The 57,671-nt window shown below is 49.7% G+C and carries 48 protein-coding genes and 1 pseudogene (1 of these 49 running past the window's edge); 31 read left to right on the top strand and 18 right to left on the bottom strand.

The window, feature by feature from the left end; all coding sequences use genetic code 11:
* Nucleotides 1-255: 255 nt before the first annotated feature.
* From Q1A54_RS19570 to Q1A54_RS19615, 10 genes and pseudogenes are all read left to right on the top strand, one after another.
* Nucleotides 256-2,265, top strand: a complete 2,010-nt coding sequence (locus Q1A54_RS19570) for a BatA domain-containing protein (protein WP_299991580.1) — start codon at nucleotides 256-258, stop codon at nucleotides 2,263-2,265.
* Nucleotide 2,266: 1 nt separating this feature from the next.
* Nucleotides 2,267-3,538 (top strand): dihydroorotase, encoded by a 1,272-nt coding sequence (locus Q1A54_RS19575; protein ID WP_299991582.1) that lies wholly within the window; start codon nucleotides 2,267-2,269, stop codon nucleotides 3,536-3,538.
* A 59-nt stretch (nucleotides 3,539-3,597) separates the two neighbouring features.
* Nucleotides 3,598-4,107 carry a DUF4199 domain-containing protein gene (locus Q1A54_RS19580; RefSeq protein WP_299991584.1) on the top strand — a complete coding sequence of 170 codons (510 nt, stop codon included), beginning with the start codon at nucleotides 3,598-3,600 and terminating at the stop codon, nucleotides 4,105-4,107.
* A 27-nt stretch (nucleotides 4,108-4,134) separates the two neighbouring features.
* Nucleotides 4,135-4,653, top strand: a complete 519-nt coding sequence (locus Q1A54_RS19585; RefSeq protein ID WP_299991587.1) for a DUF4199 domain-containing protein — start codon at nucleotides 4,135-4,137, stop codon at nucleotides 4,651-4,653.
* Nucleotides 4,654-4,658: 5 nt separating this feature from the next.
* Nucleotides 4,659-5,633 carry a glycosyltransferase family 2 protein gene (locus tag Q1A54_RS19590; protein ID WP_076422479.1) on the top strand — a complete coding sequence of 325 codons (975 nt, stop codon included), beginning with the start codon at nucleotides 4,659-4,661 and terminating at the stop codon, nucleotides 5,631-5,633.
* Nucleotides 5,633-6,778, top strand: a complete 1,146-nt coding sequence (locus tag Q1A54_RS19595; protein ID WP_299991589.1) for a glycosyltransferase — start codon at nucleotides 5,633-5,635, stop codon at nucleotides 6,776-6,778. Before Q1A54_RS19590 ends, Q1A54_RS19595 begins: the two co-directional genes overlap by 1 nt.
* 388 nt (nucleotides 6,779-7,166) lie before the next feature.
* Nucleotides 7,167-7,901 carry a hypothetical protein gene (locus Q1A54_RS19600; RefSeq protein ID WP_299991591.1) on the top strand — a complete coding sequence of 245 codons (735 nt, stop codon included), beginning with the start codon at nucleotides 7,167-7,169 and terminating at the stop codon, nucleotides 7,899-7,901.
* A gap of 379 nt (nucleotides 7,902-8,280) precedes the next feature.
* Nucleotides 8,281-10,605: pseudogene (locus Q1A54_RS19605) on the top strand (TonB-dependent receptor); the annotation flags it as partial.
* 137 nt (nucleotides 10,606-10,742) lie between these two features.
* Nucleotides 10,743-11,891 carry a DUF4249 domain-containing protein gene (locus tag Q1A54_RS19610; protein WP_299991596.1) on the top strand — a complete coding sequence of 383 codons (1,149 nt, stop codon included), beginning with the start codon at nucleotides 10,743-10,745 and terminating at the stop codon, nucleotides 11,889-11,891.
* Nucleotides 11,882-14,359 (top strand): hypothetical protein, encoded by a 2,478-nt coding sequence (locus Q1A54_RS19615; RefSeq protein WP_299991598.1) that lies wholly within the window; start codon nucleotides 11,882-11,884, stop codon nucleotides 14,357-14,359. Before Q1A54_RS19610 ends, Q1A54_RS19615 begins: the two co-directional genes overlap by 10 nt.
* A 76-nt stretch (nucleotides 14,360-14,435) precedes the next feature.
* On the opposite strand, the gene purB is transcribed toward Q1A54_RS19615, so the two are convergent.
* Nucleotides 14,436-15,788 (bottom strand): adenylosuccinate lyase, encoded by a 1,353-nt coding sequence (gene purB, locus Q1A54_RS19620; RefSeq protein WP_299991600.1) that lies wholly within the window; start codon nucleotides 15,786-15,788, stop codon nucleotides 14,436-14,438.
* Between the two features lie 378 nt (nucleotides 15,789-16,166).
* Here purB and Q1A54_RS19625 point away from each other — a divergent pair, with 378 nt between their 5' ends.
* The 4 genes from Q1A54_RS19625 to Q1A54_RS19640 all read left to right on the top strand — a co-directional run bounded on the left by Q1A54_RS19625 (nucleotide 16,167) and on the right by Q1A54_RS19640 (nucleotide 22,996).
* On the top strand, nucleotides 16,167-18,140 hold the full coding sequence (locus Q1A54_RS19625) for a biosynthetic peptidoglycan transglycosylase (RefSeq protein ID WP_299991603.1): 1,974 nt from the start codon (nucleotides 16,167-16,169) through the stop codon (nucleotides 18,138-18,140).
* A 188-nt stretch (nucleotides 18,141-18,328) separates the two neighbouring features.
* A complete protein-coding gene (locus Q1A54_RS19630) occupies nucleotides 18,329-19,336 on the top strand; it encodes a bile acid:sodium symporter family protein (RefSeq protein ID WP_299991699.1) in 1,008 nt (335 codons plus the stop codon).
* Nucleotides 19,337-19,456: 120 nt separating this feature from the next.
* Nucleotides 19,457-20,188 carry a GLPGLI family protein gene (locus tag Q1A54_RS19635; RefSeq protein ID WP_299991605.1) on the top strand — a complete coding sequence of 244 codons (732 nt, stop codon included), beginning with the start codon at nucleotides 19,457-19,459 and terminating at the stop codon, nucleotides 20,186-20,188.
* A gap of 24 nt (nucleotides 20,189-20,212) precedes the next feature.
* A complete protein-coding gene (locus Q1A54_RS19640; RefSeq protein WP_299991608.1) occupies nucleotides 20,213-22,996 on the top strand; it encodes an outer membrane beta-barrel family protein in 2,784 nt (927 codons plus the stop codon).
* A gap of 85 nt (nucleotides 22,997-23,081) precedes the next feature.
* On the opposite strand, the gene Q1A54_RS19645 is transcribed toward Q1A54_RS19640, so the two are convergent.
* The 5 genes from Q1A54_RS19645 to hemG form a co-directional block, all read right to left on the bottom strand.
* The gene (locus tag Q1A54_RS19645) at nucleotides 23,082-23,411 is read right to left on the bottom strand and encodes a DUF3817 domain-containing protein (RefSeq protein WP_196116228.1); all 330 of its coding nucleotides are present in this window, start codon (nucleotides 23,409-23,411) and stop codon (nucleotides 23,082-23,084) included.
* A 146-nt stretch (nucleotides 23,412-23,557) separates the two neighbouring features.
* Nucleotides 23,558-24,670, bottom strand: coding sequence for a chorismate mutase (locus Q1A54_RS19650; protein WP_299991611.1), 1,113 nt, complete (start codon nucleotides 24,668-24,670; stop codon nucleotides 23,558-23,560).
* A gap of 263 nt (nucleotides 24,671-24,933) precedes the next feature.
* Nucleotides 24,934-25,884 (bottom strand): TerC family protein, encoded by a 951-nt coding sequence (locus Q1A54_RS19655; protein ID WP_299991613.1) that lies wholly within the window; start codon nucleotides 25,882-25,884, stop codon nucleotides 24,934-24,936.
* Between the two features lie 150 nt (nucleotides 25,885-26,034).
* Complete coding sequence (locus Q1A54_RS19660; RefSeq protein WP_007659642.1) at nucleotides 26,035-26,769, bottom strand: polyprenol monophosphomannose synthase; 735 nt, start codon at nucleotides 26,767-26,769, stop codon at nucleotides 26,035-26,037.
* Between the two features lie 16 nt (nucleotides 26,770-26,785).
* A complete protein-coding gene (gene hemG, locus Q1A54_RS19665; RefSeq protein ID WP_299991616.1) occupies nucleotides 26,786-28,132 on the bottom strand; it encodes a protoporphyrinogen oxidase in 1,347 nt (448 codons plus the stop codon).
* 115 nt (nucleotides 28,133-28,247) lie between these two features.
* On the opposite strand from hemG, the gene Q1A54_RS19670 reads away from it, so the two are divergent.
* The 4 genes from Q1A54_RS19670 to Q1A54_RS19685 all read left to right on the top strand — a co-directional run bounded on the left by Q1A54_RS19670 (nucleotide 28,248) and on the right by Q1A54_RS19685 (nucleotide 30,886).
* Nucleotides 28,248-28,769, top strand: a complete 522-nt coding sequence (locus tag Q1A54_RS19670; protein ID WP_299991618.1) for an HAD family hydrolase — start codon at nucleotides 28,248-28,250, stop codon at nucleotides 28,767-28,769.
* A 98-nt stretch (nucleotides 28,770-28,867) separates the two neighbouring features.
* On the top strand, nucleotides 28,868-29,851 hold the full coding sequence (locus Q1A54_RS19675) for a hypothetical protein (RefSeq protein WP_299991620.1): 984 nt from the start codon (nucleotides 28,868-28,870) through the stop codon (nucleotides 29,849-29,851).
* Between the two features lie 16 nt (nucleotides 29,852-29,867).
* Nucleotides 29,868-30,440, top strand: a complete 573-nt coding sequence (locus tag Q1A54_RS19680; RefSeq protein ID WP_299991622.1) for a GNAT family N-acetyltransferase — start codon at nucleotides 29,868-29,870, stop codon at nucleotides 30,438-30,440.
* Between the two features lie 8 nt (nucleotides 30,441-30,448).
* Nucleotides 30,449-30,886 carry a hypothetical protein gene (locus Q1A54_RS19685; protein WP_299991625.1) on the top strand — a complete coding sequence of 146 codons (438 nt, stop codon included), beginning with the start codon at nucleotides 30,449-30,451 and terminating at the stop codon, nucleotides 30,884-30,886.
* 71 nt (nucleotides 30,887-30,957) lie between these two features.
* Here the strand turns inward: Q1A54_RS19685 and Q1A54_RS19690 are convergent, their stop codons facing one another.
* Nucleotides 30,958-31,116: a hypothetical protein gene (locus tag Q1A54_RS19690; RefSeq protein WP_155800585.1), complete on the bottom strand. Its 159-nt coding sequence runs from the start codon at nucleotides 31,114-31,116 to the stop codon at nucleotides 30,958-30,960.
* A 90-nt stretch (nucleotides 31,117-31,206) separates the two neighbouring features.
* Nucleotides 31,207-32,601: an arginine decarboxylase gene (locus Q1A54_RS19695; protein ID WP_196116221.1), complete on the bottom strand. Its 1,395-nt coding sequence runs from the start codon at nucleotides 32,599-32,601 to the stop codon at nucleotides 31,207-31,209.
* Between the two features lie 170 nt (nucleotides 32,602-32,771).
* On the opposite strand from Q1A54_RS19695, the gene rocF reads away from it, so the two are divergent.
* The 4 genes from rocF (at nucleotide 32,772) to Q1A54_RS19715 (ending at nucleotide 37,361) form a co-directional block, all read left to right on the top strand.
* Nucleotides 32,772-33,743 carry an arginase gene (gene rocF / locus Q1A54_RS19700; protein ID WP_196116220.1) on the top strand — a complete coding sequence of 324 codons (972 nt, stop codon included), beginning with the start codon at nucleotides 32,772-32,774 and terminating at the stop codon, nucleotides 33,741-33,743.
* 8 nt (nucleotides 33,744-33,751) lie between these two features.
* Complete coding sequence (gene argS / locus Q1A54_RS19705; RefSeq protein ID WP_299991632.1) at nucleotides 33,752-35,542, top strand: arginine--tRNA ligase; 1,791 nt, start codon at nucleotides 33,752-33,754, stop codon at nucleotides 35,540-35,542.
* A gap of 223 nt (nucleotides 35,543-35,765) precedes the next feature.
* Complete coding sequence (locus Q1A54_RS19710) at nucleotides 35,766-36,374, top strand: glutathione peroxidase (RefSeq protein WP_196116218.1); 609 nt, start codon at nucleotides 35,766-35,768, stop codon at nucleotides 36,372-36,374.
* 51 nt (nucleotides 36,375-36,425) lie between these two features.
* The gene (locus Q1A54_RS19715) at nucleotides 36,426-37,361 is read left to right on the top strand and encodes a 1,4-dihydroxy-2-naphthoate polyprenyltransferase (protein ID WP_196116217.1); all 936 of its coding nucleotides are present in this window, start codon (nucleotides 36,426-36,428) and stop codon (nucleotides 37,359-37,361) included.
* Nucleotides 37,362-37,378: 17 nt separating this feature from the next.
* Here the strand turns inward: Q1A54_RS19715 and pncA are convergent, their stop codons facing one another.
* From pncA to Q1A54_RS19745, 6 genes are all read right to left on the bottom strand, one after another.
* Nucleotides 37,379-37,987 carry a bifunctional nicotinamidase/pyrazinamidase gene (pncA, locus tag Q1A54_RS19720; protein ID WP_196116216.1) on the bottom strand — a complete coding sequence of 203 codons (609 nt, stop codon included), beginning with the start codon at nucleotides 37,985-37,987 and terminating at the stop codon, nucleotides 37,379-37,381.
* A gap of 119 nt (nucleotides 37,988-38,106) precedes the next feature.
* A complete protein-coding gene (locus tag Q1A54_RS19725; protein ID WP_196116215.1) occupies nucleotides 38,107-38,820 on the bottom strand; it encodes a PIG-L family deacetylase in 714 nt (237 codons plus the stop codon).
* A 99-nt stretch (nucleotides 38,821-38,919) separates the two neighbouring features.
* Complete coding sequence (locus Q1A54_RS19730; RefSeq protein WP_196116214.1) at nucleotides 38,920-39,543, bottom strand: DUF5025 domain-containing protein; 624 nt, start codon at nucleotides 39,541-39,543, stop codon at nucleotides 38,920-38,922.
* A 77-nt stretch (nucleotides 39,544-39,620) separates the two neighbouring features.
* On the bottom strand, nucleotides 39,621-39,797 hold the full coding sequence (locus tag Q1A54_RS19735) for a hypothetical protein (RefSeq protein WP_196116213.1): 177 nt from the start codon (nucleotides 39,795-39,797) through the stop codon (nucleotides 39,621-39,623).
* Nucleotides 39,798-39,888: 91 nt separating this feature from the next.
* Nucleotides 39,889-42,336 carry an outer membrane beta-barrel family protein gene (locus Q1A54_RS19740; RefSeq protein ID WP_196116211.1) on the bottom strand — a complete coding sequence of 816 codons (2,448 nt, stop codon included), beginning with the start codon at nucleotides 42,334-42,336 and terminating at the stop codon, nucleotides 39,889-39,891.
* Nucleotides 42,337-42,641: 305 nt separating this feature from the next.
* Complete coding sequence (locus Q1A54_RS19745; RefSeq protein WP_299991701.1) at nucleotides 42,642-44,075, bottom strand: DEAD/DEAH box helicase; 1,434 nt, start codon at nucleotides 44,073-44,075, stop codon at nucleotides 42,642-42,644.
* Between the two features lie 716 nt (nucleotides 44,076-44,791).
* Here Q1A54_RS19745 and Q1A54_RS19750 point away from each other — a divergent pair.
* Nucleotides 44,792-45,943: a CaiB/BaiF CoA-transferase family protein gene (locus Q1A54_RS19750; RefSeq protein ID WP_299991638.1), complete on the top strand. Its 1,152-nt coding sequence runs from the start codon at nucleotides 44,792-44,794 to the stop codon at nucleotides 45,941-45,943.
* A gap of 119 nt (nucleotides 45,944-46,062) precedes the next feature.
* The gene (locus Q1A54_RS19755) at nucleotides 46,063-46,734 is read left to right on the top strand and encodes a hypothetical protein (RefSeq protein WP_076422498.1); all 672 of its coding nucleotides are present in this window, start codon (nucleotides 46,063-46,065) and stop codon (nucleotides 46,732-46,734) included.
* A gap of 75 nt (nucleotides 46,735-46,809) precedes the next feature.
* On the opposite strand, the gene Q1A54_RS19760 is transcribed toward Q1A54_RS19755, so the two are convergent.
* Nucleotides 46,810-47,568 (bottom strand): phenylalanine 4-monooxygenase, encoded by a 759-nt coding sequence (locus Q1A54_RS19760; protein WP_299991640.1) that lies wholly within the window; start codon nucleotides 47,566-47,568, stop codon nucleotides 46,810-46,812.
* Between the two features lie 436 nt (nucleotides 47,569-48,004).
* Here Q1A54_RS19760 and Q1A54_RS19765 point away from each other — a divergent pair, with 436 nt between their 5' ends.
* Nucleotides 48,005-49,138, top strand: coding sequence for a sulfatase-like hydrolase/transferase (locus Q1A54_RS19765; protein ID WP_299991643.1), 1,134 nt, complete (start codon nucleotides 48,005-48,007; stop codon nucleotides 49,136-49,138).
* 48 nt (nucleotides 49,139-49,186) lie between these two features.
* On the top strand, nucleotides 49,187-50,275 hold the full coding sequence (locus Q1A54_RS19770; protein ID WP_299991646.1) for a hypothetical protein: 1,089 nt from the start codon (nucleotides 49,187-49,189) through the stop codon (nucleotides 50,273-50,275).
* A gap of 56 nt (nucleotides 50,276-50,331) precedes the next feature.
* Here Q1A54_RS19770 and Q1A54_RS19775 read toward each other — a convergent pair whose 3' ends face one another.
* The 3 genes from Q1A54_RS19775 to Q1A54_RS19785 form a co-directional block, all read right to left on the bottom strand.
* Nucleotides 50,332-52,206, bottom strand: a complete 1,875-nt coding sequence (locus tag Q1A54_RS19775; RefSeq protein WP_299991650.1) for an ABC-F family ATP-binding cassette domain-containing protein — start codon at nucleotides 52,204-52,206, stop codon at nucleotides 50,332-50,334.
* A 96-nt stretch (nucleotides 52,207-52,302) separates the two neighbouring features.
* Entirely contained in the window at nucleotides 52,303-52,692 is a 390-nt protein-coding gene (locus Q1A54_RS19780) for an SPW repeat protein (RefSeq protein ID WP_299991653.1), read from the bottom strand.
* An 87-nt stretch (nucleotides 52,693-52,779) separates the two neighbouring features.
* Nucleotides 52,780-53,307, bottom strand: coding sequence for an RDD family protein (locus Q1A54_RS19785; protein ID WP_007656708.1), 528 nt, complete (start codon nucleotides 53,305-53,307; stop codon nucleotides 52,780-52,782).
* A 310-nt stretch (nucleotides 53,308-53,617) separates the two neighbouring features.
* Here Q1A54_RS19785 and murI point away from each other — a divergent pair, with 310 nt between their 5' ends.
* The 5 genes from murI to Q1A54_RS19810 form a co-directional block, all read left to right on the top strand.
* On the top strand, nucleotides 53,618-54,433 hold the full coding sequence (gene murI, locus Q1A54_RS19790) for a glutamate racemase (RefSeq protein WP_299991657.1): 816 nt from the start codon (nucleotides 53,618-53,620) through the stop codon (nucleotides 54,431-54,433).
* A 148-nt stretch (nucleotides 54,434-54,581) separates the two neighbouring features.
* The gene (locus Q1A54_RS19795) at nucleotides 54,582-55,133 is read left to right on the top strand and encodes a hypothetical protein (protein WP_299991659.1); all 552 of its coding nucleotides are present in this window, start codon (nucleotides 54,582-54,584) and stop codon (nucleotides 55,131-55,133) included.
* A 227-nt stretch (nucleotides 55,134-55,360) separates the two neighbouring features.
* Entirely contained in the window at nucleotides 55,361-56,497 is a 1,137-nt protein-coding gene (locus Q1A54_RS19800) for a glutathionylspermidine synthase family protein (protein WP_299991662.1), read from the top strand.
* Between the two features lie 29 nt (nucleotides 56,498-56,526).
* Nucleotides 56,527-57,285 (top strand): type I methionyl aminopeptidase, encoded by a 759-nt coding sequence (gene map / locus Q1A54_RS19805; protein ID WP_299991665.1) that lies wholly within the window; start codon nucleotides 56,527-56,529, stop codon nucleotides 57,283-57,285.
* A gap of 132 nt (nucleotides 57,286-57,417) precedes the next feature.
* Nucleotides 57,418-57,671, top strand: the start of a protein-coding gene (locus Q1A54_RS19810) for a complex I subunit 1 family protein (RefSeq protein WP_299991667.1). It continues 850 nt past the right edge of the window; only the first 254 of its 1,104 coding nucleotides appear in the window; its start codon is at nucleotides 57,418-57,420; the stop codon falls past the right edge of the window.

The raw sequence follows: 57,671 nt of genomic DNA on the forward strand, positions 1-57,671 counted from the left end.
CCGGGAGAGTAGGTGGCCGCCAACCCCAACAACAGACAGCCCCTGATTCCAACCGGAGTCAGGGGCTGTCCCCGTTTTAGACAATCGCCCCAAGAAAGGGGACGAAGTGTTGAGCACAGGGAGAAAGGCAGGAAAGACAAGGAGAGTAAGAATCCTATTATCTTTCCTTTCATAGTATCAGATTATGTTAGAAAGCGTATGGTAATGTTCAGCTGGTGCGTTGTATATTACAAACATCCTCTCTAACTTGTTGACATGGCATTCCTCTATCCTTCTTTCTTATGGGCGCTTGCAGCGATCGCTATTCCGATTGTGTTACACCTTATTCAGTTACGGCGGGCAAAGCGGGTAGAATTCAGCAATGTTAAGTTTATCCAGGTTTCCAAAGATCTTACGGCTAGCCAGCGTAATCTGAAGGAATTACTCATTCTAGCAGCCCGCATTCTGTTCATTACCTTCCTGGTATTCGCATTCGCACAACCGTTTCTGCCTGCCTCAGAAACGGTGCGACCTGTTGACTCTTCTCAGGTGACGATAGCGCTGGATAATTCATTGAGTATGCAGAACCTTCATGCAGAAGATGATCTGACACTACTGACTGTAGCTGCTGATCAGGCCAAAAAGGTTTTGGATATTTTCCCCTCTACAACAGCTATCAGCATCAATACTAACTCAAATTATAACAGAGCAGCAACAGTGGGGACTAATGATGCTGTGAATGAGCTCGATCAGTTATCCCATTCTACCAGGCCTTTTGTGAGTCAACAGGTGATGAGTGCCAACCAAGTAGCTGCTGAGCATGTTTTTTTATTCTCTGATTTCCAGAAGTCATACTTTGAACCCTCTTTGCTGAGTCGTGTTGACAGTAACCGGATTTATCATCTTGTACCACTCAAAGCGGCAGGCACATCCAATGTATTTGTGGATTCAGTATACCTGGCTGATGAATTTGTTCGACCTGGTACGGAGGGTACATTATATGTAAGGCTTTACAATGCAGGGGATAAGGCCATTCCTGATTGTCCTGTTAAGTTAGTGATTGACAATGTGCAGCTTGCTACTTTAAGCATAGATCTGCCACCAAAGCAGATTACGGAAACAGCGATTAACTTCACAATAAGAGGCGAGGGAAATAAGCGTGCCTGGGTAGAAGTAGAGGACTATCCGGTTGAGTTTGATAACCTTTACTACTTCGTTCTCCAGCCTTCCGGCCGATTGTCGATTACAGAGATCAGTGGGAATGAAGAAAGCCCTCTGCAGCGATTGTACCGGAACGAGCCATTGTTCCAGATTCAGCGCTTCTCCCCTAATAATATTGATTATGCACGTCTCAACAGCTCTGACATTATCATAATACAGGGGATAGATGAAATACCAGCTGCCCTTGTTTCTACTCTTGATACCTATGTTAAGTCCGGCGGGACCCTAGCAGTTATTCCTCCATCGACTGAGCGTAGTAGCTCCTATGCGGCGTTGATGCAATCACTCTCTATACCTGCCAGTTTGAATGCAGGCAGCAGCACAAAGACTTCGCTAGGTATTCCGGACCGTGATAACCCTTTCTTTAAAACCATCTTTGCAGACTACGATCCCAAAATGCAGATGCCTGCTTCTGTCAGAAAGCTGGCATGGTCGCGTTCCTCTGAAGATATTCTAAAATACAGAGGTGGGACACCTTATCTGTCACGTTTTGACAGAGGACAGGGGAAGGTATACCTGATGGCAGCTCCCTTACAGCCCGAGCAGAATGAATTAGTCAATCATGCGCTCTTTGTGCCAGTGATGTACCGTTTGGCGATCAGCAGTTATAAGCAGGAGCAGCAGATTGCCTATCGTTTGCAGAATATGGCGATCACGGTACCTATTCAAAAGCAGGTAGGAGGTGAGAGCATTTTTAAATTGGTGAAAGACAGTACTGTTTTTATACCGGAGCAACAGGTCAGAGGAGGGCGCTTAGTATTTAATGTGCCACCAGATCTTGATGAAGCTGGCTTTTATGAACTGCAACATCAGGGAGAGGCAGTGAGTAGCTTCGCCTTTAACTTTGATAAACAGGAGTCTGTGCTGGATCAGTATAGTCCTGCAGAACTGCGGAGTTTCCTGCCCGAAGGACAGCAGCATGTGCATGTTTACGACTACAGCGATACCTTCTCTGTGAAGAGCGAATTCGAAAAACGATTTTTTGGCGTCACCCTTTGGAAATATTGCCTATTATTGTGTCTGATTTTCTTGATGGCAGAAATAGCTCTAATCAGATTCCTCTAACATGAAACTTCTTCTCAAAGCAGTCCGCATCTACGATCCCTCATCAGCTTTTCATCTTCAGCAACAAAACATACTTATTGATAACGGCCTGATCACCTCAATAGGAGGAAATGTTCAGCAAGCAGACCAGACGATCGAAATGGAAGGTCTTTGTGTGTCTCCGGGTTGGGTTGACTTGTACGCACAAGTCGGTGAGCCGGGGCTGGAACACAAGGAAGACTTGGAGTCACTGGGTGAGGCTGCAGCCGCTGGTGGTTTCACTGACGTGCTGTGCATGCCTAATGTGCAGCCTGTCGTTCAAACCAAAGGTGCTATCAATTTTATAAAAGCCAAGTCGGCTGGCCTTCCTGTTAATTTAATGCCAACTGGTGCTGTGACAGTTGATACACAAGGAAAGGAACTGACGGAAATGATTGACCTGCAGCGTGCGGGAGCTGTTGCTTTTAGCGATGGTGCAAAGCCCCTGCAGGGAGCCGAAGTCATCGTGAAAGCTCTGCAATATCTGCAGCCTTTTGATGGCGTGCTGATAAACCGACCAGAACATACCCGTCTGACGGAGTACGGGCAGGTGCACGAAGGCATTGTAAGCACACAGCTAGGGATGAAAGGTATACCTGCCCTCGCTGAAGAGGTAATGGTGACACGCGACCTGCAACTGCTCGAATACACAGGAGGGCGACTGCACTTCTCGCTTATTTCTACTGCCGCCGCCGTGGAGGCGATACGTGCCGCTAAAGCCAAAGGCCTGCAGGTAAGCTGCGACGTGGCTAGTTACCAGGTTGCCTATACCGATCATACCATGGTACCCTTCGATACTAATTATAAAGTATCCCCTCCTTTCAGAAGCGAAGCCGACAAAGAAGCGATACTGCAGGGACTTGCCGATGGCACCATTGATGCCGTCGTATCCGGGCACCAGCCGCAGGACACAGAAAGTAAGAAGCTGGAGTTTGACCTGGCGGACTTTGGAATCATCAACCTCGAAACAGCCTTTGCTGTGGCCAATACGACGATGTGCGATACGCTGCCGCTGGAACAATTGATCGATAAGTTTACCACCGCTCCCCGTCAGATACTGCAAATGCCGGTATGTGGTATAGCCGAAGGAGCACCAGCTTGCCTCACACTTTTTCATCCGGAACTAAAATGGACTCCGACGGCAGCAGGAACCCGGTCTAAATCTAAAAATTCCCCTTTCCTGGGACGTGAGCTTACAGGCAAGGTTATTGGCCTGGTCAACAAAGGGCAGGTAGTACTTAATCATTCTTTTTAATATCTTTATAGCTATATTTTTGTCAGCGGTAATGCTGACGCTGAATAAGCGCATAACAAATGCTGAATCAAACGATTGTAAGGGTGGGGGTACGCTATGGCGTACTGTGCGGATTGGCTTCTTTTGTGATCTTACTGGCCTTGCACCTGATGGGCTTCAATGCATTAGGAGATGCGGGGCGCTGGAGTTACCTGCCCTTGCCGATTTTTATCTTTATGGGCCTGCGCTATTTCAAGCAGTTTCATGATGCTGAGGTTGGTTTCTGGAAAGGGGTGCGGGTGAGTCTGTCGGTTACATTCTACACTGCGTTGAGTGCTGCCATGCTGCTATACCTGATGCTATACCTGGCAGGGCCTGAGATCATTCAGCAACATGTAGTAGAACTGAGAGCACTGCTTGACCAGAGCCGGGAGGCACAGATTAAGTTATTGGGCGAATCAAACTTTGAGCAAGCTTACAAGGAACTCGACAACCTGTCACCGAGTATGCTGGCCACACATGATTTTTTGGGGAGGATGTTAGTAGGGGCGATGTTTTCTGTAGTGGCAGCTGTATTTTTCAGAAAGTAAATCATCTTCACATAAACCTCTCTAATCATGACTGAAACCCAACCCTCTGTATCTTCTGTAGCGCTCAAGTATGGCTTCATCGGCGCCTTGGTATCTGTTGTATTTACTGCAGTTCTGCTAATAACCGGCGTTAATGTAAGCGGTTGGGTAGGCTCCTTAGGCTACCTTATCCTGATTGCTTTTATGGTCATTGCCATGAAGGAGTACAAAAAGCAAAATTACGGCTACATGTCCTATGGTCAGGGTCTGGGTATAGGTACGCTGGTATCACTGGCCTTTGGTGTGTTGGGTGGTGTATTTATGTTCATCTATACCTCATTTGTTGATCCCGAATATACCTCCAATATGATGGATAAGCAGCGTATTGAGCTGGAAGAAAGAGGTATGAGTGACGAGCAGATCGAGCAGGCTATTGCCATGGGAGAATCTTTCTCCAGCCCGATGATGATGATTGTGTGGTCTATTGTAGGCTACCTGTTCATTGGTTTCTTGATTTCGCTTATTGTAGCAGCTGTGATGAAGAACAAGCGTCCGGAGTTTGAATAAAAAGCATGCAATACCCTTATGATATATCAGTGGTGGTTCCTCTTTTGAACGAAGAGGAATCGCTGCCTGAACTGGTCCGCTGGATCAAGCGTGTGATGCACGCACATAGTTTTACTTATGAAATCATCCTGGTAGACGACGGCAGTACCGACCGTTCCTGGGATGTTATCACAGAACTCAGCGCCGAAGACAATACCGTCAAAGGCATCAGTTTTAACCGCAATTACGGCAAGTCTGCTGCGTTGAACGAGGGTTTTAAGCGCTGTAGTGGCGAAGTGGTCATCACCATGGACGCCGACTTGCAGGACAGCCCGGAGGAAATCCCGGCCCTGTATGACATGATCAAGCACCAGCGATTTGATCTGGTGTCAGGCTGGAAGCAGAAGCGATTTGATCCGGTGAGCAAAACCATTCCGACCAAACTGTTTAATGCAGCTACCCGTGGCCTTTCCGGCATTAAGTTGCACGACTTCAACTGCGGACTCAAAGCCTATCGTCAGCTGCTCGTGAAGAGCATTGAGGTACATGGTGAGATGCACCGCTACATACCTGTAATAGCCAAGTGGCACGGCTTCACGCGCATCGGCGAGAAAGTAGTGCAGCATCAGGAGCGCAAGTATGGCACGACCAAGTTCGGGCTCGAACGGTTCGTGTACGGCTTCCTGGACCTGCTCTCGATAACGTTTGTGAGTCGCTTCAAAAAGCGCCCGATGCACTTCTTTGGTACGTTCGGCACCCTGTCTTTTTTTGTGGGTTTGGGGATTACGCTGTGGCTGATTATTCAGAAAGTATTTAGCCTGTATCCGGATGGCCGCGTACGCGACGTGGTAGACCAGCCCCTGTTCTATCTTTCGCTGGTGGCGGTGATTCTGGGTGTACAGCTTTTTCTGGCCGGTTTCCTGGCCGAAATGATCTCCATGACTTCCAGTAAAAAGAATGAGTACCTGATCCGTGACCGGGCAGGCCTGATCAAGAAATAATGGCAGGGAGGCGCATTGTGATCGTGGGACCTGCGCACCCTTTGCGGGGTGGGGGCATGTCTACGTTCAACGAACGCCTGGCGATGGCATTTCAGGAGGCTGGTGACGAAGTGGAGATCGTTTCATTCAGCCTGCAGTATCCTTCCTTTCTATTTCCCGGCAAAAGCCAGTTTACCAGTGAACCTGCTCCGAAGGGCATCACCATTAAGGCGCTGATTAATTCAGTCAATCCTATCAGCTGGGTTCGTACAGGTAATTACATCAGTAATCAGAAACCTGATCTGGTTATTTTCAGGTATTGGCTGCCTTTTATGGGCCCCGCTCTGGGTACCATTGCCCGTCTGGTTAAGTGTAACAGGTATAGCCGTATCCTGGCCATTACCGACAACGTGATTCCGCACGAGAAGCGCCCAGGCGATGTTCCCTTTACAAAATACTTTTTGAGTGCCTGTCATGGCTTCCTGACCATGTCGCGGGCCGTGCAGCAAGACTTGCAGCGCTTTGAGCCTAACAAACCCAACGTATACCTGCCGCATCCCCTTTATGACAATTTCGGGCCAGCCGAAGGCAAAGCAGAGGCCTGTGCCGCACTTGGGCTGGAACCCAATTTTAAATATCTTTTGTTTTTTGGTTTCATTCGGGCTTATAAAGGGCTCGACTTGCTGCTTGAAGCCATGTCTATACCTGCACTGCAGGCCATACCTGATCTGAAACTGCTGATCGCCGGGGAGTTTTATGAAGATGCCAAACCCTACCGCGATCTGATTGAAAAACACGGGCTGCAGGACCGGCTGGTGCTGCGGACGGACTTCATCCCGAATGCCGAAGTCCGTCATTACTTTTGCGCCGCCGATCTGGTGGTGCAGCCTTATAAGCACGCTACCCAAAGCGGCGTAACACAGGTTGCTTATCATTTTGATAAGCCGATGGTGGTGACAAATGTAGGTGGCCTGTCAGAGTTGGTGCCCCATGGGAAGGTAGGCTACGTCGTATCACCAGAACCAAAAGAGATCGCAGCTGCCATACTTGATTTTTATACCTCAGATAAAGCGCAGGTATACACGCAGCAGATCAAAACCTATAAGTTACGCTTTAGTTGGAGTCAGTTTGTAAAAGCAGTGTATGAGCTGGCAGATAAGGTATAGCTTTGTCGCTTGTGCTGAATTAATAAAAATGATGCTGACCTGAGGATTACAGATCACTGGTTTTAACTGAATGAAATTAATGCAAATAAGGTAATTGACTGTGCCTAAGCCAGTCGTGCTATACCTTCGTTGAGGCGAAATAATTAAGGTCAATTAATGAACATGCGCTAAGAATTGCTGATCCGTCTTTGGCTAAAGACTTTTGGTGTTTCAAAGTCAGGCTGAATTAGGTAAGGTTTAAGTTATATTTAAAGGTGACAGCTTTCCCCAATTGCATGATAATATACTGTAATATTTTTTGAAATATTTTATCTGCAAGCTTGTCATAACATCAAACATACATTATATTTAATGTCTATTTAAGCTGCAAAGCAACCTTTGATTTGATATGCGCAAAAGCCCTGCCTACCTGGTTCTCTTCTTTTTAATGCCCTTTCTGCCCTTTGCTGCCACTGCCCAGGCTGACAGCAGTTTTGTAGACAATGCAGTTTTGAATGCACTGCAGCAATACCGCACCGCAGTTGGAGTGCACGCCCACTTGTACAACGGCCCTGAGTATCATGTGCCTGTCAAGTCCCACGTAGATGGGCATCAGTTCTATCTGGACAAGATCTACCAGAACGGAACCGTGAAGTATGACGGTGCCTGGTTTGAGGATGTACCGATGCTGTATGACCTGGTACAGGACGAGCTCCTGATTGTCAACCATGGAAGCGGACAGCCTCAACGGCTTGTAAAGAACCGGGTGGAAGCCTTCAAACTGCATGGGCATACTTTTGTGCAGTTGCAGCCGGACACCACGACTAGCTCTGTAATTCGTCCGGGCTTTTATGATCTGCTTTATAGTGGCGAGGTGCAGGTGTTGATGAAGCGCGAAAAGACCCTGTTTGAGCGTGCCAGCACAGACGGAATGGAGGGTGAGTACAGGGATGCAAGTAAATTCTTCCTGGTAAAGGATGGCGTATACCATCCGGTCAGTAACAAGCGCTCGGTGATGCGTGTGCTGCAAGACCAGAAAAAGCCGCTGAAGAAGTATGCCAGTGCGAATAGACTTCGCTTCGGTAAAGAGCGGGAATATGCTATCGTGAAAACTGCGGAGCACTATGATTCGCTCAAACGATAAAGTAGCATATTTCCGATCTATCTAAAAATCTGTTTAAGCTCTCCCCTTTTTTATGACCCATTTTTACAGAGCACTTTTGCTGGTATTGTTGTGCTGTATGACCATGACGGTGCCAGTGCATGCCCAACAGCGGAACGAGTCTCCGCTCATAAGCGGATCATTCCGCAACATGACGTTTCAGGATTTTGTACAGCGGCTGGAGACCCGGCTACCCTACAAGTTTTACTACGAGCAGGCTGTGGCCGATAGTCTGGTGGTAAACCTGGAGGTAGAGGGCGAACCGCTCAACCTGGTGCTTGCCCAAATTCTGAAAGGCACGGATTACAAATTTGCCATCACGGAACAGCGGCAGGTTTTTATCACGCGGCAAAATCCGATCATGACGAGTCTGCCTTCCAATTTCTTCAAGGATGAAGAAGAAGCGAGACGAAGCAATCAACTGGCAACGCCAGCCTACCTGCCGCAGCAGCAGGAAAATAAAAAGAGGATACAGTCAGAAATCAAGCTTTACGAAATAGGCACGCCTAATGGGAACAAGACAGGTAAAGCAAACCTGGCCGGAACCCTGCGCGATGCCAGCACAGGCGAGCCAATCATTGGAGCCCATGTATACATTGAATCTCCTTCTATCGGCACCGCATCAGATCAGTATGGCTACTATTCCCTTTCGCTCCCGGTGGGCCGTCACGAGCTGAACATACGGGCAGTAGGGCTAAAGAACACCAAGCGCCAGGTTATACTGCATAGTGATGGCAAGCTGGATATTGAAGTGGAAGAAGATATCCGATCTCTGAAAGAAGTACTGGTGGAAGCCGAAAAAGACCGCAACGTTACGGGATTGCAGATGGGTATGGAACGCCTCGATATCCGGACGATCAGACAGGTACCAACAGCATTTGGTGAAACCGACATCCTGCGAGTGGTGCTAACGCTGCCCGGCGTGAAATCAGTAGGGGAGGGCGCTACGGGTATGAACGTACGCGGTGGCTCCACTGACCAGAACCTGATACTACTCAACGATGCCACCATCTATAACCCATCACACCTGTTTGGTTTCTTCTCAGCTTTCAACCCGGACGTGATCAAGTCGGTGGAACTCTACAAAAGTGCCGTACCAGCCCGTTATGGCGGACGCCTGTCCTCTGTACTGGAGGTGACATCCAGAGAGGGTAACAAAAAGCAGTTTAGCGGAACAGGCGGCATCGGTCTGCTCACAAGCCGCCTTACACTGGAGGGGCCGATCATCAAGGACAAGACCTCGATCCTGGTAGGTGGGCGCTCTACCTACTCTGACTGGCTGCTCAAGAAGATACCCAATAAGTCGTTCAGCAACAGTGAAGCATCTTTCTATGACGTGAACACGCACATAAGCCACGAGATAAACGAGAAGAACAGCCTGTACCTGACCGGTTATATGAGCAAAGACCGCTTCAAACTGGCCGCTGACACCCTTTACCGTTTCCAGAACCAAAACGCCAGTCTCAAGTGGAAGCACAATTTCCATAACAAGCTTTACAGTGTGGTAACCGGAACATACAGCCATTACGGCTACGATATCTCAAACGAGGAGAATGCCGCAAACGCTGCAATAATGGACTTTGGCATCAGCCAGACAGGTATGCAGGTAGACTTCAATTACTTCCCTGACTCCAAACATACGCTTGATTTTGGTGCGAGCGCCATTCGTTATGAAGTAAACCCAGGTAGCCTGGTGCCAAACCATGAGGAGTCGCTGATCAAGGCAGACAAGTTACAGCAGGAGAAAGCCATCGAAAGCGCGTTATACCTGTCTGACCGCTATGACATCAGCCAGAAGCTATCTGTATCAGCTGGTTTGCGCTACTCTTTCTTTACAGCCCTTGGGGAGCGAGACGTGCTGGAGTATGTGCCAGGTATGCCTAAGACGCTGAACACGATCGTCGATACGGTTTCTTATGGCAGTGGCAAATCGCTCGCGACCTATCACGGACCTGAGTTCAGGCTATCGGCCCGTTACGTGCTGTCAGGCAACTCATCGGTGAAGGTGAGCTTCAACAGGCTGCGCCAGTACGTGCACATGCTCTCTAACACGGCGACCATGGCTCCTACCGATACCTGGAAGCTGAGTGACAACAACATCAAACCGCAGGTAGGCGATCAGGTGGCGATTGGCTACTACCGCAACCTGCGCGCCAATACCATTGAGTTTTCGGCAGAAGCTTACTACAAGTGGATGCAGGACTTCCTGGATTACAGAAGTGGTGCCAGCATCATCATGAACCACCACATCGAGACGGATGTAGCCAATGCCGAGGGCAAGGCTTATGGAGTGGAACTGATGCTCAAGAAAGCGACAGGTAAACTCAACGGCTGGGTAAGCTATACCTACTCCCGCACCATGGTGCGCCTGGATGATCCGGCTGTGTCAGAAGTGATCAACAGAGGAGAGTGGTATGCGAGTAACTTTGACAAGCCGCACGACCTGACTATGATCAGCAACTACCGCTTTAGCCAGCGTTTCAGCACATCGGTAAACTTTACCTACAGTACAGGGCGCCCTATTACGCTGCCGCTGGGCAAATACTACGATGGCGCTTCACACCGCATCCTGTACTCAGACCGCAACCAGTACCGCATTCCTGACTACTACCGTGTAGACCTGGCTCTGAACATAGAGGGCAACCATAAGATTGCAAAGCTGGCGCACAGCTCCTGGACTGTGGCAGTATACAACCTGACAGGTCGCAAAAACCCTTACTCCGTTTATTTCAAATCACAGAAAGGACAGATCAGAGGGTACAAAATGTCCATCTTCGGGCATCCAATCCCTACTATCACCTATAATTTTAAGTTTTAATTGCCATGAAGATCCGGAACTGGAAAAACCCAATTGTCTGGCTTGTGATGCTCCTGGTGAGCGGCTGCGTAGAACCATACTTTCCTGAAGTATTAGAGTCACCCAGCAGCTTTCTGGTAGTCAATGGCTTCCTGAATGCCAACGGGCGCACGACCATACAATTGCTCCGCACTCAAAACCTCAACGATACTGGCACACCTCCAGCTGAAGAGAATGCTACGGTGGTAGTAGAGTCCGAAACTGGCGAGCGCTATGGCCTGCATGAAACAGGTTATGGAACCTATGTGCACCCTAACCTGCAGCTGAACATCGGTGCGAAGTACAGATTGTATATCCGCACTAGAACAGGCAGTGAATATGCGTCGGATTATGTAGAGGTGAAACCTAGTCCTCCTATCGAAAATGTACATTGGAAAGCAGAAGGAGGCGAGGTGAAGGTCTATGTAAATTCTCAGGACCCAAACAACAACACGCATTACTATAAGTGGGAATATGAGCAGACCTGGCAGTTCCGAACAGCTTTTCATTCCATTCTCATTTATGATAAAGGACAGGTGCGTTTTCGTGAGCCGAGTGACGACCCTATTTATGTATGCTGGAAATCAGAAAACTCTACCCGAGTTGAGATAGGCTCGTCGGTGAAACTGAACGAAGACAGGATCAGTGACTATAGGCTTTTCTCTATACCTTTTGATTCAGAAAAGATCAGTATGAAGAACAGTATACTTGTGAAACAGTATGCACTGACCCGTGAGGCGTACGAATACCTGGAGATGTTGAAGAAGAACACTGAAAGTATTGGTACCCTTTTCGATCCGCTCCCTTCGCAACTGACCAGCAACATCCGCAGCTTGTCTAACCCTGAAGAAACGGTGATTGGCTACATAACAGCCACTACCATGGAGACGAAAAGGATATTCATAGATAGCCGTGACCTCCCGCGCGATTGGCGACTTTACTATCCGACTTGTGAAATTGATACCGTACTGATCAGCTCAGGTATGGTGCATGAGCGCTTTACAGGAGGCTATCTGGTGCCTGTAGATGAAATTTATGGTAATGGTCCGGGGCCAATCGGCTATACCTTCGGTACACGCCCATGCGTGGACTGCACTACGCAAGGCACCAATGTTAAACCAGCTTTTTGGGAATAGATGTCATACCTGAAACAAACGCCCCAATGATGATCAACTCTGAACATAATCAACCTCAGCCTGGCATGAAAAGGTATGCGCTGCGCACCTTGCTCTGCTTTGCACTGGGAATAGCAGGTATAGGTACAGTAAACGCCCAGTCTGGCCAGGCTAACGAGGCAGTCAGCAGTCTGCAGAAGCACCGGCAGGCATCGCTGCAGGAGAAGCTATACCTGCACATCGACAGACCCGTGTATGCCTGTGGCGATGAAATGTGGTTTAAGGTATACAGCGTAGACGGCAGCCAGCACCGCCCACTGGACATGAGCAAGGTGACCTATGTAGAGCTGTTGGATGCAGGCCAGAAGCCTGCCCTGCAGGCCAAAGTAGCCATGAAGGACGGGGCTGGCAGTGGCTATCTGCAACTGCCCACCACGCTGAAATCAGGCAACTACACTGTGCGGGCCTATACCAGTTGGATGAAAAACTTCGATCCCGAGTTCTACTTCCAGCAACAGGTAACGATCATCAATACCTTTGAGCAGCTACCAAAGCAGGAGGCACCGAAAGCCAAGGGCTATACCTTGCAGTTTTTCCCGGAAGGAGGAAGTTTGCTGGCAGGTGTGGCGAGTCAGGTAGCTTTTAAAGTAACAGAAAGCCAGAGCGGCAAAGGAACTGCGCTGGCTGGCCAAGTTCACGACCAGGACGGAAATGAAGTAGCAACGTTTGCGCCACACAAGTTTGGCATGGGCCGTTTTACGTTTACGCCTGAGCAGGGCAAGCGCTATACGGCCAAACTCCAGCTGCCTGATGGAAGTACTTTGGAGCAGGCCTTGCCGCAGGTACACGAGCGTGGCTATACCTTGCAACTGGCAGATACCACAGCTAACTATGTGCACATTGCGGTGCATTCGGTAGGCAAACCAGATGAACATGTATACCTGTTGGGGCATACCCGTCAGCAGGTGGTCAGCTCAGAAAGGTCGCTGCTGCAAAACGGCAAGTTTGTGTTCAGGGTAAATAAAGCTGACCTGGCAGACGGCATTACGCACTTCACTGTATTCAACACAGCTGGGCAGCCGGTAAGCGAGCGCCTATACTTTAAGAATCCTTCAAAAGAAATAGCCTTGCAGGTTGCTGCGTCACAGCCGCAGTATAGTCTGCGTGATAAGGTCAGCCTGGAGCTACAGGCTTCTTCGCAGGCCCCGGCAAATTTGTCGATGGCGGTGTACAAACTGGACTCGCTGCAAATGCAGCCAGAGGCGCACATTGCCAGCTACATCTGGCTTGAGTCCGATCTGAAAGGCTCGATCGAAACCCCTGGCTATTACTTCTCCAACGAGGGTCGGACAGACCGGCTGGGCATGGATAACCTGATGCTAACCCATGGCTGGAGCCGCTTCACTTGGAATGAAATACTGGAAAAAGAACCGGCTAAGCACTCCTTTTTGCCTGAAAACCATGGCCATCTGCTCTATGGAAAAGTAACGCATAAGAGTTCAGGTCAGGCTGCTCCGGGCATCTTGACTTACCTGGCGTCACCCGGTCATCCGATTCGCTTTTACAATGCCAGCAGCAACGCCGATGGCAGGCTGATGTTTGAGCTGAAGGACTTCTATGGCAATAAGGATATCGTGCTGCAAACTGACTTCACGAAGGACAGCACCTATCACTTTGAGTTGTTCAGCCCTTTCTCGTCACGCTATCCCTCCAGCACGTTATCTGCTCTTCAGCTTGTCGAGTCGAGAGAAGGGGATATCAGAGCGCGCCACATGCAGGTGCAGGTCGAGCATGCCTACCATGGGGCGTATCGCAATAGATTCCGTACGCCAGGTATAGACAGCACTGCTTTTTATGGCCAGCCATCGGAGCGTTACCTGCTCGATGATTACAAGCGCTTTAAAGTAATGGAGGAAGTGATGCGCGAGTATGTGCAGGGAGTACAGGTTCGCCTAAGAGGCCGTAGTTTCCACTTCATGGTCATGAACCGACCTTACAAGTCTATTTTCCGCCAGAACCCGATGGTACTGCTGGATGGTGTGCCTGTGTTCAACATTGACAAGATCATGGCCTTTGATCCGCTCAAGGTGAAGCAGCTGGATGTGATTGCCAGCCGGTTCTTTCATGGCCCGATGGCGTACGAAGGTTTGGTGAGTTACCAGACCTATACGGGTGATCTGGCAGGCTTTGACCTGGATCCGCGTGCTCTGATGCAAGCATACGAGGGATTACAGCAAAAGCGTGAGTTTTACGCACCGGCCTACGACACACCCGAGCAAAAGCGCAGCCGACTGGCCGACTTCAGAAACCTCCTGCACTGGTCTCCTGAGATCAAGCTACAGCCTGACAAAGTAGAGCAGGTAAGTTTTTATACCTCCGATCAGCCGGGTACTTACTTGGTGGTGGTGCAGGGCCTGACAGCTGCAGGCGAAACCGGTTATGAACTGCTGCAGATCAGGGTGAACGGTCCGGTTGCACAAGGACAGTAATCCATTAGCAAAGGCATACAAAGAAGCCCCTGCCAGTATGAACCGGCAGGGGCTTCTTTGTATAGGTGGCTATACCTTACAGCAGTTGCACACCAGTATAGGTATAAGGACTTATCTTTTTCAGTTCAGCTTTGATCGCATCACTCACCTGCAGGGTGTCAATGAAGTTGGCTATTGTCTGCTCGGTGATTTTTTCGTTTTTGCGGGTCAGGTCTTTCAGCGCCTCGTAAGGCTGCGGGTATCCTTCGCGGCGCAGCACAGTCTGTATACCCTCTGCCACAACAGCCCAGTTTTCTTCCAGGTGATGGCGCAGGGCAGCCTCGTTCAGTTCAAGTTTTCCGATACCACGCTCCAGCGATTTAAGTGCTATCAGTACATGAGCCAGCGGCACGCCAACGTTTCGCAGAACGGTGGAGTCGGTAAGGTCGCGCTGCAGGCGTGAAATCGGAAGCTTGGCTGAGAGATGCTCCAGCACAGCATTGGCTATACCTAAGTTGCCCTCTGCGTTCTCAAAGTCGATCGGGTTAACTTTGTGCGGCATGGCCGAAGAGCCTACTTCGCCGGCTTTGATCTTCTGCTTGAAATAGCCCATCGACACATACTGCCATACGTCGCGCGAGAAGTCGATTAGGATGGTGTTGAGGCGCTTGATGCCGTCGAAGTAAGCGGCCAGGTTGTCGTAGTGCTCGATCTGGGTTGTGTATTGGCTACGGCGTAAACCTAGTGCCTCTTGTACGAAACGGTTGCCAAACGCAGGCCAGTTCACATCCGGATAGGCGATGTGGTGAGCGTTGAAGTTACCGGTCGCGCCGCCAAACTTAGCAGAAAAAGGCACCTGGCGTACTTGCTCCAGTTGTGCTTCGAGCCGCTCAGCAAATACCATGATCTCTTTGCCCAGGCGGGTAGGGGAGGCAGGCTGTCCGTGGGTATGGGCCAGCATCGGGATGTCTTTCCAGGACTGCGCCAGGTTCACCAGCGTCTGGTGCAGCTGCTGGTATAGCGGCATGAGTACCTTTTCATCGGCTTCGCGCAGGGAGAGCGGTATAGCCGTATTGTTCACATCCTGCGAAGTCAGGCCAAAGTGAATGAACTCCTTGTACTGGCTGAGGCCGAGGTTGTCGAATTTCTCTTTGATGAAATACTCTACCGCCTTCACATCATGGTTGGTGGTCTTTTCCGTTTCCTTGATGCGCAGCGCATCGGCCTCTGAGAACTGCTCGTAAATAGCCCGCAATTCAGCAAATTGATAGGGGGGCACGCCTTCCAACTGTGGCAGCGGCAATTCGCACAGGGCAATGAAATACTCAACCTCTACCAGCACGCGGTAGCGGATCAGTCCGAATTCAGAAAAATAAGCAGCTAGCTCTGAAGTATTGCGGCGGTAGCGGCCATCCACCGGTGATATGGCCGTGAGTGATGTCAGATTCATGGAAAAGAGGATGTTTCGTCTGTCAAAGATAAGCAGTAATGCCAATGCACGCCAAATAAGCGGAAGTCTATTTAGCAGGTATAGGTGGCTTGGGACCAATTGTAGTGTTATGGCACATAAAAAAGAACGGAAGGGTGAATTTGCCTGTTAGTTTAATGTAAAATGCTGTTAATGAAACAATTGGTATCTTTCTTGCGGTTGAAGCAGCCAGATAGTGCCTGAAGTCATATCTAAATCCGACTAAGGTCGTATGCGGGGTAGATAACATATACCATACGGTATTACGTATGCGTGATGGAGTGATATATTATATCAGCACTATATTTTGATACTAAATCTTATTAGCGTAATTCGCATCTTGATATTTTGGACCAGCGATTGAAAAAAAGAATACTGATAGGAGTCGGCGTTGTGCTGGGCTTCTTCCTGATTCTCCTTATCTCCCTTTTAGTGTTTAGGAGTAGCCTGCTTAGCTATACCGTAAACCGTGTGGTAGAGAAAGTGGAGAACCGTTATCCTGTAGATTTTAACATCGGCAAAGCAGAGTTCAATGGCCTTACCTCTGTCGTACTCAGTGATATAACCCTGGTGCCGCATGGGCAGCCCCAGCTCTTCAAAACCGACAGCGTGCATGCCACCGTTGGTTTTCGCTCCCTCTTTAAGGGGCGCATTGTGTTACGCAGCCTTGATGTAGCCAACGGCTATCTTACTGCCGTGAAGGACGGGGACCAGAATAACTTCGCCTTCCTGTTCAAGAAAGACGATACACAGCCTGTTGACACCACTGCCAAAACTGACCGCAACTACGGTGAGCTGCTTAACCGTGTGCTCGAAACTGCTTTTGATAACGTGCCCGACCAGGTGGACTTCAGTAACCTGAACGTGACCTATACCTCTCCAAATCGGGTCATCGATGTAAAAATGCCTTTCCTTACCATAGAGGACGGGAACATTGCATCACAAGTATCTATTCGTACTGACTCCCTGATCAATAACCTGATAGTGAAAGGTACAATTGATCCGCGTGATTACAACATCATGGCCAGTCTGTACACCGCTGATACATCCGGCATCAGACTACCTTATGTAAAAGAGAAGTTTGACGGTGTTGTGGCTTTTGACACGCTGCACCTGGGCATAAATGAGAAGCGTTACCGCCGCGACAGACTTACTGTAAAAGGCCGGGCGATGGTAAATAACCTGATGCTCAACCACGAGAAACTGGCAGACGAGAATATTTACCTACGGGAGGGAGCAGTTGACTATGTGGTTTCGCTGGGGCAGAATCTTTTTGTGGTGGATAGCCTAACGGAAGTGCGCGTGAACAAGGCCCGCGCCAATGTGTACGCCGCTTATAACAACGCCGACTCCAAGATCATCGATCTGAAAGTGCGCACTGAGGCACTCCCTGCCAATGATTTCTTCGAATCTTTGCCTAATGGCCTTTTCGAGACGCTGGAAGGTATACAGGCCGAGGGGAAGCTGCAGTACAAAATGAACTTTCATGTCAACCTCGACAGTGTAGAGCGTGTCGTATTTGATTCTGACCTGGATGCTTCTGAGGATTTCAGGGTAGTGAAGTGGGGCAAAGCCAACCTGGACAAGCTGAAAGGTCCGTTTATGCACACCATGTACGAGTATGGCAAACCGATCCGTACCTTCATGGTAGGACCTTCTAACCCATTCTATGCGCCGATCGGGCAGATATCGCCATACCTGCGCAATGCCGTGCTCACAGCAGAAGACGCTGGTTTCTACAGCCACAAAGGCTTCCACGAAGAGGCTTTCCGGCAGGCCATTGCGACTAATATCAAGAACAGGGAGTTTGTGCGTGGCGGTAGTACCATCTCGATGCAGCTGGTCAAGAACGTGTTCCTGACGCGTAAGAAAACAGTGTCGCGCAAGGTGGAGGAGGCCATCATTGTATGGCTGATCGAGAACCTGGAGATCGTGTCGAAGAACCGGATGTTTGAGATATACCTGAACATCATCGAGTGGGGGCCGGACGTGTACGGAGCAAAGGATGCTTCGCGGTTTTACTTCGGAAAGCAGCCCTCGGAGCTTAACCTGGCTGAGTCGATCTTCCTGACCAGCATCATCCCGAGTCCGAAGCGCTACCGCTCTTCCTTCGACAGTTACGGCAACTTGCGCAGTTGGAAGTCGGGTTACTACCGCCTGATCGGGGGCATCATGGCACGGCGGGGACTTATCTCGCAGGCTGAATATGAAAATCTGCAACCGAATGTGCGGCTTTATGGTCGTGCTCGCGATCTGATTGTGACAGCGCCGGATGCTGACTATGAAGATACCACCGAGTTTGAGCTCGAAACAATTGATATGTTGGGTTTCTAATTTGTAATTATACCTGAAACAACGGCCGGCGCTTGTAATTGCGCCGGCCGTTGTTTTGTTTTGGAGCCAGCTATACCTGATTTTTGCTTTCGTCTAATCGAACATCTGAACAAAACATACCTGTGAGCACACCCCATACTCCGCTACCTGACAATCCTAATCCCCAAGCGCCGAAGCCAAAATTTGGTGTGCGCAGTGTGCAGGAGCTGTTGGTGCGGGCTGGCTTCGACTGGTTTCTGCTGGCGCTGATCGGAATGATCGTGCTGGCCTGGCTTTGGCCGGAAGGCGGTTTGGACTACGAACCTTTTTCGCTGAGTGATGTGGCCGGTATTGGCGTTTCCCTTATCTTTTTCTTTTACGGACTTCGCCTAAGCCCTGAGAAACTTCGGGCAGGATTGGGGAGTTGGCGACTTCACCTGGTGGTGCAGGCTTCTACTTTTTTGATCTTTCCGCTGTTGCTTATCCCTTTGCATGGCTTTTTTGAGGGTACCTCTTACGAGATGCTATGGCTGGGGACCTTTTACCTGGCGGCCTTACCTTCCACGGTTTCTTCATCAGTAGTCATGGTATCAATAGCTGGTGGCAATATACCTGCGGCTATCTTCAATGCAAGTATCTCAAGCCTGGTGGGCGTATTTATCACACCGCTCTGGATGGGGCTATACCTGACGGCGGGCTCCGGTGATTTTGACATGGGGCAAGTAATGGGTAAACTGGTGCTGCAGGTACTGGTGCCTGTTGCGCTGGGTGTGGTGCTGCACCGTTATTGGGGCGGCTTTGCAGAGCGTAACCGCAAACAGCTTCGTTTATCTGATCAGGTGATCATTCTGCTGATCGTCTATACCTCTTTCTGTGAGTCTTTTGCCCGCGATATGTTTAGTGGTTACAGTATTGGTAATCTGCTGTTGCTGGGGCTGGCCATGATCGGGCTTTTCTTTTTGGTGTATTTCATTGTAAATGGGATCAGCCGTGTGATGGGTTTCAGCCCTGCTGACCGCATCACAGCCATCTTCTGTGGCTCCAAGAAGTCACTGGTGCACGGCACGGTAATGGCCAAAGTACTCTTCCCGGATGCGGATATGGTGGGCCTGATGCTCTTGCCGATCATGATCTACCACGCCCTGCAGCTGCTGGCCTCCAGTGTGATTGCCCAGTCCATCGCCCGTCGCGCCGGAATCAATGTGCAAGGCGAATAAGTACTTTTTCTGGTCGCTTAGGTCCTTTCCAAACTTTAACTTTTGATTAACCTTTCGTTAACAGTCCTTAACACCTAGGGATAACATATTGCTGTACTTTTAGCATAAAAAAGATAGCATATGAAAAACTTCTTCTCTGGAATACTGACACTGGCGCTGCTGCTGTTGGCAGTGGTTGTTTACGCCCAAGAAGGTGTGATTACCTACGAAAACACAATGAACATGCACCGTAGACTCGGCCCTGAGCAGGAGGCTATGAAAAGCATGATACCGGAGTACCGTACCACCAAGCAGCAGCTTTTCTATAATACCCAGGAGTCGCTTTACAAGGCGCTGGAAGAGGACGAGGACCAGTTCACGGCAAGTGGCGGTGGCATGCGCATCAACATGCGGGTACCGCTTAACGAAAGTTATTACGACCAGGGCACAGCCCAAAAAGTGTTTCTGACTGAGTTCATGGGCAAAAAGTATATCATCGAAGATTCGATCCGCATCAGTCCGTGGAAGTTTGGAACAGAGACCAAAGAAATACAAGGCTATACCTGCAAGCAGGCTTACTATGAAGATGAAGCTAGGAAGCTAGCGGTGGTGGCCTGGTATACAGACAAACTCAGACCGGCACTTGGTCCTGAATCTTACAACACACTGCCGGGAGCGGTGCTAGCAGTCGATATCAATAATGGGGAGCGTGTGATCAAGGCGATTAAAGTAGAACAACGCTCTCTTAAGAAAGGAGAGATATCACGCCCAGGCAAAGGCCAGAAAGTCACTCAGCAGGAGTACCAGGCGATGGTAGACGAGCAGATGGAGCGCATGCGCCAGAACGGTGGCCGAAACGTGATCATTCGCTAACAAAGGAGCGCTAACCATACGGCTATGAAAAAATCTATACTGCTCTCACTTATCGCCTTTCTTTTTCTATCGCACATGGCTGTGGCCCAGCGCTATACCTTGAAAGGACAGGTACAGGACGAAAAACAGGCCGGGTTGCCGGGTGCCACTGTGCTGATCCTGCAGGTGAAAGACTCTTCACTAGTAAGTTTTACTTCTACCAACCCGCAGGGCGAGTTTGAAATCAAAAACGTCAGCAGAGGCGATCTGCTCCTTAAAGCGACTTTCCTGGGCTACTCGCCTTACTTTAAGCAGCTTCAGTTTCCGGAAGAAGGTAACGTACTGGACCTAGGGAAGCTCGCTATGCAACCGCTTTCCAATGAACTGAAAGAGGTGATGGTGCAGGGTGAGAAAAGCCCGGTGGTGTTCAAGAAAGATACTATCGAGTATAATGCCGGTTCTTTTAAAACGCAGCCTAACGCCGTAGCCGAAGACCTCCTCAAGAAACTGCCTGGCGTAGATGTGGAAACGGATGGCTCCATCTCAGTGAAGGGTGAGAAGGTGCAGCGTGTGACAGTAGATGGCAAGGAGTTCTTTGGCCGTGACCCGAAGCTGGCTACTCGTAACCTTCCCGCCGATGCCATCGACAAGGTTCAGGTTTTTGATAAGAAATCAGACCAAGCCATGTTTACAGGTATAGACGACGGGCAGCGCGAGAAAACCATCAACCTGCAGCTGAAAGAAGAAAAGCGCAACAGTGCTTTTGGCAATGCCATGGCAGGTATAGGCACAGACGAGCGCTACCAGGCCAAGGCGAGTCTTAACCGGTTCAGCAATGGCAAGCAGCTATCCTTCCTGGGTATGGCCAACAACGTGAATGCACAGGGCTTTGGCTTTGACGACTACATGACCTTTAGCGGAGGTATGCAGCAGATGGCAGGTGGAGGCGGACGCGTGACCATTACGTCAGACAACAGCTCAGGTGTACCGTTGAACTTCGGTGGCCGTACCAATGGTCTGATGGATAGCTACGCCGGTGGTTTGAACTTTAACAATCAGCTCAGCAAGAAGGTAGAGGCGAATGGTAGTTATTTCTTCAACAAACTTAATCACAACATTGCCCGTGATCTGGAGCGTCTGGAGTTTTTGAGGAACGCGGATGTACGCACGGACCAGCGCAGCCGTCAGCTTAACGGTAACACCAATCACAGAGCTAACTTTACGGTTGATTACAAAATAGACTCAGCCAACTCAGTCAAAGTCACAGGTGCCATCGGGTATAACGAAACCAGCACCAATCAGCGGAGCGAGGTAGAAACTTATAATGGCGAAAACCAGCTCCAGAACCAAAGTACCAATACGGCTTTTTCAGATGGTTCCGCTTTGAATGCCAATGGAAGTATCCTGTTCAGGCACCGTTTCCCGAAAGCAGGTCGTACTATTTCTTCTAACACGGAGTTCAGAACAGGCATGAATCAAAACGATGGCACCCTGCAGGCTGTCAACACCTTTGCCGATGGCCTTGTAAATGTGCTCGATCAGGAGAACAAGCAGGAAACGGAAAACCATAGTTTAAGCACCAACCTGGCCTACACCGAACCACTCGGAAACCGCCGCTATCTGGAGGCAAACTATAATTACCGCCAGAACATCAACAAAGTAGACCGCGAGGTATACGACGTGGAGGAAGGTGAATCGCAGTTATACAACGAGTTGCTTAGTAACAGCTATACCAGTAATTACCAGTATCATAGAGCAGGTATGAACTTCCGGATGAACAGGAGAGAGTATAGCCTGACTGTCGGTTCTAGCCTGCAGCATACCGACCTGACGGGTGAGCTCCTGGGATTCGATGATGATATCCGCCACTCATACCAGAATGTATTGCCTACTTTGCGATTCAATTACGAGTTCACGGGTAACAGACGCATTGATTTCAACTACGAAACCACGGTACAGGAGCCTACTATACGTCAGTTACAACCTGTAGTGGACAACTCTAACCCACTGAACATTTACGAAGGTAATCCAGAGCTGCGACCTGCCTATATGCACCAGTGGCGCCTCAACTTCAGTACTTTTGATCCGGGTACGCTGATTAATTTCTTCACGTTTGTGAATGCCTCTTATACCAACAATGCCATTACGAACGCTCAGAGCTATACCGATCGCCTGATCCGCATTACGCAGCCAGTCAATGTGAGTCACAATACCATGGTCAGCGGTTTTGCCTCCCTCGGATTTCCGGTCAAGAAGCTGAACAGTCGCTTTAACATCGGCGCCAATGTGCGGCAGCAGGAGAGCATCAACTTGGTGAACGAGGTGGCAAACGATATCCGGATACAGAACCTGAACGGTAACCTGCGTTACGAGTATCGGCTGAAGGAGCTATTTGACTTTAATCTGAGAGCAAACTACACCGTGCAGCGCACGAAATACCAGTTCGGGGATGATCAGCAGTTCTTTAACCAGACGTACTCAGCTGAGACCAACTTATACCTGCCGAAACTCTTTAACTTAAACACCAACTTCGACTACATGCTGTTTGATAACCCGGGCTTTGACTTCAGCCAGCGTATACCGATGCTCAACATGTCTATCTCGAAGCAATTTCTTAAAAACAAAAGCGGTGAGTTGAAGCTGTCTGTCCTGAATGTGCTAGACGAAAACCTAGGAGTTAATCAGACAGCCAATATCAACTATGTGGAGCGCGAGACACTGAACTCACTAGGGCGCTATTTCATGCTGAGTTTTACTTACTCGATCAACAAGCACCTTAACCCGATGGGCAACCGAGGCGGAGGCAGATCCATCCAAATTATTAACTAATGCTTGCGGGTTGAAAAGAAAAAAAGGGCTGCCCCATGTGGGCAGCCCTTTTTGATACTATTGGCTAAATAGTTGAGGGTTGTTGTTATGCAACCTGCTTTTGTTTAACAGGCTTCTCTTTTCTATTTTCCTCTTCCTTAAGTAGTTTCTTATCTAAAATGAACGGTCCGAATGGCAGGAGCGATGCGATTACCGCAGCCGCTACTTTCTTGATAGACCAGTTGTGCGTAAGTGTTACCTCCAGTACCGACACCATATACAATACAAACAGCACACCGTGTGCCCAGCCAGTATACTTCACCATCTCCGGCATACCTGCCATGTACTTCAGTGGCATGGCAATGCCGAGCAGGAGTAGGTAAGATATACCTTCGTATATACCAATGGTGCGAAGTCTTGAAATAGGGGTTCTCATAATGTATAGCTTTTGTTCAGCTGCAATTTAGCACTTAACAGCCGAGTTACCTGAATCGTGCCATTGGAAAAGAAAAAAGATGGGATTATAGAAATATTTTGAAAAATAAAGACACAGCTTTTTCACAAAATATCTTCATAAACCAATTACGAACTTAGTCCATAATTATACAAGTGTGTACGCGCATACTGAGAGCGTACTTCCTGGAATATGGTCTTCACAAAAGACTGGTCTATACCTGCGCTGCTGGCTTGGTGCAGGAGGTTTTCCAATACCAAATCCCAGCGTACCGGATCAGGCGTCTCAGCGTTCTGATCAGCTGGTTTGCCATAGTCGCCGAGCTGTGCTGTGACTTTGGTACGGCGTGACAGCAAAGTCAACAACTCGTCGTCCAGGTGTTCGATCTCTTTGCGCAACTTTTCCAGCTGGGCACTCTGCTTCAACTTCTCGGCAGGGGCCTGCTGTTGCTTCAAAGCCTGCAACAGCATGTGCAATTCCTGCGGCATGATCTGCTGTTGGGCATCGCTCAAGGCCGCAGCCGGGTTGTAATGCGACTCTACCATCAGGCCATCATACCCCAGGTCGAGGGCACGCTGACTCACCGGACGCAACAGACTGCGTCGTCCTGCTATATGGCTGGCATCGCAATACATGGCCAGGTCAGGCACCTGCTGGCGCAACTCCAAGGCATGCTCCCATTTCGGGTGGTTACGATAAGGAGCACTGTCGAGGGTTGAGAAGCCACGGTGCATGGCACCAAGCTCCGTGATGCCGCTGTTATGTAGCCGCTCCAAAGCCCCAAGCCACAAGGCCAGGTCCGGGTTTACCGGGTTTTTTACAAGTACAGCCACCTGCACGCCTTTCAGAACATCGGCAATCTCCTGCACCAGAAATGGGTTCACCGTCGTGTGGGCACCGATCAGCAGGATGTCCACACCGTGCTGAAGTGCCTGCTCTGTTTGGGTGGCATTGGCTACTTCACAGGCGGTGCGTAGTCCGGTTTCGGTTTTTACGGTGCGCAACCACTCCAGCCCAATAGTGCCTACTCCATTGAAGCTTCCCGGACGTGTGCGTGGTTTCCAGATGCCCGCTCTGAACACTGATACCCCTTTTACCTTTTTCAGGCCAAGGGCGGTTTGCAACATTTGCGCTTCACTCTCAGCGCTGCACGGACCTGCAATCACCATGGGGCGCTTCTGGCTTACCAACTGGCTCTGTTGTCCTGCTAATTTCATGCTGCTGTGTGCTGCTGTACTCATGGGTATATGTTATTTAGAATATGCCTTAAAACAAAAAAGCCCCGCTTGTGGCGGGGCTCCTTTGGTATCTGTGTATGTTGATGTTTTACCTAACGCACAAAGTTCTACCAGGGAGCCCCGTTGGAGGCACCAGCATAGAATTTGTAAAAATAGAGGCGTTAGCGAAAATCATTTCTTCTCAATTATACTGCAATTGAAGTTATTAATACTGACAAAAGCAAATATATGCAATGAATTTTAGTGAAAAACTTTAAAGCTCAGCTTTAAGGGAGCGTGATATCAGGAGGCGGTGGCAATTCTTTATCTTTCTTCGGGAAGAGGAGCGAGGCTACAATGGAAACTGTCAGAATAGTGCCTACGACGAGCAAGGCGTAGCGCATATCAAGATGGTAAATATCGCTCAGCAGCAGCTTGGCACCGATGAAAACCAGAATCAGCGACAGGCCATAGTGCAGGTAATGGAATAACTGCATGATGCCGGCCAGAGCGAAATAAAGTGCCCGTAAACCCAGCAGCGCAAATACATTGGAGGTATAGACAATGAACGGATCTTTTGAAATTGCCAGGATAGCAGGTATAGAATCGGCTGCGAACACCACATCGGTACTCTCTACCATGATCAGTACCAGGAAGAGTGGCGTGGCGTAGAGCTTGCCGTCAATCCTGGTGAAAAACTTGCCGCCTACGGCTGTTTTTGTGAAAGGCAGCTTTTGGCTGATCCAAACGATGAATGGATTTTGCTCAGGATGCAGTTCGTCATCATCTTTTGTGAAGGCCATTTTGGCACCGGTGTATACCAGAAAAGCGCCTAGAATGTAAATGATGAAGTGGAACTTGGCAATAAGCGCCACACCTACCAGGATAAAAATACCACGTAGCACCAAAGCGCCTATAATACCCCAGAACAGGATCTTGTGCTGGTACTGGAGCGGCACTTTGAAGAAATTGAAGATCAGGATAAAGACAAAGAGGTTATCGACGCTCAGCGACTTCTCGATCAGGTAGGCCGTCAAAAACTCCAGGGCGGGAGAGGGGCCTTTCCAGTAATAGATGATCGCATTGAACGCCAGCGACAACGCCACCCAAAAGGCGCTCCACAGCAAGGCTTCCTTTATCTTGACTTCATGCTCCTTTCGGTGAAACACAAAGAGGTCGAGACCCAGCAATAGCAGGATGAATGCGTTGAATATGACCCAAAAAAGTATGGTATCCATAGGCTAGCGAAACTTGACAGGTATAGACTTTCTTTATCAAATAGGAGCTATACCTAATCCGTAAAGTTAGTCGATTTAGCGAGGGATACGCAGCTTTGTGCTGAGAATATATTTTGAAAAAAATTGAAGCGTATCAGGTATAGCCGATAGCTAGTAGCGGTCAAAATGACGGAAAAAGCTATTCACCTTCATGCGGATCACTCCCAGTACCGCTTCCTTGAATATACCCTTCGACATCTTGGACTGGCCCTTGGTGCGGTCAGTGAAAATGATGGGCACCTCCTTGATCTTGAAGCCATACTTAAAGGTGAGAAACTTCATTTCAATCTGAAATGCGTAACCCACAAAACGAATCTTGTTGAGCTGGATCGTCTTGAGCACTTTGCGGCGGTAGCACACAAAACCTGCAGTGGTATCGGCAATGGGCATACCTGTGATCAAGCGCACATACAAGCTGGCGAACCAGGACATCAGCACCCGGCTCATAGGCCAGTTCACCACGTTGACGCCCTGCACGTATCGGCTGCCGATCGACATGTCGTGTCCTTCTTCGGCACAGGCCTGGTAAAGGCGCACCAGGTCATCGGGATTGTGCGAAAAGTCGGCGTCCATCTCAAAAATGTACTCATAACCCTGACGCAATGCATATTTAAAACCATGAATGTAAGCCGTACCCAAACCCAACTTGCCGGTGCGTGACTCGAGGTGCAGGCGTTCCGGAAACTCCTGCTGTAAGCTGCGAACAATATCAGCCGTGCCGTCAGGAGAGCTGTCGTCCACGATCAGCAGATCAAAAGGGTAGGGGAGTGACATCACCTTCCTGACAATAGCTTCAATATTTTCCTTTTCGTTGTAGGTTGGTATGATCACCAGCGAGTCATTCATACCGCAAATATAGTTATTAGGCTATTGAGCGGGAAGCGGCGCGGGTATTAATTTTGGCGGCAATGGCTTTGGCTTCGCGCACGCAGTCGGGTATCGAGACGCCGGCATACCAGTTGGCAGAAATGAACAGACCGTCGTGCTCGAGCACCTCTGCCATGTGGTGGGCATCTTCTATGTAAAGGTCGAATTGCGGCAGGGCGTGTCGCCACAGGTGCATGTGCTGGTATACGGGGGCCAGGGCCTTGATCTGGTAGGTTTGGCAAAGCTCCTGGTGCACCTGCTCGAGTAGGCTGCTTTCCTCGAGTTGGGCATGTTCGGCAAAGCGCGTGCCTCCTACATAAGATGTGATCAAAACCTCGTGAGAGCGGCAACGCCCCTCAAACAGGGAGCTCGTCCAGATAGAGCCCGACGTAAAAGACTGCTCTTCCCAGGGGTGGAGCGCCCCGAAGCCTTGCAGCGGATGCCCTACTTCGGCACGGTTATACACGGTATGCACCACAGCCATAGGCGGGTAATTGATGTTCTGGAGCGCTGCCGACATACCGGGGTAGGTAAACTCAATCAGCTCGGCTGCCTGATGGGCAGGAAGGGCCAGCACCAACTTATCATATTCCTCATTGTCATGGTCGCCGTTGGAAGCGCAGCTGATGATGAACTTGCCTTTGATGCGGGTGATGAACTCCACTTTGTGGTCGAGGTGCAGCGAGATCAGCTTGTCGGCAATGGCCTGTGGCAAGGTGGACATGCCGTTGCGGAAAGAGAATGCACGCTGGAAGACACCACGTTTCTTTTTCTGCACCATGCCTTCCAGCACCGAGCCATACTGCGTTTCCAGTTCTTTGAGCTCCGGATGCGCTTTGTTGACCAACAGCTGCCTGGGATCGCCGCCGTAGAGGCCGCTGATCATAGGAGCTGCCAGGTAGTCCATCTGCTTGACTCCAAAGCGTCGCTCGAAAAAATCCGAAACGGTTTCATTTTCTACTTCGGCTGGCGGCTGCTTCCGTTCCTGCAGAATCCTGTGCTTCTCTTCATTTGAGAACAAGTCGTTAGCCAGAAATGATTTGGGACTGGAGGGTACCGGGTACAGTTTGCTATTGTGTAGCACATACCTCTTGTTATTGCGCGGCGTCAGCGGCAGCAGCTCGGTCTCCAGTTTAAGTTCGGTGATGAGCTGCAACAGCTCCTCGTTCATTTGTAACGTGTTGGGTCCCAGTTCGAAGGTATAGCCATTTTTGCGCAGGGTACGCATGTTGCCACCCACCTCACTGCCAGCCTCGAACAGGTCATACGCTATACCCTGCCGCTGCAGGTAATAGGCCAAGGACAAGCCCGAAATTCCCGCTCCGATTATCGCTACTCTCATGATTTCTTGCTTGTAAGCTGTTAATATTTGTGCCTTTCTGCTGCAGTATTGCTGCCGGGGCATGCATATCCAACGTAATAATTCTAATTTTAGCGCCTCAACCTATAGACTGACAATGCAGCGAAAGTGCGTATTCCTGGACCGCGACGGTGTGCTCAACCGCGAACGAGGAGACTATACCTATACCCTGGAAGATTTTGAAGTGCTGCCGGGCGTGCCGGAGGCTTTGGCGCTTTTGAAGCAAAACGGCTTTTTGCTGATTGTGGTTACAAACCAAGGCGGTATAGCCAAAGGCCTGTATACCAAGGCCGATGTGATGGCCTGCCACCATAAACTGCAGGACGCCTGCGATCACCTGATTGATGCGCTCTACTACGCTCCATCGCACCCCGACTACTCCGAATCGCTCTCCCGTAAGCCCGACAGCCTGATGCTCGAGCGAGCCATCGCCAGGTATAACATAGACACTACTCAAAGCTGGATGGTAGGTGACTCACACCGCGACCTGGAAGCTGCTGAAAAGGTAGGTGTACGCTCTATTATAGTAGGCGATAAGTACAAACCTGGCAGCTATACCTGGCAGGTTAATGATTTGTGGGAAGCGGCGCGAGTTATTTTGGAGGAAGAAGGAAAATAAAGTTGGTATTGCCCTGTAATTTAGGATGCAACTAATGGACTTTCCATAGAGTCATTGTTATATTAGTGTGTGCATAATCTTTAAATAAGATAAAGTATATGAGAACACTTCTGGCTGTGGTGTTGACTTCGCTCTTTTTTAGTTGCGGTTCACATCTACCAATCCAAGGCAACGATTCCGAAAACCCTTCGGTACTGGCAGCAGATACCTTGCTGAAATTTGCGGCGAAGCCAGAAGCGGGTTTTAACTTCGAATATCTGGTCTATTTGCCCAAAGGGCTCCAAAGTGAGGTCACAAATCACCTCTTAGTGGAGACAACCAATACAGGGCTTAACGATACCCTTTCCTATCACGAAAAAGGAGCCAGGTATGCAGCGAGTGTTAGTTCGGTGGGGAATTTTGCGTCTAAGAAACTACAAATCCCCCTATTGGTGCCAATCTTCCCGAGATCACAAACTAACTGGGCCTACTATACCCACGCACTGGATCGGGACGTACTTTTAACAAATGAAGTAGATATAAAGCGTCTGGATTTGCAATTGCTGGCAATGGTGGAAGATGCTAAAAAACAACTGAGGTCAAAGGGCTACAAACTGGAAGATAAATTCTTCATGACAGGATTTTCAGCTTCGGGTACATTTGCCAATCGTTTTACGCTACTACATCCGGAGAAAGTAAAAGCTGCAGCCATGGGTGGGATCAATGGAATTGCCACCTTACCGGTTGCAGATTTAGCTGGAGAGCCCCTGTATTATCCGCTAGGTATAGCAGATCTGCAGGAAATAACCGGAAAGCCGGTGAACTTGGAGGCCTTCAGAAAACTACCTCAGTTGCTGTACATGGGCGAATTAGATGACAACGATGCGGTTGCATTTGATGATGCATACAGTGAAGAAGAGCGGGAGGTCGTTTACCGCCTGATGGGAAAGCAGCTTGTGCCAGAAAGATGGGAGCTTGTAAAGAAGGTATACCTGCAAAATAAAGTACAAGCAGATTTCAGAATATATCCTGATATTGGACATGGCACTGATTTGAGGATAAACAATGAAGTAGTGGAATTCTTCAGGCAGCACACAAACTGATTTAGCACAGTATATTATGACCTCATACAAATCATTTGAAACCGAGCGCCTGCTGCTGGTACCAACATCAGAAAAAGACGCTGCTTTTATGTTGGAACTACTCAACAGCCCGAGCTGGCTCAGGTATATCGGAGACAGAAATGTGCATTCGGTGGAAGAGGCGGCGGCCTATATCCGTAATAGGATAACCCCCCAACTGGAGCGGCTGGGATACACCAACTACACCGTCATCCGCAAATCGGACCGAGAGAAGCTGGGTGTTTGCGGACTCTACGACCGCGAAGGACTTGATGGGATCGATATAGGCTTTGCCTTTCTGCCGCAGCATGAGAGGCAAGGATATGCGCTTGAGGCCGCTCTGGAAGTAAAACGGGCAGGTATAGAGGAGTTTGGTATTAATCGGATCAAGGCAGTCACAGTAAAAAACAATGTAGCCTCACAAAGACTGCTGGAGAAACTAGGCCTGAAGTATAGCAAATTAGTACAGCTGCCGAACGATCCGGAAGAGTTGCTTTTATACGAGTTGAAAGTCGATGACGAGGCAACACACGCAAAGCATACCCACATCCATCCTGAACCAATCACATAGCAATCAACATGAACCCAATCCTGAGAAACATCCTGGCCGTTGTGGCTGGCGTCGTGGTCGGCAGTGCCGTCAACATGAGCATCATAATGATGAGTGGTGCTTTTATTCCGCCACCGGCTGGTGTGGACACCACTACATCGGAGGGCCTGTCGGCAGGGATGCACCTGTTTGAACCGAAGCATTTTCTGATGCCCTTTCTGGCGCACGCCTTGGGCACCTTGGTGGGTGCTTGGGTGGCAGCCATGGTAGCGGCTACCCACAAAATGAAATTTGGGTTAGGTATAGGCGTTTTCTTTCTGGCCGGAGGGATAGCCAGTGTCTGGATACTGCCTTCGCCGGTGTGGTTCGCAGTTGTTGACCTAACCATAGCCTACCTACCCATGGCTTACCTGGCTGGGCTGCTCGTCACCAGAGGGCGCAGGAGCACAGTAGTGATACCTGCTTAGTGAAAATGTATAGCAAAAAAAAAACCGGCCTTTAAGCCGGTTTTTTTATATCCATAGGAAATCCGCTCGGATTAGCCTTTGATCACTTCAGTTTCCTGCACAAGGTCAGTTGCCGGGGCGTTCTGCTCAGACACCTCAACGCTGGCAAAGTTATAGGCTGGGCAGTAGGTCTTGCAAGAAGTCATACCCAGTGCCAGGATGAATGCGCCGAATGCTGCTAATTTCTTCATGATAATATAGTTAGGTAAACGATGGTAATCCAAAAATACAATTTTTACTATAAATGCAAAACAGTATACGCAAATTTAACGCGTGCGGTCTTAAATTTCGTATCCCAATATGTTCAGCATCGATTCATAAGTCTGCTCTGGCGCAAACTGCCAGCTGATAAGCTTCCCCTCCTCGTCACGATCCACCAATATGTGCTGTGGCGAAGGAATCAGGCAGTGCTTGATGCCACCATACCCGCTTAGCTGCTCCTGGTAGGCTCCGGTGTGAAAGAAACCAATGTAAAGCGGCTCATCTTTTGGCGCTTTCGGCAGGAACACCTGGAAGGAGTGCATCTCAGAGTTATAGTAGTCCTGGCTGTCGCAGGTCATACCGCCAAGCTGAATCTTGCGATATTCCTTGTTCCAGTGGTTGATCGCCAGCAGTGGCCAGCGTTGGTTCAATGCCCAGGCGTCAGGCAGGTTGGTAATAAACGAACCATCGATCATGTACCAAAGTTCCTTGTCGTTCTGCAGCTTCTCGTCCAGGATAGAGTAGATGTTAGCGGCACTCTCGCCTACGGTAAAGATGCCAAACTCTGTGAAGATGTTCGGCTCCGGCACACCCTCTTCCTTGCAGATTCGCTTGATCGTACGTAGAATCTCCTCAGTCATGTACTGGTAGTTGTAGTCTGCCTGAATGGAGGTTTTGATCGGGAAGCCACCGCCAATGTCGATAGTGTCCAGCTCCGGGCATACTTTTTTCACTTCGCAGTATTTGTGCACAAAGCGGCTCAGCTCAGACCAGTAGTAAGAGGTGTCTTTTATACCTGTGTTGATGAAGTAGTGCAGCATCTTGAGCTCAAAGCGCTCGTCTGGCTTTATCTGCTGCTCATACAGGTCGATCACGTCGTTGTAGCGCACACCTAGTCGGGAGGTATAGAACTCAAACTTCGGCTCTTCGTCCGAGGCCAGGCGTATACCTACTTTGGTCTTCGTGTTCACGTGCTCCTTGTAGTAGTCTATTTCGCCCAGGTGGTCGAGTATCGGCATACAGTTCACAAAGCCATCGTTGATCAGCTCCGAGATCCACTGGCGGTAGCGCTCACGCTTAAAGCCGTTGCAGATGATGTAGGTGTTCTTGTCGATTTTACCCTTCTTGTGCAGAGCCCGCACGATCTGCATGTCGTAACCCGATGAAGTCTCGATATGAATACCGTTTTTGAGAGCTTCCTCCATCACGAATGAGAAGTGCGAAGCCTTGGTGCAGTAGCAATAGGTATAAGTACCCTGGTAATCCAGTTTCTGAATGGCATCGTTAAAAAGACGCTTCGCCTTCTGAATCTGAGAACTAATTTTGGGCAGGTATGTTAATTTTAAAGGAGTACCATACTGCTTGATCAGGTCCATCAGGGGAATACCGTTGAAGTACAATTCGTTGTTTTCTACAGTGAATTCTTCCGTTGGGAAATCAAACGTTTGGTGTATTAGGTCAGTGTATTTATCCATTATGGTGCTTGTGCTCTTAAGAAAACATGCAATATTGTTCGTTATTTACCATCTTTGCAAAAACTTAGTTCAATTTATATGAATCGTTCATGAAATTGTTCCTATTAGGCTCTTTATAGCCGGAAAATTTTGTGAAAGATGGAAGCTAGCGATGCAGAACATATAGATCTATGAAAAAGATTAAACTTATAGAAGTCAGGTCAGAGTTGGGTGCCGGAACACGCGGAGCGAGCATGGGAGTTGACGCCTTGCGGGTAGCATGCTGGGACAAAGGCTGCGACTACTTCAAGCGTTTCAACTCGATCAGCGTACCCGACCTTAACTATACCCTGTTCGACAGGGACCTGTTCCCGAATGCGCACCGCATCGACAGTATCCTGACGGTGCAGAAAAACATTGCCAATGCCGTAGAGCAGACACTTGAGCTGGACATGTTTCCACTTGTGCTGTCCGGTGACCACTCCAATGCCCACGGCACCATAGCAGGCATAAAATCAGCATACCCGGACAAGACGCTGGGTGTGATCTGGGTAGACGCACACGCCGACATCCACTCGCCGTATACCTCGCCTTCGGGCAACGTACACGGTATGCCGCTTGCCATGGCGCTCAACATCGACAACCTGGAGCGGCAGATAAACGACCCGGCACCAGAAACCGTTTTCTTCTGGAACTCGCTCAAGAAGTTGGGCTATGACGGTCCTAAGCTGAAGCCCGAGCACCTGGTATACATTGTAGTGCGCGATACCGAAGAGCCGGAAGATTACCTGATGACCAAACACGGCATCAAGAACTTTACCTATGCTGAGCTGAGTAAGAAGGGGCCGGAGCAGGTAGCGGCCGAAGCCCTCGGACGCCTGCAGGACTGCGATATTATCTATGTGTCCTTTGACGTGGATAGTCTCGACTCGAAGTTCTCGAAAGGAACCGGTACCCCCGTAGAGGTGGGCCTGACCGTAGAGGAGGCGAAGCTGCTGAACTACCACCTGTTGCAGGACCCGCGCATTGTGTGCTACGAGATGACCGAGATCAACCCGACGCTCGACACTGAAAACACCATGGCTGAGAACGCTTTCGATATACTCGAGACAGCCACCGACGCCATTTTACACCGAGAATTTAATAAAACAGCTATACATTAATTCACTTAATGCAACTTCAAAACGCCATCAGCCAAAGCATTAGCCAGGCACTTCAGGCTTTGTTTGGCCTTACTGTTGACGCTTCTACTATCGCCCTCCAGCCAACCCGCAAAGAGTTTGCCGGCAGCTTCACGTTCGTAACTTTCCCTTACACCAAGCAGGCCGGCAAAGGCCCTGAGCAGATCGGGGAGGCATTGGGTGCTTACCTGAAAGAACATGCCGCCGAGGTGAAGAACTTCAACGTGGTGAAAGGCTTCCTGAATCTGGAAATAGAAGAAGAGGTATGGGTGCGCCTGTTCCGCGACCTGATGACCAACCCTGCGCACGGGCAGGCGGCTGACTCTGGCAAGAAGGTGATGGTGGAATACTCTTCGCCAAACACGAACAAGCCGTTGCACCTGGGCCACCTGCGCAACAACTTCCTGGGCTATTCGGTGTCGGAGATCATGAAGGCCAACGGGCATAACGTGATGAAGGCGAACCTGGTGAACGACCGCGGTATCCACATCTGCAAATCCATGCTGGCTTACCAGAAAATGGGCAATGGCGAAACCCCGGAAAGCAGCGGCATGAAAGGCGACCACCTGGCTGGCAAATACTATGTGCTGTTCGACAAAGCTTACAAGGAGCAGATCGATGAGCTGGTAGCCGGTGGCATGGACAAGGAAGAGGCGAAGAAGAAGGCGCCGCTAATGCTGGAGGCACAGGCCATGCTGCAGCAGTGGGAGCAGGGCGACGAGGAAGTGGTATCGCTGTGGAAGACCATGAATGGCTGGGTATATGAAGGCTTCGATGCCACTTACCGCAACATCGGCGTTAATTTTGATAAGTTCTATTACGAGTCTGAGACTTATACCCTGGGCAAAGAGCGTGTAGAAGAAGGTCTGCAGAAAGGCGTGTTCTTCAAAAAGCCAGACGGATCGGTATGGGTTGACCTGACCGACGAAGGCCTGGACGAGAAACTCTTGCTTCGCTCTGACGGCACTTCGGTTTATATCACCCAAGATTTGGGTACAGCCGAACTGAAATATAATGACTTCCCGTATGACCAGTCGGTTTACGTAGTGGCTGATGAGCAGAACTACCACTTCCAGGTATTGAAGGCCGTGCTGAAGAAGCTGGGCAAGCCATACGCGGAGGGCATCTATCACCTGTCTTACGGCATGGTGGACCTGCCATCCGGCAAAATGAAATCAAGAGAAGGCACCGTAGTGGATGCCGACGAGCTGGTAGCCGAGATGATCGACACCGCCCGTCAGCAGACAGAGGAGCTGGGCAAGATTGAAGGCTTCACGCCGGAGGAAGCACAGCAGCTGTACCATACCCTGGCCATGGGTGCCCTGAAGTACTTCCTGCTGAAAGTGGATCCGAAGAAGCGCATGCTCTTTAACCCGCAGGAGTCGATTGACTTCCGTGGCAACACAGGGCCGTTTGTGCAGTACACACACGCTCGTATCTCTGCCATCCTGCGCAAGGCTGGCGAGATGGGTGTTGCCGTGGATGCCGCCTCTTTTAGTGACTTCAACAACCTGCACGAAGCTGAGCAGGAGGTAATCGTGCAGCTGGTAAACTATCCGGAGGTGGTGAAAGAAGCTGGTAAGCTATACGCTCCGTCTGTGATCGCGAACTACGCCTACGAGCTGGCCAAAGCCTATAACCGTTTCTACCAGGAGATCTCGATCTTCAACGAGACAGACGAGCAGGCCCGCAACTTCCGCATTGCCCTCTCTGCCATGGTAGCCCGCTTCGTACGCGAAAGCATGAGCCTGCTGGGTATAGAAGTGCCGGAGCGAATGTAAGAACTAGGTATAGCGGTTAAAGGAATGTAGGTATGGCGCGGGCGTCCTCGCTCGTGCCTATTATAGTGGGACCTCTGGGCTCTTTGGCTATACATAAAGTAACTTACGGGGTACAGGCTCCAAAACAGCTAACACGAGTGTGGATGCTCACGCTACAGTGAGTTGAAACAAAAACAGTATTTTCCGGTTAAGCCGCATATACGTATACCTAAACCACAAAAACATGAAGCGTACCGCACAACTTTTAACCGCAGGTCTTGTACTAGGTATAGCAACTGCCTGTTCAGGTGGTTCAAACACAAACAGCCCGGCAACAGCTACAACGACAGACACTATGGAGACACAAGCATCTCAGACGACACAGAGTTCTGACTTCTATTCTTTTAAGGTAAACAGCCTCGAAGGACAGGCAATCGATTTGTCGAAGTTTAAAGGCAAGAAAATACTGGTTGTGAATACAGCCTCGGAGTGCGGCTATACCCCACAGTATGCCGACCTGCAGAAGCTCCACGAGACGCATGGTGATAAGGTGGTGATTCTGGGCTTCCCGGCAAACAACTTTGGCGGACAGGAGCCCGGCTCAGAAGAGGAGATTGCGGCTTTCTGCCAGAAGAACTACGGTGTGACTTTCCAGATGATGGAGAAGGTATCCGTGAAAGGCGATGACCAGCATCCGCTTTACAAGTGGCTTGCCAAAAACAGCCCGAACAATGAGGAGCCAGGCTGGAACTTCAGCAAATATTTGATCGACGAGAACGGCAAGGTGGTTGCCTTCTATCCGTCAAAAGTGAAACCGATGGGAGAGGAGATCCTGGCGGCGATTCAGAAGTAATGACGTCAGGTATAAGCATTGGTGCTATACCTGATTTTTTAGAGAAATACCTTGAATACAACACAACACATTCCGCAGAATCCAGGTCTGGTAAAGGCCTGGATTTCCGCTTTTAGGCCGCGCACGCTGCCGCTGGCTTTTTCCTGCATCGGTATGGGAGGCTTTATGGCGGCGGCCTACGGCGCTTTCGATGCGGTGGTGGTCGGCTTGTGCGTACTCACCACACTTTTCCTGCAGATACTTTCCAACCTCGCCAACGATTACGGCGACTCCATACACGGTGCCGACAGCGTGCACCGGGAGGGGCCGAAGCGGGCGGTGCAGGCCGGGCACATCAAAGCTGAACACATGAAGAAAGGGATGGCTGTTTTCAGCCTGCTCTCGCTGGTGTCGGGCTTGCTGCTGCTGTGGGTGGCTTTCGGTACCGAAGGTATCTACCTGTTCCTGGTCTTTCTTGCTCTTGGCCTGGCATCTATCTGGGCTGCCATTAACTATACAGCCGGCTCCAAACCTTATGGTTATGCCGGCCTGGGCGATATCTTCGTGTTCATGTTCTTCGGATTGGTGGGTGTGCTGGGTACTTTCTTTTTGCAGGCGCAGTTGCTGCCCATGCTGGTGATCCTGCCGGCTATGGTTTGCGGCTTCTTCTCTACGGCAGTGCTCAACGTGAATAATATCCGGGATATCAAATCGGATGTGCTGGCGGGCAAGCGCTCCATACCTGTACGCCTCGGGCCAGTGCGGGCACGTGTCTACCATACTTTCTTACTGGCAGGGGGTGTGCTGAGTGCAGTGGCCTATGTGCTGCTCAACTTCCACAGCGTGTGGCAGTTTCTGTTTGTGCTGGCTGTACCTCTTGTGTTGGTCAATGGCGTGAAGGTATGGCAAAAGCAAACGTCAGCAGAGCTCGACCCATACCTGAAGCAGATGGCGATTACGACCATGTTGTTTGTACTGCTTTTCGGGATAGGCCAGGTGGTGGCTTGATCAGTTTTGATCAGTTGCTAAAGCAGGTCGCTGCTCTGTATGATTTTTCCGCCGCTGGCCAGCATGTCGGCACGTGCAGCGGCATAGCCTTCCTGACTGATCGGGCGGGTCGCATCTTCAATGAAATACTTCTCAAACCCTTCGCCCAGGGCATCTTTGGCAGAGTAGTACACACAGTAGTCGGCGGCCAGGCCAGCCAGGTAGAGTTGCGTCACGCCTTTGCCACGCAGGTAGTCTGCCAGCCCCGTTGACTTGAGACGGCCGTTGTCATAAAAGCCGCTGTAGCTGTCGATTTCCGGATTAGTGCCTTTCCTGAAAATAGCCTCAATCTTTCTGGTTTCAAGAGCAGGAGCGAGGTCGGCTCCGGGTGTGCCCTGCAGGCAGTGGTCGGGCCAGAGCACCTGCGGTAGCCCGAGTAGCTCGGTCGTTTCAAACGGGCTCTTCCCTTCATGATTTGAGGCAAAGCTCTTGTGATCAGCCGGATGCCAGTCCTGCGTCGCCACCACCAGATCAAACTGCTCCTGCAGCCGGTTCACAATAGGTATGATCAAGTCCCCTTCCGGCACAGCCAATGCGCCGCCAGGCAGAAAATCGTTTTGTATGTCGATCAGCAAAAGTGCTTTCATAATTCAGGTATAGGTATAGCCCCTAAGGATACGCTAAAATAAGCATTGGCTTCCATTTAACACCATGTTATACCTTGCCTCCTCTTTTAGCCAAATGTCAGCTAGTCTTTTGTTCAAGGCTAAAGTCCATCCGTTAGGTTAGCCAGTGGAGGTTTATGGTCCTCCTGATAAAGTTCGAAGTAGACGGTATCGCCGATCGACTCCACCACATTGGCCTGCTTGATCACGTCCTGGTAGGTGTCATAACAGTTCAGTGCCTTTTTCATGATTTCTATGTCCTCGGGTCGCAGCTTCACTTCGCAGTCGATAAGGTCGGGCCTGCTGTGCTTCATCAGGAATTTGCCGGATTGCAGCGGCTGTTCTGTTTTGTTCGGCAGCGTCAGAAAAGCTAGCCTTTTCAGGTAGTCGGAACCGCCTTCTTTCATCTCCAGGTATACCCGCTTAACGACGGCGTGCATCACGAGGTGATCATGAAAGCCGCTCACCCCATGTACCGGGTACGATACGATGACCTGCGGTTCTATCTGCCGGATATGCGCCTTTACCACCTTTTCAATCTCGCGTGGGTCCATCTCTGCCAGTTTACTGTCGGGCAGGTCGAGCACCGTCATGCCTGTCAGGCCGAGCACCCGCTCCACGGCCAGCATCTCCTTATACCTGACATCGCCCATCTCTTCCACGCTCAGGCCCAGTTCGTGCCGTACCTTGGTGGCGCCGCCCCTGGTGAGGGTGAGCAGGTATACCTGGTGACCTTGCTCCAGCTGCTGCCACATAACAGGGGCCGGACCGAAGGATTCATCATCGGGATGCGGGAAGATATAGAGAATGCGCATGATGGAGGTTTTGGTTTAAGTGTTTGGATGCTCACTTAAACGGTGAAATGCGCCGGAACGGTTTACAGGATCTAGGCAAATCAGGTTTAGCAGAATATTCTATAGGCTACAGTGGTTTGGATTGTAGCTGTTTGGCTTGTTAAACTTGAAATGTCCCTTTTCAATTCTGATAATTTCCTCCGGGTTTTGCTCATGATAGAGGATGCCTTCGAAGCTTCCTTTTATGCTCTGGAGTTTGACAAAGCCAGACAGCGGCAATATTTCATCTACCTTTACCTGCAAGGAATTCTGCATGTTCACATACCTGGTAGAAGTGCCATCGGCGTGCGTGATCAGGTAATAAGCATAGGAGTCGAAAATTTCTTGATAAGTGCCGGTCGTGTGGTAAGTGCCCTTTTTATCTACTCCTGTAATTTGAATCTCCAGGAAGTCGTCTGCTTGCATGTCGCTCTTGCCGGAGTTGCTGTGTGCTGTAATTGTAAAAGCAGGGGAGGAAATGTCGTTTACTGTATGAACTGACCAGGCACCATTAAACCTGCTTCTGCACTTATCGCCGTCAATCGCTGTTGGCACCCAGTCCTGTCCGTCTAGCTGTAAGGCGAGTTCATTCAGAGGAGAAGGCTCCTCCGGACCAGGCGCCTTTTTATCACAACTCATCGATAAGAGCAAGGTCAGGTATAGAAAAGCAAGTGATCTGATTTTTTGAATAGCCGTCGTTTGCATTTATACCTGTTTAGTGATGAAAACTTAAGGTAGTATACCTTGTCGTTTTGATTTTGTTAGAAGCCTATATTTTCATTTTACTCAGCTTCTTGGTCTTTCTTTTTTGCCCGAAGCAGGTAAGTAGCTGAGATGATCCAATCATTGTTGTTGTAGGTATAATAATAGCTGGTCGCATTGTGCTCCCCATAGCTTAGTTGACCTCCAGCATGATAAGTAAAGGACACTTTGATATGCTCACCAATGGAAGAAGACAAACCGGCAAATTAAAAAGGCTGCTTGCAAGTTTTTTAAGTAAGACCAGGAACCACCTCTTCGAGCGGCCCCCGGAGCTGACCTAACAAAATTTTAATTCGCACCGCCCCCGCCTGACTGCTCTCCGGCTTTCACATCGTCATTTTTAATGCCACGCTTCTTGCGGGCAATGTCTCCCTTCAGTTTGCCGAAGCGGTAGTTGAAGGCAACGCTGTAGCGTCGCATCACATTAAAGTTCTCCTGAACCTGTGTAAAGCGCGGGTCATTGATCTCGTTCACGAAGCGACGGTTCTTTTGAAACGGACTGTTCACTGAGAAGCTCAGCGTTGCTTTGTTGTCTTTCAGGAATTGCTTGCTTACAGAGAGGCTATTCCAGATATAACCGGCTGAGCGGCCCTGCAGCAAAATGCGTGACGAATAATAGCCAATGTTGCCGCTTGCCCGCCAGCCCTTGTCGAAGCGGTAGCTCGAGTAGCCGAACACATTGTAAGTGAAGCCCTCGTTGTTCTGCGGCACGCCGTCGATGACGCTGGTCAGTTTCACGTAGTTGGTAGTGGAGTTCAGGTTAATGCTCAGCTTCTTGAACAGTGTAGTGTTACCGCTCAAAGAGAAACCATAAGTCTGGTTGCGGCCTATGTTGCCATAGGTGGTACGGGCCACGGTGTCAGCTCCAAGCGTGGTATAGCTCTGGATGGAGTTGTTGGTGAAGTTATGGAAGATGCTTGCATTTACAGATGTTCCCTTCACGAAGGTGTTATAAGCCAGATTGAACACATTGTTTGTGGCCGGATCGAGTTTCGGATTACCAAAGCTGATGTTGCGCGGGTCGATCTGGTTTACATACGGGTTGAGGTAGTAGAGACTCGGACGCTCGATGCGCTGGGTATAGGACAAACGCATGGTGCTGGCCCCTTTCAATTTGCGCGACAGGGTGATATTCGGGATCAGGTTGAAGTAGTCAGGAGTAGCCACTGTGCCTGATGACTTAAAGTTTGCGTCGATTTTAGTCTCTTCCAGACGTGCACCGGTTTTCAGACCCCAATCGCCTTTTTTGAGGCTGAGAGAGGTATAGGCGGCATAGATATCCTGGCGGTAGTCGAAACTGTTGGTCAGGTTCTCGTCGATCACAAAATTGCCCGTTTCAGGGTTTTGGTTGCTGTAGAAGTAATCGCTGCTGTTCAGTCGTAAGATAGTTTTCACGCCAAACTCGAGGGTATGCTTTTTGATCGGCTGCACATAATCAGCCTGCATGGTGTGTTCTACTGAACTGCCATCATTGTCCGTCTGGCTTACCTGACCATTGAAGTTGAGTACTGGGTCCAGTATGAAGTCTGAGCCGCTGCCATTGCCGCTATTGCTTAGCCTGTAAGAAAGCGTGAAAAGCTGATCTTTGTTTTTCTTGAAGGTGCGCTGGTAGTCAGCACCAAAGTCGCTGCCCCTCCAGGTAAAGTTGCCATTGTTCAGACGCGTGTAAGCCTGGGTCAGTGCACCGGTGGAGTTAAACAGATCGACACGCTGCGCCAGTGTGTTATTGCCATTGTTCATGTTCATGCTGAAGTTGGCCGTGAACAGGTTTAGTGTGTCCATCTCGTAGCTGAACTCACCGCTCGCGTATTGATAGGTATTGTCGTTTCGGCTTTCTCCAACCTGCTGCAGTACTGTCTGGCGTATGTTGTCTTCACGGTACAGGTTGTTGCTGTTGGCCGGGCTATAATATGAGCCAGTTCCAAAATAGCCAGAGAAGCCTGCCTTGCCTACTTTGGCAGTCAGGTAGCCGCCAAAGTTGCTTCCCCTCGGGCTGGATACCTGCGCATTTACAGAGCCATTATAGCCACCGATGTTCTTTTTGTGCGTGATGATGTTGATGATGCCGCCCACGCCTTCGGCTTCGTATTTGGATGGCGGGTTGGTGATCACTTCAATGCTTTTGATGGTACTGGCTGGCATGCTACGGAACACGTCCTTCGGGCTGCGGACAAACAGTGATGATGTTTTGCCGTTGACAAGTACCCGGTAATTGCTGTTGCCATTCAGTTTGATGTTGTCCTCAGCATCCAGGCTCAGTAGTGGCACCTTGCGGAGCATGTCCAGGGCCGTCATGGTCTGGCTTTCGGGGTCGGCATCTACGTTGTAGGTGAGCTTGTCGATATCCTGCTCCACCAGCAGCTTCTCCGTCACGATCTGCACTTCCTTCAGTTGTTTGGCCGATGAAACCAGGGCTAACCTGCCCAGGTCGATGGTCGTGCCGGTAAAAGCTGGGAGAGGCAGCACTTTTGTCTTGTAGCCTACATAGGAGAGCACCAGTTGGTATTGCTTCAACTCAAGGCCCGTCAACTCAAAGGAGCCATTGTCTTTCGTGAAGGTGCTTTTGATTGCCTGGTTCTTTCCTGCTTCCTGCACCACTACCGTGACGTAGTCCAGAGAGGCCTGTGTTGCAGAATCGGCTACGATGCCTTTGATGGTGCCTGTCGGTGCTGGTAACTGAGCAAAAGCCGGGCATGCCAGGCACCAGAGGAGTGCCAGCAGTAAAGTTTGTTTCATATAGAGTTAAAAATGGTTAGAATGACACTGGCAGTCTTTGACCCTAAAGCCAAAGCCCCTCACTTCATATTAGACCGAGTAGAGAATAAGTGTAGTGAAGTGTAATGGTAACGAGTAGAAAGATATTAAATAATATATATTAATCTGGAAATATTATATGAAAAGCTGTTTTCTGTAGATGAAAACAGTATTTATACCTATAACTTTAGTTATGCAGGCAGAATAATGGGCTGAAGAGGCGTGTGACTAAGGTATAGCCCATGTTAAACAGAAAGGGCCCCTCCGGTATGAGGGGCCCTTTCTGTTTAGTTATTGTCTTGTGAGATTGGCGGCTTGCTGTTCTGTGGATTAGAATCGTTCGGCTTCTTGCGGTTACGGTTCCTGTTACGATTGCGGTTTGGCTTCTGACCGCCTTCCTGTCCTTCTGCCTTAGGCGTGCCTTGCTCACCTCTTGGCTGTGGGTTAGCTGCCTTTATGGGTCTATTGTTGCCCTCTTTGTGAGGGGCTGTACCTTCCGGCTTTGGTCCTCTGCGGCGATTGCGGTCTCTGCCACCGCCTTCACCTGAACGCTGGCTACCGCCTGGTCTTCCTCCACCTGTTCTTGCGCCGCCTTTGCCGCCACGGCCACGGCCCATGTCACGACGGGTCGGGTCGAATACCGGAGCTGGGCCAAAACCCTCCGGAAGCGGAAGCTTAGGCAGGTCACGCTCGATCAGCTGCTCTACCTTGCGTACCCGGTACATGTCATTTTCATTTACAAACGTGATGGCCATACCTGTAGAAGCTGCACGGGCTGTACGACCCACACGGTGCACATAGTCCTCTGCATCCTGTGGCATGTCAAAATTCACCACATGGCTCAGGCTGTCGATGTCTATACCTCTCGATAGAATATCTGTAGCTACCAGGATCTGGTACTTGCGGTTCTTGAAACCCTGCAGTGCTTTCTCACGCTCCTCCTGCGTCAGGTCCGACATAATACCTTCGGCCTCAAAGCCCATTTTGCGCAGCGAACGCACAATCTGGTTTACATTCGACTTGCGGGATGTGAAGATGATCATATTCTGCACTTCCAACTCCCGGATCAAATGCTCGAGCAAAGGCAGTTTCTGGTTGTCGTAAGTCAGGTATAAACGCTGGTCTATACCTTCGGCCGGCTTAGAGATAGCCAGGTTGATTTCTTCAGGCTGCTGCAGGATCTGCTGTGACAGGTCACGAATCTTCTTCGGCATGGTAGCTGAGAAGAGGAGTGTCTGGCGTTCGGCAGGTAGTGCACGCACTATTTTCAGGATGTCATCCATAAAACCCATGTCCAGCATCTTGTCAGCCTCGTCGAGTACCAAGTACTTTAGCTGGTCCAGTTTCACGTAGCCCAGGGCCATGTGCGACATCAGGCGTCCTGGCGTGGCTATGATAATATCGGCACCACCGGTGAGGGCACGCTTCTGCTGCTCCCACTCGTCGCCTTTGCTGCCACCGTAGATGGCGATAGAACTAACTGGTGCAAAATAGCCCAGGCCTTCTACCTGTTCATCAATCTGTTTTGCCAGTTCGCGGGTAGGAACCAGGATAAGGGTACTGGTGAAGTCGTAGTTAGCGTGCGAAATGCGATCGATCAGCGGCAACAGGTAAGCGGCAGTCTTGCCGGTACCTGTCTGTGCGCAGGCGATAATATCCTTCTGCTCCAATATGAGCGGAATGGCCTGTTGCTGTACCGGTGTCGGAGTATTGTAACCCATCGACTCAATTCCGGTGATCACATCTTCGTGAAGGTTGAAAGAACGAAAATCCAAAGTTATCTCTATAAAATTATTTTTATGCCTTAGCGGCCTTTAAACCGCATTTATTGTGGTAAAGATACGTTTTTTTTACCTTATCTGAGAAAAATTTAAAAGGTTATGTTATTTATATTGAAAATTATATTAATATTGCATCGTCGATCAGCAAAGAATAGCACAATACATTTATAAAGTTGAAACGGCATTCAAAAAGTTCAAAGCATTAAAAAATCGCTATATAGATGTAATGCTTTTAAATTGAACAGAATTACAGAATATTTTATCGTCTTATAGCATTTAAATAATATTAAGTTTTAATTACATAGATTTTTTTATATTAACGCCGAAACATTTGATTAGGTGAGGCGTAAATAAGCCCAAAGTGATATAAACAATCATCTTAAAACATATAAAAGAAAGATTTATTTAAAATTAAAATGAAAAAAGCTATACAAGAATCTCCGAACTTCTATCTTCTACTGGGCGTTAACATCATCAATGCTATCTTCTTTTTGATATAGCAGCGCCCCTGATCGGGACCTAATTTTATACATAGCGAAAACATACTGGCAGCTCTTCTTCGGAAGGGCTGCTTTTTTTATACCCTTTTTGATAGCTTTGCTTTTAGAGCGACAGCCTGACGCAGGCCTGCGCTCTATCACTTATACCTGAATAAGATGGCTGAACCCGTTTTTAAAAATATGCTGGTGCTCGAGCTGGCCAGTGTGCTTGCAGGGCCAAGTATAGGGCAGTTTTTTGCAGAGCTTGGAGCTACGGTGGTAAAACTTGAAAATACCGCTACCGCTGGTGATGTCACCCGCACCTGGAAACTGGCGACTGAGCAGGGGAGCTCAGCTGTTTCGGCTTACTTTTCGGCGGCTAACTGGGGCAAGCTCTCTGTAGGGTTCGATATAACACAGCCGCATGCGCTTGAAGCCGTACACCAACTGGCCTCCAAAGCCGATGTTGTGATTGCGAGCTATAAGCCCGGTGATGCTGAGAAGCTGCAGGTAGATTACCGCACACTGTCCCAGCTCAATTCCAGGCTGGTTTACGGACACATCACAGGCTATGGTCTGAAGGACCAGCGGGCGGGATATGATGCCGTGATACAGGCTGAGAGCGGATTCATGTACATGAACGGCTCCCCTGATGGACCACCTACCAAAATGCCCGTTGCTTTAATGGATATTCTGGCAGCTCACCAGTTAAAGGAGGGCATACTCACGGCGCTCTTGCTACGTGAGCGTACCGGGGAGGGCAAGTATGTGCAGGTTTCGCTGTTTGATGCCGCTGTTTCAGCGCTGGCCAACCAAGGTGCAAACTACCTGGTGGCAGGGCATAGCCCACAGCGCATGGGATCTGAGCACCCCAACATTGTACCCTACGGCAGTGTATTTACCTGCAAAGACAGCCTGCCCTTAGTGCTCGCCATCGGTGACGACCGGCAGTTCAGACGATTGTGTCAGGTGTTGGGAGAGGAGGCGCTGGCAGATCATCCACACTTTGCCACTAACAATGCAAGAGTGCAGCATCGGGAGGCTATTAACCAACAGTTAGAGCGACTGATCAGGCAGCAGGAGCGGGCCGTGCTACTGCAGGAGCTGCACAGGCTGCATGTGCCGGCCGGTGCCGTGAACAGCGTACCTGAAGTGTTAGAGCAGCCACAGGCCAGGCGTATGGTGCTGACCCAGCCAGGTGGACCCAGTGGCATCAGGCAGGTAGCTTTTGTGGGAGAGGGGATGGTAGCGGATGAAGTGGCGCCTCCACCATCTTTTGCGCAGCATCAGGAGCAGGTGCTAAGGCAATTTATAGCACCTGTTAATTAAAGTGATTCTCAGCCTGTTAAATATAAGTCAGTAAGGCTGGTATACCTTAGCGAAAACCGCCTGAATAACTATTTCTTAAGATTAGAGTAAAAAATACAGCACCCGAAACAAGCACAAGTATGAAAGATAGACTCGACGATATAATACAGGGCTTGCAGCAAAAGTCGGCCACAAAGCAGGCGATATACCGCAATACCTACCAGACCTTTACCCGGATGAAGGAAATTTCGCAGGAGATTGTAGAGGAGCTGACCAATCGGATCACGACGCACAATTCGGATGTTGTGATCGAATACAAGGCGATTACCGATCTGGAGTTTCAGATCAAGTTTTCTGGTGATCTGCTGGTTTTCGTTATGCATTCCAACATCGTCACGTTCCCTGACGACTACGAGATCATGCGTAATGATTACGTGGAAGAGGACTTCCGCCGCCGGTTTTTCGGTCATATCATGGCGTACAACTTCATGGCTGATACCGTTAAGTACAACCGCCTCGACGACCCGGGTTACCTGGTGGGCAGGATGCTCATCAACATCGATAATCACTTTGCCATAGAAGGTGTGAAGCAGATGGACTTGCCTTACGACCGCATTGCCCGTAATGTGATAAATGATGACATGCTGCGCCTGATCGTGGAAAGCGCCATGGTGGCAGCCGTGAACAACGACCTGATGGGGCAGGATGTCTCGGATATTGAGCGCATCACCTATAAGCAGAAACTCGAAAACTCCCAGCTGTCAAGACCACGCAAGCTTGGTTTCATGATCAACCACGAGCTCACGCACTAGAGCAGATCTGTAAAAAGAGTTAGGTCCCGCCAGCAAGAGGTAGTCTATACCTGCTGCTGGCGGGACTTTTTCATGTCAGGGAGTGGTTACAAGCTCAGCCTGGGTGCGAAGCTGCTGCAGGGCCGTTTCTATAGCTGGCAGGCTCTCGAGTAATTGCTCAAAGCTATGGATGCAGAAGTACTGACTCTGGAACGTCTCTTTTATGTAAGCCGTGCTCAGGATATGGTCTACATCGAAGCCGAACTTCACACTCTCATTAGATACAGACAGGTTGCTCTCACCCACTGAGGAAAGAATGCCGGCTCCGTAGATCTGCGCCTGCTGGCCTGGTTTGCGGAACAGTCCGAACTCGATGGTGTACCAGTAGATGCGTGTGAGTCGGTCGATGATGTCGGGTCGGTCGAGGTGGGAGAGGGCCATTTCAGATAGCTTGGCCAGGAACTCGCAATACACCGGTATGGTGAGCAGCGGCACGTGTCCGAAAACGTCATGGAACATATCAGGCTCTTCGAGGTAGTCGAGCTGATCCATGCGGCGCACCCACACCGTGGCCGGGAAGCGCTTGCTGGCGATGAGCTGGAAAAACAGCGCATCGTCGACTATACCTGGAGCGGCCACTACTTCGAAGCCGGTCAACGGCTTCAGTTTCTGGTTTATCTCATTGAAATCAGGTATACGGTCGCGACTGAAGCCGACTTTTTCCAAACCTTCTATAAACTCAGGTATGGCTTTTCCGGGGAGGTTACGTAATTGGCGGTCGAAGAGGATGGCCCATACCTGGTGGTTTTCGGTGGTATAGCTGTTGTAGTTCTGTGTCAGGTCCATGGATGTCATATGGTTTGATTTTAGTTTTTGGAATAGGTATAAAATGAAAAAAGCAGAGCTTTCGCTCTGCTTCAGTTTTATCAGTCAGGGGCCCGGTGGGCTTTTCCTGTTTAAGTGCGGTACGTTAGTCGCCTGATTGCCTGAGAGAGCGCAGTAGAGCAGCGGTAGTAATAACCGTAGCAATAATAAGCGGCACGATAGCAATCAGCGGAAACAGCATGCAGCAGCGCAATGCCTAAAGGCATTGTTAAGTGGAGGTTCGCTATGGCTGCTGGTTGGTGCATGTGATGTTTGATGTTCGCAAGAAGGTAATTATCGAGTTTAAACGCAAACTATTATGCAGGGTTTTTCAGGAGCTATGGCTTGAGGTGCCGCTTTTGCCTGATCTTTTTCAGAACTCGTATACCTTATAATAGGAGTTTAGTTTCTATTAATTGCATTGGGTATGGGAGCATCCGAATACTACAGGCAGGCTTCATTTCGCATAAGAGGCAGCAATTGGTTGTGCCGCTTGCTGATTGGGGTAGTAGTGGCTGTTGCGGTATCCTGTGCTACCTCGCCAACTGGAGAGAAGGCCGAGGGACTGCAGACTGAGAATGTCATCATCGTCGTGATCGATGGCATTCGGTATTCGGAGACCTGGGGAGCAGTGCCAGGTATTATACCCAATATGTCAACCGACCTGCTCCCTAAAGGCACCTTATGCAGAAACTTCCGGAATGATGGCTATACCTACACCAATTCTGGCCATGCGGCTATCACGACTGGGGTGAACCAGCCGATTGATAACTATGGAGATGAGCTGCCGGCTAACCCCTCTTTGTTTCAGCAGTGGCTCAAGCAGAAAGGCAGACCGGCCACCGCCGCCTGGATCGTTTCAAGTAAAGACAAGCTGGATATTTTGGGCAATACCCTTCGGCCCGATTGGAAGGACAAGTTTATGCCATCGCTCAACTGTGGCGTGAGCGGCCCTGGCAGTGGCTATCGGGCGGATTCTCTTACGCTGGTGGAGGTGATGAAAGTACTGGCCACCCACAGGCCCAACCTATTGCTGATCAATTTTATGGAACCGGATGGCTATGCCCACGCCGGAAACTGGGATTACTACCTGAGAGGCATCGCCCGGTCCGACCGCTATGTGAAGCAGCTCTGGGATTTTCTGGAAAAAGATGCGCACTACAAAGGCCGAACCACGCTGCTGGTTACCACAGACCATGGCCGCCACCTGGATTCGGTGAAGAACGGATGGATAGACCATGGCGATGATTGTGAAGGCTGCCAGCATATAAGTCTGCTCGCCCTGGGGCCAGATTTTAGAAGAGATGCTATCGTTGAAACCGAGTATACCTTGGTTGATATTTCCGCTACGGTTTCCCGGATGCTTGATTTTGAGATGGACTCCACTGTCTTGGTGCCGCATGTAGACACCGTGGTGGTAGACCTTGCCATGGATACGACCCTGACAGCTCTCCCGAAAGACTCCATTCGGTTGGAGGTAAAAATGGATACTACTGTACGGAAAGGGAATGTGATGAAAGACCTGTTCTCCAGGAAAGCACTGAAGCAAATGGGGCTCTAAGCCTGCCTTGTTATACCTGTCGCAGCACAGGCAATTAAGTTTCTAGTTATGTTACCAACTCTTATACATCGAATCAAACGCCGCATGGCCGATCGCTTTGTATACCTGTTGGTTTTTCTTTTGCTGGGGTGGCAGCCAACGCGGGCGCAGGAAATACCGCTCTTCGAGGATGAGGCAGTGCTTCAATTCAAGCTGGTTGCCGACTTTCAGAAGCTGTTAAAGGACCGTGGCGATGACAGAAAGTATCATGCCGCTACACTCTTATATCAAGATGCTGCAGGTGGGGAGATCTCTTTGCCGCTGCGGGTGATGGTGCGGGGTAATCGTCGCCGGGACGCCACTGTCTGCCGTTTCCCGCCGCTTATGCTCAACCTGATCCGCAAAAAAATGCCAACAGGAACTGTGTTTGAGGGGCAAAACAAACTGAAGCTGGTAACACACTGCGTAGGGGAGGAGTACGTGCTGCGGGAGTACCTTGTATACAAGGTATACAACCTGCTGGCTGAAGAGAGCTTTCGGGTGCGCCTCTGTCAGGTAACCTACGAAGACAGCCTGGGAAAACGCAAACCGGAGGTGCGCTACGCCTTTCTGATAGAGGATGACAAAAGCAAGGCTAGTCGTCTGGATATGAAACTTATACCTGGCAAAATGCGCTTCAGCATGGACCTTGTCGATCAGAAGGCCATGGCCCGGTTAGCCCTTTTTCAGTACATGATCGGCAACACAGACTGGTCAGTGCCTTACCGGCATAACATCGACCTGCTGGCCCCTGACTCACTTTCAGCACCTATACCTGTGCCTTTCGACTTCGACTACGCAGGTATAGTAGGGGCCCCTTATGCTGCGCCGCCTCCTGAGTTGGGTATAAAGTCAGTAAAACAGCGCCTGTACAGAGCCTACAGCTTTCCGGAAAGCATCCACCGGGAGATGGTCAACACGTTTAACGCTTACCGTACTCTGATTTATGCATTATACAGGCAGTGTGAGCCCTTGAGTAAATCAGGGTTACGGCAGTCGCTTAAGTACCTGGATAGTTTTTACGCCATCATCAACCACCCCCGCAAGTTTGACCGGGAAATCGTGAAGGTGGGGGAGCGCAATGAGAAAGCCTATGTGACAGTGAAGGGCCTGAAATGAAATCGCCGAAACAAACAGGTTGCTTCGGCGATTTTTAAGGTATAGCTGTGAGTTGCTTACATGATCTCGGAGAGCTCGAGCCAGCGCATCTCTTTTTCTTCCAGTTGCTCGTTTATCTGTTCCAGTTCTTTGGCCCAGGCATTAAGCTGCTCGTGGTCAGTGGTAGTGCCGGCATTCATGGTTTCGATGATCTCTGCTTTACGTGCCTCGAGTTTTGGCATCTCCTTCTCCAGTTCTTCAAACTCTTTTTTCTCCTGGTAAGTCGGTTTGCGCTTTCCTGTCGTCGGTTGCTCTTGTTTCTTTTCGATTACAGGGACAACCTGCTTTGGTTCCTGTTCGGTTTTTTCCTGCTCCTTCAGCCACTCACGGTAGTCAGTGTAGTTGCCCGGGAAGTTGCGGATCTTGCCTTCGCCCTCAAACACAAACAAGTGCTCTACCAGCCGGTCCATGAAGTAGCGGTCGTGCGACACCATCAGCAGACAGCCGCCAAAGTTGAGCAGGAAGTCTTCCAGTATGTTGAGCGTGATGATGTCGAGGTCGTTGGTAGGCTCATCGAGGATCAGGAAGTTGGGGTTCTTGATCAGCACGCGTAGTAACTGCAGACGACGCTTCTCACCACCGCTCAGCTTGCTCACGAAGGTATACTGCTGCGGTGGGGCAAACTGGAAGTGCTGCAGAAATTGGCTCGCTGTGATCACCTCTCCGTTAGCCATCTCCACTACCTCAGCAATATCCTTCACTATGTCGATGACACGCTGGTCTTGCTTATACTCCAGTTCGTCCTGGGTATAGTAGCCAAACACGGTGGTCTGACCGGCGTCGATGGTCCCGCTGTCGGGTTGCAGTTTGCCGGTGAGCATGTTCAGGAAAGTGGATTTGCCTGCTCCGTTTGGTCCCACAATGCCGATGCGGTCTTTCTTCTTGAACACATAAGAGAAGTCATCCACGATTTTCTTAGCGCCAAAGGACTTCGAAATATGGTCTACCTCGATGATCTTGCCGCCCTGGCGGGTGGTTTTTACTGAAAGCTCCAGTTGCGGTGCCGCTGATTTCTTGGCGGCTTTTTCTTTTAGCTCTTCAAAAGCATCGACTCTATACTTGGCCTTCGTGCCGCGTGCCTTAGGCTGACGACGAATCCAGTCGAGTTCTTTGCGCATCAGGTTGCGTGCCTTTTCGGTTTCTGCGGCGGCCATCTCTTCACGCGAAGCCTTCTTCTCCACAAAGTAGCTGTAGTTGCCCTTGTAGGTATAGAGTTCACCGTTGTCAAGTTCAGCTATCTCGTTGGCCACTTTGTCCAGGAAATAGCGGTCGTGGGTAACCATCAATAGCGTGGTGTTCTGCGTAGAGAGCAGGCCCTCAAGCCACTCAATGGTGTCGAGGTCCAGGTGGTTGGTGGGCTCATCGAGAATGAGCATGCTGGGCTCCTCGATGAGCACTCGGGCCATGGCCACCCGCTTGCGCTGTCCTCCCGAGAGCTGTTTTATTTGCTGGTCGAGGTTATGTATACCTAATTTGGAAAGGATCTGCTTCACTTTGATCTCAAAGTCCCAAGCCTGCAGCTCGTCCATACGCTCCATTAAATGCTGCATCTTCTCCGCGCTGGTGTCGGGGTGGGAGATGGCTACTTCGTATTCACGGATCACATCCAGTACTTCGCCCTGTCCGCCGAAGATGGTCTGCTGTACCGTTAGCTCTTCATCAAACTCCGGATTCTGGCCCAGGAAACCGATCGTCACTTCTTTGCGCACGCTCACGCTACCCTCGTCAGGGGGCAGTTTACCTGCCAGTACATTGAGAAGCGTGGTTTTGCCGGAGCCGTTCACGCCAACCAATGCGACGCGTTGCCCCTGGCTGATGCCAAAGTTCAGGTTTTTGAAAAGCCAGCGTTCGCCAAAGCTTTTTGATATATTTTCTGCGGATAGGTAATTCATAAAGCAAATTTAGGCATTTCTGCGCTATAGGCAGACAAAATAAAACAGGCTGACTTGATAGAGTCAGCCTGTTGCATTACACATGGTTTATATCGCTTATCGCATGGTTTCTTCGTGTGCTACATTAGTTTTATAAGCTCTGCTTGGTGTACGGTGTGTCGTTAGCGATGCCAGTATAGAGAATACACCGAAAATCAGGTGTGGTGTAAACACATAGTCGGCAAAACCGAATAACCAGGGAGACAGGGCTAATATGACACCAATGCCAAAGTCAAGCATCAGGTGCGTCTGCATCGGAATCTTCTTTATTAGACCCATCTCGAAGTCTGTCAGAACTGTTTGCAGAAGCACGATCGCGCCTATGACTACAGGTACCCAGGTTTCAGCACCACCTGCGGCAAAGTTAAACAGCCAGGGCGATGCAATAAGTAAAATACCATATACATAATCCAATATTCCGTGAAAACGGGTTGGGATAAATCGCATGATTACCTCCTTTTTTGTTGTTATACAAGGTATAATATACGATTCATACTTAGGGGTGTTGGATATATAGTAGAAAAATAGTGCAATTTACTGCTCAGTCATCACCAGAGTGCGGGCTACATAATCGTGCAGTGCCTGCTTACGGCGGGTGAACTGTATGAGCAAAAATCCAAGCAACAGCGGTAAAGCCGAAAGTATGCGTGAGAAATAGCGTGCATTAGCCTGAAGAAAAGAAATGCGCTTGCCTCGCAGGTCTGTCACTTTCAGCCCCAAGGTAAACTTACCAATAGTAGCCTGCTTGGGGGAAGCCTCCAGCAAGGTATAGTAAAGCCAGTGCAGTATAGGGAAATACAGACTGTAAAAAAACAACTGAAGCACCGCCTCAAACTCAAGCATACTAATGTTCCCATCTACCACTACTTGCTTCCAGGTGTTGAACTGCAATGAATTCTCGGCCATAGAGTAAAGTATGATCGAATACCAGAACACGAGTATAGTCGTGTCGATCAGGAAGGCCACAAAGCGACTGATAAAACTACCATACAAGGGAGTTCGTTTCACCACAGGTGAAGCGGACGAGATGATGAAAGCGGAGTCAGTAATAGCTGTAGACATAAGGGCTAGGCTAGGAGGTGGATAATCTGCTTTATCTGCTCTGTTGATAAAGCCGCCGGGTGTCATATTCAGGGAACAGAGAATTAAGATAGCAATTCCCTTTGTATAAAGTAGTTAAATATAACCAAATAAAATTTATTTACAAAATATATTGTAAAAATAATATTTAATGTCGTCGCTCTGAGTGATAAGCTGTTTTATAACTCAATAATAAGTTTGAAAAATTCAATCACAGTGTCAAAATAAGTGAATGATCTTAAAATCATGGTGAACATCTTATTTTGTGGGTTTTAGCATAACTTCGCACCATATGGGAGAGAGAAAAAATATGCACCCGATCGGGGTATTTGACAGTGGCATAGGGGGGCTTACTGTGGCGCAGGCAATTGTGGCAGAATTGCCAAACGAGAGACTTATATACTTTGGCGACACTGCCCATTTGCCTTATGGGGATAAATCCACGGCTGCCATACAGGCTTATGCTGTGAAGATATGTGACCTGCTGCTCCGACAGCACTGCAAAGTGATTTTAATCGCCTGCAACTCAGCTTCAGCGGCTGCTTATGAGCTTGTAAAGGAGTATGTAGGCAGCAAAGCACGGGTACTGAATGTAATTGAACCGGTGGTGGAGCAAATTGGGAAAACTTATGCAGGCAAAACGATTGGACTTATTGGGACAAAGCAAACTGTCAACTCCAATGTATATCGCAAAAAGATCGATGAACTGGACCTCGATATTACGCTGAAATCGCACGCCACACCATTGCTTGCTGCTATGATCGAAGAGGGCTTTTTCAATGATTCTATTTCTGAAAACGTGATTCACGCCTATTTGTCAGCGCCCGAGCTGCAAGGTATAGAGGCACTTATTCTGGGTTGCACGCACTACCCGCTTATCAAAAGGCAGATCGAGAATTACTACCAGGGGAAAGTGGATGTGCTGGACGCCAGCCAGATCGTGGCCAGGCATGTTCGGAGGTTTCTGGAAACCAATGACCTGACCTCTGACGAGCTGCAGGGCGATCATGCTTTCTTTGTATCTGATTTTACCAGATCATTCGAAGAAAGTACCCGCATCTTCTTCAAGCGAAAAGTGCACCTGGAGCATTATCCCTTGTGGGAGTAGAGGAGTTCCATAGACAGGAATTTCAAAATGACAGGTCGCGATCTGTCCAAATTATGCACTGGCAATTAACAATGCAGCCATCCTCCAACCCCTCACTTTCAGAAATCCCGTAAAAAGAGTACCTTTATATATCAACGGAGATAATCTTATGAAAAAGCGATATTTGACCATTGGGGACTTTAAGCGCAATGCCTTTATTATGGCCGCCGCCGCTACCATGGGACTCACCAGCTGTGATTCAAGCACACAGACAAATGATGAATGGAACGCGGGTACAGAAGTGCCTGTGCCGGATGGGATTGTAACAGAGCTCACTGAGGAGGCACCTGACCAGTGGAAGATCACCGATGAGCGTACCACAGCACCGGGCCAGAGCATGGCGATCTTAAAGTATAGCGATGGCCGCGTAGATACGCTGCAGGGCTTAGCACTCGAGAACCAAATGCGTGACATTGCCCAAAATGAGCAGCAATATACCCAGGGCGGCTTTGGCTTAGGCAGTGTGCTGTGGTGGAGCGGCATGGGCTTTATGGCTGGCCGTATGATGTCACCCAGGCCCGCTTATTATGCCAACCCGGGTGTGATGAACAATACAGCCGCCTGGCGCCAGAATGTGCAGACCTACCGTCAGCAGTCTACAGCGCCGCGTACAGGCCGAAGCGGTTACTTCCGTGGACGCAGCGGCGGAGCGGGAGCTTAATCTTAAAGAACAGGAAAAGCATACTTGCTATTTCGCAAGGAGAGTATCCCAACAATCAGGTATAGCAGTGTGCTCCTTAAGTGAGGTCATGCCTCGTATGGAAGGTATCAGTATAAGCTATGCTGCTTGTGCCGATACCTTCATTTGCGTATCAACCTTTTATTTCTGAGTATTTCATGCTAGAAAATTCTAAGACGAGCATCCAAGTAAAACCCCACACAGGTGATGTGGAAAAAGCAGTGCGCGGACTGGGCTGGGAGTGGTGTGTTGAGGACGGCTGTGCCAACTATGTGCCCGGCGAGGCAGTGGTGATTACAGAGGACCAGGCTGAAGAGCTGCTCGATGCTGCCAGCTCGCTTTACAACATGATGGTGCAGGCCATTCCGAATGACCTTCCGGATGCCTTCCTGCAAGTGCTGGGTATACCTGAGAACCTATGGCAGCTGGTGCGCCAGTCATGGAGCGACGACCGACAGGTGCATCTGTATGGTCGCTTTGACCTTGCAATGACGCCGGATGGCCCCAAAATGCTGGAATTTAATGCTGATACCGCTACCTCTATACCTGAAACGGCTGTAGTGCAATGGGCTAGTCTGGCCGCTGCTGGCAAAAACGATGCTCTGCAATATTCTGGCCTGTACGAAGCTCTGGTAGAGCAACTCAGGGTATGGCGCGAACGCAATGAAGACTTAGCCCCTGCCTTGCTAGTCACCTACATCGGAGCCAGTGCCGAGGACGAAGCCAACTGCTCAGTTATCACCCAGGCTGCCAATGAAGCTGGGTTTGAGGCCCATCTCTGCCCGATCGAAGAAGTGAGCTTCTCTACAGAAGGCGACGAGAAGGGCGTTTGGGCACAGGTAGAGTCGGAGCAGTGGCGGCATTTTCCGTTCTTGTTCAAGTTATTGCCATGGGAGCAGATTGCCTGGGAAGAACCGGAGCTGCTCCAAACCCTGACACTGCTTTCACGCTCCCGTACCATCACGATTGCCAACCCGGCCTACACCTTGCTGTTTCAGAGCAAAGGCATGCTGGCCTGGCTTTGGAAGGCTTTCCCGTACCACCCTCTTCTGTTGGAGGCAGACGTTGAGCCGCTGTCAGGTAAGTACATCAAAAAGCCATATTTTGGCCGCGAAGGGCAAAGTGTAGAGGTGGTAGACCGTGGTCGCGTAACCAAAGTTCGTGGCGACTATGATAAGCAGCAGCAGGTATACCAGCGTTGGTGCGAACTGCCTGAAGACGGCAAAGGCTACCAGTACCAGGCCGGTGTGTTCTGGTCAGGCGAAGGAGCCGCCATCGGTTTCCGGCGCGAAAAAGGCATCATCACTAACCTCTCGCAATTCGTGCCGCATCTAATAGAAGGGTAATATTTATAAATACGGAAGAAGGAATAGCTATGTCAATAGACTCAAATGAGGATCTGGAAGGTATAAAAAAGGTGAGTGAAGCTGTGGCTGTCACCCTCAGAAAAATGCGCGAACATGCCAGACCAGGTATGACCACAAGGGAGTTGGATGACTTTGGACACAAGCTGCTGCAGTCTTACAATGCGCAGTCGGCACCCAAGATTACCTATGATTTCCCCGGCTATACCTGTATCAGTATCAACAACGAAGCCGCACACGGTATTCCCTCTGACAAAACCGTCCTTAAAGAAGGAGACCTGGTCAACATAGATGTTTCGGCGGAACTCAATGGATATTATGCCGATAATGGCGGTTCTTTTATCCTGGGAGAAGACGTGCATGGTTTGAACAAGCTGGTAGATGCTTCTGTCACGGCACTGTATAAGGCTCTGAAAGAAATAAGAGGGGGCAAAAAGATAGCTGAAATAGGCCGCATTATAGAGACTGAAGCGAAGAAGAACGGTTTCAAGGTGATCAAAAATCTGGTCGGTCATGGGGTAGGGCGCAGCCTGCACGAAGAGCCGCACGAGATTCCATGCTTCTATGACAAGCAGGAGACCCGAAGGTTCCGCAAGAACACCGTGGTAGCTGTAGAAACCTTTATCTCAACTAAAGGAAGTTACGTGCACGAGAAAGGCGACGGCTGGACACTACTGGCTGATGCGGGAGCTTTTGTAGCGCAGCACGAGCACACGATCCTGATAACTGACGGCGAGCCAATCATCCTGACAGCTGCTAATGGGATATAGTTATGATCAGCTAAGCAAAAGCTGGCAGACTTACTTCATTTTCATAAGCTAAACCTGGCTGAAGCTTCTTGCTCTACTAGCACATTAGCACATTAAAAACTACCTTTGCCCGTTCATAAAACCTAACCGCTTATGCTTGCCTTTCTGCTGACACTTATGCTACTGCTGGGTATCGTCATTGTGCTGGCGTATGTGGAGCGCAAGGTGGCAGCCTTTATGCAAGACCGCCTGGGACCAACCGAGGCGGGGCCCTACGGCTCGCTGCAATCAGTACTGGATGTGCTAAAGCTGCTGCAGAAAGAAGATATTGTAACAGCAGCGGCTGACAAGAAGCTATTCAAACTGGCCCCCATTCTTATCTTCGCCGCAGTGTTTGCAGGCTTCGC

The sequence above is a fragment of the uncultured Pontibacter sp. genome (assembly GCF_947502515.1).
Classification (GTDB): Bacteria; Bacteroidota; Bacteroidia; order Cytophagales; family Hymenobacteraceae; genus Pontibacter.

Coding starts and splice junctions, on each gene's coding strand:
- Q1A54_RS19570 (WP_299991580.1), top strand. CDS start 256: ATGGCATTCCTCTATCCTTCTTTCTTATGGGCGCTTGCAGCGATCGCT.
- Q1A54_RS19575 (WP_299991582.1), top strand. CDS start 2,267: ATGAAACTTCTTCTCAAAGCAGTCCGCATCTACGATCCCTCATCAGCT.
- Q1A54_RS19580 (WP_299991584.1), top strand. CDS start 3,598: ATGCTGAATCAAACGATTGTAAGGGTGGGGGTACGCTATGGCGTACTG.
- Q1A54_RS19585 (WP_299991587.1), top strand. CDS start 4,135: ATGACTGAAACCCAACCCTCTGTATCTTCTGTAGCGCTCAAGTATGGC.
- Q1A54_RS19590 (WP_076422479.1), top strand. CDS start 4,659: ATGCAATACCCTTATGATATATCAGTGGTGGTTCCTCTTTTGAACGAA.
- Q1A54_RS19595 (WP_299991589.1), top strand. CDS start 5,633: ATGGCAGGGAGGCGCATTGTGATCGTGGGACCTGCGCACCCTTTGCGG.
- Q1A54_RS19600 (WP_299991591.1), top strand. CDS start 7,167: ATGCGCAAAAGCCCTGCCTACCTGGTTCTCTTCTTTTTAATGCCCTTT.
- Q1A54_RS19610 (WP_299991596.1), top strand. CDS start 10,743: ATGAAGATCCGGAACTGGAAAAACCCAATTGTCTGGCTTGTGATGCTC.
- purB (WP_299991600.1), bottom strand. CDS start 15,788: ATGAATCTGACATCACTCACGGCCATATCACCGGTGGATGGCCGCTAC.
- Q1A54_RS19635 (WP_299991605.1), top strand. CDS start 19,457: ATGAAAAACTTCTTCTCTGGAATACTGACACTGGCGCTGCTGCTGTTG.
- Q1A54_RS19640 (WP_299991608.1), top strand. CDS start 20,213: ATGAAAAAATCTATACTGCTCTCACTTATCGCCTTTCTTTTTCTATCG.
- Q1A54_RS19645 (WP_196116228.1), bottom strand. CDS start 23,411: ATGAGAACCCCTATTTCAAGACTTCGCACCATTGGTATATACGAAGGT.
- Q1A54_RS19650 (WP_299991611.1), bottom strand. CDS start 24,670: ATGAGTACAGCAGCACACAGCAGCATGAAATTAGCAGGACAACAGAGC.
- Q1A54_RS19655 (WP_299991613.1), bottom strand. CDS start 25,884: ATGGATACCATACTTTTTTGGGTCATATTCAACGCATTCATCCTGCTA.
- Q1A54_RS19660 (WP_007659642.1), bottom strand. CDS start 26,769: ATGAATGACTCGCTGGTGATCATACCAACCTACAACGAAAAGGAAAAT.
- hemG (WP_299991616.1), bottom strand. CDS start 28,132: ATGAGAGTAGCGATAATCGGAGCGGGAATTTCGGGCTTGTCCTTGGCC.
- Q1A54_RS19670 (WP_299991618.1), top strand. CDS start 28,248: ATGCAGCGAAAGTGCGTATTCCTGGACCGCGACGGTGTGCTCAACCGC.
- Q1A54_RS19675 (WP_299991620.1), top strand. CDS start 28,868: ATGAGAACACTTCTGGCTGTGGTGTTGACTTCGCTCTTTTTTAGTTGC.
- Q1A54_RS19680 (WP_299991622.1), top strand. CDS start 29,868: ATGACCTCATACAAATCATTTGAAACCGAGCGCCTGCTGCTGGTACCA.
- Q1A54_RS19685 (WP_299991625.1), top strand. CDS start 30,449: ATGAACCCAATCCTGAGAAACATCCTGGCCGTTGTGGCTGGCGTCGTG.
- Q1A54_RS19690 (WP_155800585.1), bottom strand. CDS start 31,116: ATGAAGAAATTAGCAGCATTCGGCGCATTCATCCTGGCACTGGGTATG.
- Q1A54_RS19695 (WP_196116221.1), bottom strand. CDS start 32,601: ATGGATAAATACACTGACCTAATACACCAAACGTTTGATTTCCCAACG.
- rocF (WP_196116220.1), top strand. CDS start 32,772: ATGAAAAAGATTAAACTTATAGAAGTCAGGTCAGAGTTGGGTGCCGGA.
- argS (WP_299991632.1), top strand. CDS start 33,752: ATGCAACTTCAAAACGCCATCAGCCAAAGCATTAGCCAGGCACTTCAG.
- Q1A54_RS19710 (WP_196116218.1), top strand. CDS start 35,766: ATGAAGCGTACCGCACAACTTTTAACCGCAGGTCTTGTACTAGGTATA.
- pncA (WP_196116216.1), bottom strand. CDS start 37,987: ATGAAAGCACTTTTGCTGATCGACATACAAAACGATTTTCTGCCTGGC.
- Q1A54_RS19725 (WP_196116215.1), bottom strand. CDS start 38,820: ATGCGCATTCTCTATATCTTCCCGCATCCCGATGATGAATCCTTCGGT.
- Q1A54_RS19730 (WP_196116214.1), bottom strand. CDS start 39,543: ATGCAAACGACGGCTATTCAAAAAATCAGATCACTTGCTTTTCTATAC.
- Q1A54_RS19740 (WP_196116211.1), bottom strand. CDS start 42,336: ATGAAACAAACTTTACTGCTGGCACTCCTCTGGTGCCTGGCATGCCCG.
- Q1A54_RS19745 (WP_299991701.1), bottom strand. CDS start 44,075: ATGGGTTACAATACTCCGACACCGGTACAGCAACAGGCCATTCCGCTC.
- Q1A54_RS19750 (WP_299991638.1), top strand. CDS start 44,792: ATGGCTGAACCCGTTTTTAAAAATATGCTGGTGCTCGAGCTGGCCAGT.
- Q1A54_RS19755 (WP_076422498.1), top strand. CDS start 46,063: ATGAAAGATAGACTCGACGATATAATACAGGGCTTGCAGCAAAAGTCG.
- Q1A54_RS19760 (WP_299991640.1), bottom strand. CDS start 47,568: ATGACATCCATGGACCTGACACAGAACTACAACAGCTATACCACCGAA.
- Q1A54_RS19765 (WP_299991643.1), top strand. CDS start 48,005: ATGGGAGCATCCGAATACTACAGGCAGGCTTCATTTCGCATAAGAGGC.
- Q1A54_RS19770 (WP_299991646.1), top strand. CDS start 49,187: ATGTTACCAACTCTTATACATCGAATCAAACGCCGCATGGCCGATCGC.
- Q1A54_RS19775 (WP_299991650.1), bottom strand. CDS start 52,206: ATGAATTACCTATCCGCAGAAAATATATCAAAAAGCTTTGGCGAACGC.
- Q1A54_RS19780 (WP_299991653.1), bottom strand. CDS start 52,692: ATGCGATTTATCCCAACCCGTTTTCACGGAATATTGGATTATGTATAT.
- Q1A54_RS19785 (WP_007656708.1), bottom strand. CDS start 53,307: ATGTCTACAGCTATTACTGACTCCGCTTTCATCATCTCGTCCGCTTCA.
- murI (WP_299991657.1), top strand. CDS start 53,618: ATGGGAGAGAGAAAAAATATGCACCCGATCGGGGTATTTGACAGTGGC.
- Q1A54_RS19795 (WP_299991659.1), top strand. CDS start 54,582: ATGAAAAAGCGATATTTGACCATTGGGGACTTTAAGCGCAATGCCTTT.
- map (WP_299991665.1), top strand. CDS start 56,527: ATGTCAATAGACTCAAATGAGGATCTGGAAGGTATAAAAAAGGTGAGT.